Raw genomic sequence first — 55405 nt, forward strand, 5'->3', positions numbered from 1 at the left:
TTTTTGTTCCGTCGCAAGAACAATCATCCCAAGCCAGAGGGCATTTGCGTACCCGGACACACCCCAAACACCCACATCACACCGGTGGATCCAGGCTCAACGTCCCAATTCCTACATCGTCGCGGAGGGGCGGCGGCTCCATTCCCCACTCGCGCCGGGGTCACGCCGCTCAGCACCCACCATCCCCAAAGGAACTACAAGCATCCTGCGCGTAAGGAGCCCCCTGCCACCCCGAAACCCCCACGGTTCGCGAAGCGTCCTGAACGACGAACCGCCACGCACCGGAATAATCGTTGTCGTACCACCGATTCTCCTGCCGGAAGGTCACCGCGTCCGAAACGGAATATCCCCGGTAAGGCGACCAGTCCGGATAGGTCCCGAAGTTCGCCAAGAGAGCCATCCGTCCGCAAAAGCCCGAGCAATCGGACCCGTGAGAGAACTTGTTGCCGTGGATGGAGACCCGCTGGGTCTTCCACCGGCAGTCGTCGTACAACGGCCGAGAAGTGATCCCCGGCGAAGAGCAGGAGGAGACCGAAGGGACGAGGAGGGTGCAAGAGCCGGAAGACGTGTTCGCCGGGCTGTTGCAGAAGCGGTCCGCGTTCTCCCACAGGGTGATTCCGGACCAGTTGTCCTCGAAGACGTTGTCGACGATCTCCACCAGCGAAGTACGGGCACGAACACGCGGCTCGCCGCCGGACTCCGAAAGGTAGATCGTGCCGACCGGGAAATCGTCCCCGCGAGAAGCGAAAGCGCGGCCTTGCACGAGCGTGTTCCTCCGGAAGGTGTTCCCGCGGACTACGACGTTGTAGGAGATCTCGTAGAACAACGCCTCGGCCTCGTTGTCCTCGATCAGGTTGTCCTCGATGAGGAAGTCGTTGTTGTTCGTGTCGGCCCAGAGCCCGGCACCGTGGTTGTGGTGGACCCAGTTGCCGCGGATGTCGGCGCCGTTCACGGCCCAGAATTTCGCTCCGCCGCTGCAGCCGCAGCCGGGTTCCTTCGTCTCCCAGTCGTCGGTGTTGTTCCCGGTGATCTCGTTGCCCTCGACGAGCAACCCGGTGATCCCGTCGCCCGCCCGATAGGCGTTGATGCCGTACTGCCCGTTGTTCCGCAGGCAGTTCCGGAGGATCTCCTGACGCGGACCCGCCATCATCGCGGCACCGCGGTTGTCCTCGATGGTGTTGCCTTCGATGGTCCAGTGTTCACCGGAGTCGTGGTTCACCACGCCCTGATCGCGCGGCGCCGCGAAACCGCGGATCGTGAGGCCGCGGATGACGACGTCGCGAGCCCGCTGGGTGAACGCGTAGCGGTTGACGCCGCCACCGTCCAGTACGGCGCCGGGTGCGCCGAGGTAGGCGTTGCCGTCCTTGGGGATGACTTGCCCGAACTCGTCCGGGCCGAGGGTGTGCTTGCCCTCGGTCAGCCAGAATGTCGTGCCGGCCGGGAGTTCACGTGTCTTCGCGGAAAGGTCGATCCCCGGGGAGATCACCACGGCGCCGTCCGGTTCGCCCGGGCTCACCGGTCCCGCGGCGCAGGCCGCGACAGGAGCCGCCGAAGCCGTGACGACTCCTGTCGCGATCAGCATCAGAACAACCAGGAACGCGGGCATGAAGGCAACGGTAAGCCACTATGGACGGTCCCAGGTGGACACTTACAGGTGAACCTTCAGCAGGTCACCGGCTCTCCGAACCCGCTGCAGCCGTCCTGCAGGTAGGGCGCAGCCTGCCATTGCGCCGCGGTCAGCCGCCGTGACGTGTCGTGGGCGACGAACGTCCAGGGCCCGTAGTACTGGTTGTCGTACCACCGGTTGTCCTGCCGGAAGGTGATCGCCTCGGAGATCACGGCACCCCGGTATGGCGACCAGGCCGGGAAGGTCCCGTAGTTCGAGAGCACCGCCATCCGCCCGCAGAGGCCGAGGCAGCCTTCCAGCGACGAATCGAACTCGAACGTGTTCTCGTGCACCGAAACGCGCTGCGTCTTCCAGCGGCAGTCGCCGTACAGCGGTTCGGTCTTGATACCCGGATCGGAGCAGGCGGACGTCGGCGAAACCCAGGCCGTACAGGACAGCGTCGACGTGTTGGCCGGGCTGTTGCAGAACCGGTCGGCGTTCTCCCACAGCGTGATCCCCGACCAGTTGTCGGAGAACATGTTGCCCCGGATGTCGATCCGGCTGGTCCGGGCGGGCAGTCCGGGCTCGCCGCCCGATTCGCTGAGGTACACCGCGGCGACCGGGAAGTCGTCGCCCTTGGCGGCCCGGTTGCGGCCCTGCACCAGCGCGTTCCGGTTGAAGGTGTTCCCGATCAGCTCCAGGTTGTAGGAGATCTCGTAGAACAGTCCCTCGGAGGCGTTGTCCTCGATCAGATTGTCCTGGATGAGGAAATCGTTGTTGTTCGTGTCGGCCCAGAGCCCGACACCGTGGTTGTGGTGGACCCAGTTGCCGATGACATCGGCACCGTTCACGGCCCAGAACTTCGCGCCGCCGCTGCAACCGCAACCGGGGATCCTGGTCTCCCAGTCGCCGGTGTTGTTCCCGGTGATCTCGTTGCCCTCGATCACCAGACCGGCCAGCCCGCCGCCGAAACGGTAGGCGTTGATGCCGTACTGGCCGTTGTTGCGCAGGCAGTTCCCGATCACCCGCTGCCCTGCCCCGGTCATCATCCCGGCGCCGTCGTTGTCTTCGATGACGTTGCCTTCGATGGTCCAGCGTTCGCCGGAGTCGTGATTGACCACGCCCTGGTCCCGTTCGGCGACGAAACCGCGGATGGTCAGCCCGCGGATCACCACGTCCTTGGCCTGCGTGGTGAAGGCCGCGCGGTTGATCCCGCGTCCGTCCAGTACGGCGCCGGGTGCGCCGAGGTAGACGTTGCCGTCTTTGGGCATCACCTGGCCGAACTGGTCGGAACTCAGCGTATGCGTGCCCGGTGCCAGCCAGAACGTGCTCCCCGGCGGGCTGAACCGGGTCTTGTCGGTCAGATCGGTGCCCGGATCGACGACCTGGGCGCCTTCCGGGGCGGAAGGGACGCCGACGGTCGTGCCGCACACCCCTCGAGCCGGCTCTTCGGTTGCCTCCGCTGTGATTTCAACGGCGACCTGGAGCAGTAGCACCGACAACGCCACGCGCAGCGTGCGCGAGCCGGCCGAGCGATACGCGATCCCTGAACTCATACCCTTCTCCGAAATACCGGCTTCACCGGACGGCCACCCAGCCACGGTGCCGGATCTTCCGCGTCGAGCGCTTTGCGGTACACGAGGCAGGCCTGCGAGACCACTTCGACCGTCCGGTCGATGTCTTCTTCGGACAACGCGCTGCTGACCACGAACGACGGTCCGAGGACCCCGCCCGTGACCAGTTGCCGCAGGAACAACGTTCGGTAGTCCTGCGACGGTTTCTTCTCGGCGTCGAGCGTGCCGAAGACGAGGTTGCTCGCCCGGCCGCGCACGACGACGTGTTCCCCGACCCCGGCCGAGGCCGCGACTTCGCGGACCCCGGCGGCGAGCCGGTCGCCGAGCGCGTGCAGCCGCGCGGCGATGCCTTCTTCGGTGTAGGTCTCCATGACCGCGATCGCGGCTGCCAGCGAATGCGTTTCGGCGCCGTGCGTGGTGGACAGCAGGAAGACGCGCTCCTTGGCGGTGCGGAGTCCGCCGAGTTCCATCAGTTCGCGTTTGCCCGCCAGCGCCGAGACGGCGAATCCGTTACCGAGTGCCTTGCCGAACGTCGAGAGATCCGGCGTGACGCCGTAGAGACCCTGCGCTCCCGCCTCGGACCAGCGGAAACCGGTGATCATCTCGTCGAAGATCAGTACGCAGCCGTACCGGTCGGCGAGTTCCCGCAGGCCGACGAGGTACCCGGCGGGCGGTTCGAGCTGGGTGGACGCCTCCAGGATGAGGCAGGCCACCTGGCCCGCGTTCTCCCGCAGCAGCCGTTCGGTCGCGGGGAGGTCGCCGTAGGGGAACGACACGGTGAGATCGGTGATCCCGTCCGGGATGCCCGACGACATCGCCGTGGTGCCGATGAACCAGTCGTCGATGGAGAAGAAGGCGTGGTCACGGCAGATCGCCACGAGCGGCCTTCCGGTGGCGGCCCTGGAGAGCTTGACCGCGGCCGTGGTGGCGTCCGAACCGTTCTTGGCGAACTTGACCATCTCGGCGGTGGGCACGGTTTCGAGGAACTTCGCCGCCGCCCGTTCCTCCACAATGGATGGACGGGCGAAGTTGGCGCCCCGGTCGATCTCGCGGTGGGCGGCTTCGCTCACCCGCGGGTGTACGTGCCCGAGGCTGACCGCGCGCAGCCCCGAGCCGTACTCGATGTAGGAGTTCCCGTCGACGTCCCAGACGTGCGCGCCGAGCCCGTGCGAGATGACCGGCGCCAGGTTCTCCGGGTACTGATCGTCGCCCTTGGCGTAGGTGTGCGCCCCGCCGGGGATCATCGCGTGGAGGCGCTCGTTGGCCCGCATGGATCGGGGAAGCTGACGGGTCATGCTCTCACCTCGTGTTCTGTAGTACCTGGTGGCGGATCTGAGACGAATCCGCGTGGCCCGCCTCGCCGAAGACCCGCTATCGCGCCGGCAGGACGCCTTCCCGGTCACCGCGAGGTGGGAGATCAGGCGGCGTCCCGCCGACGTCCATCGAGGACGCGGGTCCACCGATGGACGCCAGTACCGCGGAAAGCGGGAGCGCGGCTCGGTCCCGCTCCGACATCAGCGCCACCGGAAGCGGCCACGGGATCGCCAGCTCCGGATCGTCGTGGGCGATCGCGACGTCCTCGGAAGGGTCGTGCGCGCGGTCGATCCGGTAGGAGACGTCGGCGTACTCGGTGAGTGCCTGGAATCCGTGCGCGCAACCCGCCGGGATGTACAGCGACACCTGAGTCTCCCCGGACAGTTCGAACGTCTCCTTGCCGAGGTACGTCGGTGAATCCGGCCTGAGATCGACCACGGCGTCGAAGACGGCGCCCCAGGAGCAGCGGACGAGTTTCGCCTCACCGAGCCCCGCGCGGAGGTGCATCCCGCGCAGCACGCCCTTGCGGGAACGGGAAACACTGTCCTGGAGGAACCCGTCCGGGTCGATCCCCGCCGACCGGACGACGTCGGCGTCGAACGTTCGGCAGAAGAAGCCGCGTTCGTCGGCGTGCGGGGTCGGCTCGAACAGGTACGCGCCCGCGATGGCGGGCACCGGGATGATCTTCATCGGACTCCCATCGGCAGGACGGCGGCCGAAAGTGCGGCGAACTGTTCGTCCAGCAGCCGCTCCTGCTCCGCGCTTCGTTTCGCGACGATCTCGGTCAGTTCGCCCGCCCTGGACTCCAGTTCGGCGAACTGGCGCACCAGCGCCTCGAAGTCGATCTCCTTGGCGGATTGGCAGAACTCCCCGAGCCCGAGCGTGGACATGAGGACCTCGTTCTTGCGGGCGTACCCGACGGACAACGTCGGCTTCGCCAGCTTCAGCGCGCACAAGACATTGTGGTAGCGCGTGGCGACGACGGTCTCGACCGTCGACATCGTCCGCATCACGTCATTCAGCGTGGCCGTGTCGGCCGCGGTGACCAGCGGGGATTCCAGCTTCCGCATGATCTCGCCGACCACCTGCGCGTCGGCCCGGTCGCCGATGAACAACCGCACCGGCCGGCCCTCGGCGACGAGGACGGCGACGAACCGAGTCATCTTGTCCACATAGGACCCATAGATCTCGGCGGCGCGGGCCCTGTCGTCGTTCCCGCCGTGATAGGCCATCACGCCGATTCCGACGGAACGGGGCACCACCGGCTCCGAAGTCGAAGAGAGGGCGAAGGCGAGGTCGGGGTAGACGCGGTCGTTCGTGACGTCGGTGCCCATCGCGCGCATCGCTTCCCGCGACGGCTCGTCCCGGTAGGACCGGAACGACGCGAGCCGCGCGGCCCAGCCGAGGATCGTCCGGGTGGACCGGTGCGTGCTCACGGTGGCGCCGACACTCACCAAAGCCACCTTGGTGCCGACCAGACGGCCGGACGCCGAAAGCAGCAGCAGTGCGTACGGGAACCCCCACGGACGCAAGGGAAGGGAGGTTTCGAGGACACCCATCCCCGGCACGATCACCACGTCCTGGCGCCTGACCCAAGCCGTCGTGCGGAAGATGTCGACAAGTTTCCCGAAGCCCTTCATGGCGATGGAAAACGGTCCCGATGCTGTTCGGTACTCACCTTCGTACCAGTTCAACGCGGTCGTCTCGAGTCCGTACCGCGCCGCGACGACTTCCGGACCGCCGCACATCACGCTGAGCGCGGCGTCCGGATGTTCCGTGCGCAGATACCCGAGAACCGCCTCGAAGGAACCGTCGTTGCCGAGGTTCCCCGATCCGAGGAGTCCGAACAGCCCGATTCTCACGGGCGAGGTCAAGAGACTCGTCCCTCCTGGCCTGCGACGACCGACGCCACGGAGACCTCACGCGGGCCCAGTTCGGCCTCGGCCTGGTCGGGCATCCGGCCCATGGCCGGGTTCCCCGCCCGGTTCAGCATCCATTGCCGCAGATAGCGGAAGCATTCGCGCTTCTCCGCGCCGGTGATCGGCGCGTTGCGGATCGCGTTGACGTAGCCGAGCACGTACTCGCCGAGCAACCGGACCATCGGGTGGCGGAGCTTGTCGGCCCGCTTCGGGTCGAGGTTGGCGGCCCGCCTGCGCACGGTCGGGTGCTCGTGCTCGGAGCGGCCGGGGTGGTCACGCCGGAAGTACAGCCAGTCGGGCACCTGGTGGAACGGGCCGTGCAGGGCGAGTTCGGAGATGATCGTGCGGTCCGCGTGGTGGTAGCTGTCCAACGGTGCGACGCGGCGCAGCACCTCGGTGCGGATGACCGCGCCGTCGTCGTCCCCGCCGGGTGCGAACAACGTGCTGCGGAAGCGTTCCGCGGCGTGCGGCGAAGCCGTGTTGAGCGGGTACTCCAGTGCCTGCGTGACGACGGCCTTCTCGTCGATCATCGCCGTCCACGAGTGCGAGAGGACGAACTCGGTGTGCTCGTCGAGCGCCTCGACGCACCGTTCCAGCAGGTCGCATGCGTAGAGGTCGTCGTCGGACGCCCACTTGAACAATTCGCCGCGGGCGACGTCGACGCAGTAGTTGTGGTTCGGCGCGCAGCCGATGTTCACCGGCTGGCGGACATACCGGACGCGGGAATCCATCTTCGCGTACTCGCGGCTGATCTCTTCGGTGCGGTCCGAGGACGCGTTGTCCGAGATGATCAGTTCGAAGTTCTCGTAGCTTTGGCCGAGGAGTGCGTCCAGCGATTCGGCGAGGTAATCCTCGCCGTTGTAGACAGGGAGCCCGATGCTCAGCCGAGGAGCGGTGCTCATGACGTCCTCATTTCTTCCTTCTCCGAAGTTAGGTGCTCTTTGAGGGCGGAATGGAGCTGAAGCCACCACACCGCCGATCCGCTGGTGATCGCCAACGCGACCCCCCAAGCGGATCCGGACGCCCCGGCCAAGAGGGCGCCAATGAGCCCGAAACCGACATAGCCGGCCGAGTTGATCAGCTGGGCGCGAAGGCTCCTTTTCGCAGCGCCGAGCGCACGCAATCCGGCGGCCGCCCCGGTGTTGAATCCCGCCGCGGCGATACCGATGGTCACCGGGAGGATCAGTTCGGAGGCGGGAGCCCAGACGTCGCCGAGGACGAACCGGCCGGCGTCGTGGGGTACCAGAAGCAAGGCGAGACCCCAGACCAGGGCGGCGGCCGCCTGGCCCGCGCCCAGAACGGCGCAGAAGTGGCGTAGGCGATGCGGGGCTCGCTGGAGCACTCGCGCACCTTCCGCCACGGTGACCAGGGAAAGTCCCATCAGAAGAGCGAAGAACGGTCCGAGCAGCAGTTCGGCGCCGCGGACCTCGCCGACGCTCTCGAGTCCGGCGATCGCGCCGAGTCCGTACATGCGCAGCTGCGTCGAGCCGCTGTTGCTGACGTTTTCGATCAGGTAGCGGGTGCCGAGGTCTCGGTGCCGCTTGAGCCAGCCGAGCGTGCCGCGCGGATCCGGCCGGACCCCGGCCTGCAGGCAGCCGTATCCGGCGGCGACCGCCCCGGACAGGCCCCACGCCAGGATGAACGCGACGACCGAGTCGAACCACCGGTGGGCGATGAACAGCGCCGGGATCAGGGCGACGCCCCAGACGACGTCGTTGACGAACGCCTTCTTCCCGTGCCCCGCCGCGAAGAAGGCGAACCGCCACGCGTCCTGCAGCAGCAACGTGGGGATGACCAGGCCGAGCGCGACGAACGCGCCGCCGATGGGGCCGCCCACCACAAGACCGGCGACCACACTGACGGCACCGGCGAGGACACCCGCGGAGAGCGCCGTCCCGGTCGCCCTGGCGGTCGCCGTCCGCCAGGTCTCGGTGGGCACCCCGGAGAAACGCACCATCAGCGGATCCGTCGTCAGCCCGCGCGACAGGTTGAGCACCACGCCGTAGCTGACCCAAGCGAGGCTGAACATGCCGAAGGCGAACGTGCCGAGCGAGCGCGCCACGAACAGCCCGACCACGAAGTTGGTGATGCTGGAGACGGCCTGGTCGCCGAGGCCCCAGCTGAGCCGTCCGGCCATGGCCCGGACGGCTTGGGAACGCAGAAGTGATCGCATGGGGCCTCTAATTCTTGAGCAATCCGGCGTCGTGCAGTGCCTGAGCGGCGGCGACGACGGAATCGAACGGCAGCCCGGACCGATCGGCGACGTCGAGGAGGCTGTGCTCGCCGTCCGAGAGGTTGAGCACCCAGAGCATGGCCATCTGGGCATGCTTGGCGTCACTTCGCCCGCCGAGCGAGTCGTACAGCCCGCGCTTGCCGAGTTGCGGCTCGCCGAAGGGGCTGAGGTTGACGTAGCTGCGGTTGCGGTCGAGGACGGCGAAGGTGTCCCGCAAGGTCTGAAGGGTTTCCTCCATGGCCGCGGTGGAAACGAAATCGAGGTTGTCGGCCGAGGTGTGATATTCGGGATAACCCGCGTACGGCGTCCTCGTCAGCGAACCGATGCCGAGATTGAAACCGGGGGAGCAGAACTGGCGCTCGTCGTAGCCGTACGGTGAGAAGTCGACGATCTTGTGGGCGCGATCGGCCAGGACGTACGCGAGCACACGGTCGATCTCGGCGTCGCCTCGGCGGCTTCGCTTGTAGGTCAACGATCCCGGGTCACCGGCGCACGCCAGCACGAGCCCGGCCTTGATCCGGCCGACGCGGTCGTTGTTGCGCGCGAGCCAGGTGATGGCGCCGATCGTGCCCGGCATGAACAGGAACCGGTACGTGTAGTGGGGCTTCTTCAGCGTCCGCGCGAACGCGGCGGCGATCGCGATCCCGGCGACGTTGTCGTTCGCCAGCGAGGGATGGCAGGTGTGGCAGGAGATGATCACTTCGTCGGTGACTTCGCCCGGTACGACGTGTTCGGCGTAGGTGAGGCTCCCGTTCGTCAGCGTGGAGTCGATGTGGACCTCGTACTCGCCGTCCGGCATCGCGTCGAGGGTCTCCTGTGCCAGGCAGAAACCCCACGTCGGCGAGTAGTAGCTGGTCCGGTACGGCACCAAGGACGGTTGATCGGGCAGGGTGTGCAGGTGTTCGCGCAGTTCGGTGAGTGGCATCTTCCGCGAGACCGGGACGCTGTAGCCGACGACGTGCAGATTCGACTCCCGGAAGTCGACGACCTTCCGCCCGGAAGGGTCCTTCACCCAGGCGTCGCGGATGTTCCACTCCTGGGGAACGGTCCAGTCGAGCACCTGGGTCCCGGTCGGCACCTCGTGGACGTCGAGCGGGATGTGCTCGCCGAGGATCTCCAGCGTGGCGCGGACGCCGTCGCCGGTGATGCTGCGGCAGAGCGGATACAAGCGCTCGACCAGCTCGCGCAGGTCGGCGCCCGTGTCCAGTGGCTTGCGGGTCATCACCGTCGCCGCAAGGTTTCGTCGATTTCGCCGGCGGCGGTCCGCGCGTTGAGCGTGGCCAGCCTGGTGAAGCGGTTCTTGAAGTCGTGCGCGGTCAGGCCGTGCGTGCGGTAGGCGTAGATCAGGTCGAGCGCCCCGTCCTTGACCGACCACTCGCATTCGAAGCCGGGGATCGCGTCGCGGAAGCGGGAGAAGTCGACGCGATAGGAGCGCGGGTCGCCCGCGGACTCGCCGGTGATCCGCAGCTTCGCGCTGGGGACGGCCTCGACGACCTGCTGGGCGATCTCGGCCACGGTCACGTTGTTGCGCTCGGTGCCGATGTTGAAGGCCTTGTCGTGGACGGCCTCCTTGGGCGCGACCAGCGCGGCCTCGAAGGCGCGCGCGATGTCCTTGGCGTGCACCAGCGGCCGCCACGGCGTCCCGTCCGACAGCACCAGGATCTCGCCCGAAACGTGGGCGTGCGCGGTGAGGTTGTTGAGCACGATGTCCGACCGCAGCCGCGGCGAGAAGCCGAACGCGGTGGCGTTGCGCATGTACACCGGGGTGAAATCGTCGTCGGCGAGTTCGTGGAGGTCGTCCTCGACCCGCACCTTCGACTCGGCGTACGGCGTCACCGGGCGCAGCGGCGCGTCTTCGTCGACGAGGCCGTCTCCGCCCGAAGCCCCGTAGACCGAGCACGTCGAGGCGTAGAGGAACCGCTTGACTCCAGCGTCCTTCGCCAGCTTCGCGAGCTTGACCGAGGCGTGGTGGTTGATGTCGTAGGTGAGCTCCGGCGCCAGCGACCCCAGCGGGTCGTTGGACAGCGCGGCGAGGTGGATCACCGCGTCCACCCCGGTCACGTGCTCGGCCGTGACGTCGCGGAGGTCGACTTCGTAGCCCTTGGGATCGTCGGGCTTCGGGCCCAGCACGCAGGTGTCGAAGAGACCGGAGTCGAGGCCGACGACCTCGTGGCCTTCGGCGGCCAGCACCGGGGCCATCACCGTGCCCAGGTAACCCTTGTGCCCGGTCAGCAGCACACGCATGGCTTTCAGCCTTTCGGAGTGAGGTCGAGCGTCAGTTTCTTGAGGTCGAAGGCCTCCGCGTAACGCCGCCCGCATTCGATTCCGCGGATGCGGGCGAGGCCGAGGAAGGCTTCCCGGTCGTACCAGGGCCGGTGCCGCTGAGAGGCGTAGTGCTCCTGCAGCAGCCGGACCTTCTCTTCGGCGCGCTCGGGCGTGAGCGGTACGTACGCGGTGGGTTTGGCGAGGTCGCCGTCCCATTTCGCGATCTCGTACTCCAGTTGGAGATGGGTGCGGAACACCGTCGGCACCAGCGTCGCCAGCCCGCGGTGGTCCTGGTGCGCGTCCGCCGTGCGCGGGGAGAGTACGAGGTCCGGGTCGGTGCGGCGGCGCAGCTCTTCCAGGGCGTTCTTGGCCTCTTCCCAGTGCGCGGGGAACCGGCCGTCGGGGAGTTTGAGCACGGTGACCTCGACGTCGGCGCCCTGGCAGAAGGCCGCGAGCGCGGCGCGCTCCTCGGCCTCCCGTTCGGTGCCGCCGCCGGAAAGGACGAGCACGTCCACCCGGACACCGGGGTTGGCGGCGCAGAGGGTCAGCAGGGTGCCGCCCGCCCCGATGGCGATGTCGTCACAATGCGCGCCCAGCGCGACGATCCGTTCGAGCCCGCCGGTACCGAGTCCGATCACGCGATGCTCACCGGAGCCGGTTCGTTTTCCCACAACGCCCACGGGCGGTCGCCGTGCGCGTAGGCGTCGTCCAGCTGGACGCGTTCCTTGACGGTGTCCGTCGGCTTCCAGAAGCCGCGATACGGGTACGCGAGCAGCTTCCCCTGCTTGGCGAGTTCGCCGCAGCCGTCGGCCACCAGGTCGCCGCCCTCGGGGATGTGGTCGAAGATCTCCTGGCGCAGCACGAAGTACCCGCCGTTCTCCCACAGCGGCATCTCGCTGACCGGGGTCAGCGCGCCGATCCGGCCGTCCTCGCCCATCTCGACGCAGTGGAACGACGACTGCGGCGGTACGACCATCATCGACGCGCCGGCGTCGGATTCGGTGAACCGCTCGATCATCTCCGGCAGCGGGGCGTCGGTGAGGACGTCGGCGTAGTTGGCGAGGAACATCTCGTCGCCCTCGAGGTACGGGCGCACCCGGCGCAGCCGCTCGCCGATGGCCGATTCGAGGCCGGTCTGCACGAAGGTGATCGACCAGTCCGCGATGTCGGTCGACAGCAGTTCCGCCTTGCCGTTGCGCAGGACGAAATCGTTGGAGGTGGTCTCCCGGTAGTCGAGGAAGAACTCCTTGATGTGGTGCGCGCCGTAGCCGAGGCAGAGGACGAACTCGGTGTGGCCGAAATGCGCGTAGTACCGCATCACGTGCCAGATCAGGGGTCTGGGGCCGACCATGGCCATCGGCTTGGGCACGTCGGACGCGTCACCGTTGCGCATCCGCATGCCGTAGCCGCCGCAGAAGAGGACTACCTTCACGACTTCACCTCGACGATTTCCAGGTGCGGGATGGGAAAGACCAGTTTTCCGCCCCATTCGTCCACAAAGGACAGTTGGGCGGTCAGCTCCTTCCGGAGGTTCCACGGAAGGACGAGCACGTAATCCGGCTCGTCGGCTTCGATCCGTTCGGGTGGCAGGATCGGGATCCGGGTCCCGGGGGTGAACCGGCCGTGCTTGTACGGGTTCCGGTCGACGGTGTACCGCAACACGTCCGGGCGGATACCGCAGTGGTTCAGCAGCGTGTTCCCCTTGCCGGGGGCGCCGTAACCGACGACGGTCTTGCCTTCGAGCGCCGCGTCGGTGAGGAACTTGTTCAGCTCGAGCCGGACCTTGGTGACCCGCTCCGAGAATTCGGTGTAGCCGGACATTTCGTGCAGTCCGGCGGCTTTCTCGGCGTCGAGGACCTGAGTCATCCGCTCGCTCGGTTCGCCGGCGACGGCGTCCGGGCGCGCCCACAACCGGATCGAACCGCCGTGGGTGGGCAGGAGTTCGACGTCCACAACGGACAATCCGCCGCGCGCGAGGGCCCGGCGCGCGGATTCCACCGTGTAGTACTGGAAGTGCTCGTGATAGATCGTGTCGTATTGATTCTCCTGGATCAGTGTCAGCAGGTGCTGGACCTCGATGCTGACCCAGCCGTCGTCGGCGACCAGGGCACGGAGCCCGTGCGTGAAACCGATGATGTCCGGAATGTGTGCGTAAACGTTGTTCGCCACTACGAGGTCGGCCGGACCATGTTCCTCACGGACGTCGCGTCCGGTCTCGGGACTGAGGAACGCGGTCTTCGTTGGCACCCCGGCGTCACGCGCGGCTTGGCCCACGTTCACCGAAGGTTCCATGCCCAGACAGCGGATCTGCTGCGCCACAACGTGTTTGAGCAGATAGCCGTCGTTGCTGGCGACCTCGACGACGAACGAGGACTCGTCGAGCCCCAGCCGCTCGACGGCGCCGTCGACGAAGGTCTTCGCGTGTTCGACCCAGGAGTCGGAATACGACGAGAAGTACGCGTATTCGGTGAACGTCTCTTCCGGGGTGATCAGCGGCGGGATCTGGGCGAGCCGGCATTCGGTGCAGACTTGCAGGTGCAGGGGGTAGGTCGGCTCCGGCTCCGCGAGCTGCTCCGCGGTCAGGAATCGTTCGCACGGCGGTGTCGCCCCGAGGTCGGCGACACTGGCGAGATGGGCCGAGCCGCAGAGTCGGCAGGTGGTCATCTAAGAGGCTCCTTGGCTCGCGTCACGTATCCCAGACGTCGGCACCTCGGGTCGCCTCGTTACATGCCTTTCAGGGGACTCACGCTTCCGTCTCACAACCGAAACCTGTCGTCTCGGCCATCCGCGCAGACGTCTCCGCCATCCGGGCGCGGGTACCCCCGGCGGATCGCGTTTAGCGGGCTGAACGCGATCCGGCCAGACCCGCGTGAAGGCCCCCTTCCCCTCGGCTGAGCCGAGGGGAAGGGGGCCTTCACGCGCCTTCAGCCCATCGTCAAGAAACCACCAGCGCGTAGTCCGCGTCGGTGGCCGACGTCTCCGGGTGACCGTCGGCGTTCACCTGCGTCGCCACGACCTCCACCGTCCACGTCCCCGCGGCCGGCTTCTCGAGGATGACGTTCTCCACCGTGTCGACCGTGTTCGGCGAGCCGCCCGCGGTCGAGAAGTTGCCCGCCTTCAGCCCGTTGTTGCCGTAGTAGACGGTCCCGTTCGGCGCGGTGACCTTCAGGGTCAGGTCGTTGACCCTGGCGACCGACGCGCTCGGAGAGCCCGCCGGGTCGGTGTAGGCGAGCGTCGCCTTGAACTGCTTGGTCCCGTTCACCGCGACCGTGTACTTCTTCGACTGCCCGGTGCCCAGCAGGTCGGTCTCGTTCACCAGCACCGGCAGTTTCCACCCGTTCGCCTTGGCCTGGTCGTGCAGGTACCGCACGTTCGCGGTGCCCCAGCCCTGATGCGTCCTGGTCATGTCGTGCGACGTGCCACTGAACGCGAACTGGTCGGCCCCGTTGACCAGCAGCGCCTTCGCGGTCGCCGCGTGCGGGCGGCTCGTGAAGACGTCGCGGCCCTTGCTGGGACCGCCGTCGAACACGCCGTCGGCCCACATCTGGAACAGCAACCCGGCGTTCCCGCAGGTGATCGGGGTCGCGCCGCTCGTGCCGCCGAACGACGTCGTGTACGAGGTGTCACTGCCCGAAGACGTGGTGTCGATCCGGTCGTAGTAGTTCGACAGTTCCGGTTTGATCCGGCCGTCGGCGGCCGGGCCGATGCTGGCGCCGCCGCTCCACTTGTCGTCTGTGCGGCCCAGCGTGTTGTAGTGGTACTGCCCGCCGACCGAGAGCACGTTCTTCGACCAGGCCTGCGGCCGCGACTGCTGGGTGCCCGCGTTGCTCTGCGACTGGCAGATCAGCAGGTCGTGGTCGAAGACGATCTTGTCGAGCTCGGCGGAGACGGAGTTGTAGGCCGTGGTCAGCCCGCCGCCCCAGCTGTTGCTCTGGAACACCGCGCGGTACTTGCCCGCCGGGTCGACCAGCTCCTTGGTGTGGGCGTAGCGGTCCGGCTTGTTGTAGGTGGCGAAGATCCCCTGCCCCTCGGGCAGCAGCCCCCGTTGTGGCGCGCTCACCCCCGACGCGAAGATCTGGCCGTAGGTGGAGGTCCCGTGGCTGGTGCTGGTGGAGTTCGAGCCGTGCATCACCGTCGGCCGCGCCTTGAACTCCTGGTGGGTGACGCGCAGGCCGCCGTCCATCACCTCGCCGCGCACGCCCTGACCGCGATAGCCGCCGACGCTCTCGACGTAGTTCGCGCCCCCGCTCTCCCTGGCGTTGGCCATGTCGGTCTCAGGGGCGGTGATCGCGCCGACCGCGAGCACCTCGGCCCCCTGCGCCACGGTGGCGGCTTGACCGGAACCGAGTTTCGCGACGATGTGCTGTCCGCTCTGCGAGATCGCCTCGATCCCGCCGCCGAGCCGAAGGATCCGCTCGGCCACCGCGCGTTGGTCCCTGGCATCGGATTCGACCAGCGTCACCAGATAGCTACCGGTCGCGGCCAGTGAGATCTCCACCTTGTCGTCCGGCCGGTATTCGCCGAGCCAGCGGACGAAAGCCAATTCCGCCACCGATTCGCGGTTCTCCGGCTTCAGTCGGACCACGTAGGCGAAATCGGGAATGTAGGTCCCGATCCGCACGCCGAGTGAGCGCAATTTCCCGCGCTGCGCGTCGGTCAGCGCGCTTCGGACCTGCAGCAGATACGCGCCCTTCCAGTCCTGGCTCGCCGCCGCGCGCTGGGTCAGCGGGTCGAAGGTTCTGCTGGCCAGACGGATGAACTGAGGGTCTTCGGAGGCCGGGGCGGCGACGGCCGCCCCGCTCGTCAGTAGCATCGCGCCGATCATGGGCGCGAGGAAGCGGACAGACTTCGGCCGTGGCATGAAATACCTCCGGGGAGCTCTGCAGGGGAGAGGTCTTTCGAAGGTACCGGCCGAAAAGCGTGATGATCAGCCGCTGAACGGCCCAGCCGTTTTGCGGTATTGCGGGAAATGGAGCATAAACGGTTAAAAACTGATTCAGGACATCTCGTCGATCGCCCCGCTGAATCGCGTCAGCCGCTCGCGTTCTTCTTCGTCGAGCCGCCGGGTGCTGCCCTCGGGCAGGGTGCACGCGACCCAGATGGTGCGGCAGCGCGCGTAGACGGCCCGCTCGTCGCGCAGCCTGCTGTTCACCACGACGTCGCAGGTGCCGATCCGGCCGACCACGGTCTCCACCTCGACCGGGTTGTCGCGGAAGGTCAGCCTGCGCAGGTAGCTGACGTTGTGCTTCGCGATCAGGTACGCCGGTCCCTTGGCCTGGAAAAGGTGCTCACGCCGCGGGTCGAGCAGCGCGATCTGGGCTTCCTGGAAGTACTCCAGCAGCCGCACGTTCCCGACGTGACCGAGGCAGTCCAGGTCGGCGACACGCAGGCGATGGCGGTGGAGGTGGATCTCGGGAGCGGGACGCGCACTGGTCGTCCCCAGCGGATGTGCGTGCACGAAGTGGATCTTCAACGATCGCGTGGTGTTCCGGCCGCGCGGCGCAACGGACACCGGCCCGGTTCACTCCATCAGGGCTTCGGAGAGCTCGCGGATCGCGGCGGTCTCGGCGGTGTGGATGTCCCGGATCATGGCGCCCATCGTGCCGAAGAGTTCACGGGCTTCGACGTCGGTGAACGGTGTTTCGTCGTTGTAGTGCGCGCGCAGTTTCCACATTTCCGCACCGGCCGCCGCGGCGGCGTCCTGCCCCGCGTCGCCCTCCCGGACACCCGCCGACACCGCGCTGACCAGCCCGCGTACCCAGGCGAACTCCGCGTTCGACGCCGGGACGGCCGTCTCGGCCAGTTCGGCCCAGCGCTCGCCGATCCCGCGCCAGGTCGACGCCTGTTCGGCCAGCGCCGGAAGTTCGAGCAGGCCGGCGGCTTCGGTGAGCGCGTCGGCGAACAGCCCGCGCAGGTGCCCTCCCTCCATCCCGGCCGGGGTGACGCTCTCCCAGACGTTGAACAGCGCTCCGACCAGCCCGCGCCGCTCGCCGAACGCGCGCGGCCAGCCCTTCGGGTCACGCTCGTCGGTCATCGCCTTCGCCCAGCGTCCCCATGCGGGCAGCGAGAACGACTTCGACGGCGCCGAGAGGTTCCGGACGCAGTCCGTCAGCCCGGCGCGCACGGCCGTCCGCCAGTCGGAGACCTCGCCGGGCCGGATCGTCGCGAGCAGGTTCTTGTACGAGCCGACCCGGCCGCGCGCGGCGTCGAAGGTCTTCCGGCCGACCGTCAGCGGGGCGAGGTTCCGATCGTCGACGAGCACCCGCCCGTCTTCTTCGCCGTACGCGACGACGAAGTGGCCGCCACCGCCGGACATCTCCGGCGGCAGGTGCCAGTAACCGACCGATTCGCGGTCGGGGAGGACGAGCACCGGCCGCCCCGCTTCGAGTTCGGTGTCGAGTCGTTTCGCGGCGGCGCGTTTACCACCGGTGGTGTGGAGATCGAGGCCGAGTCCAAGGCGGTCCACTGTGGACTTGAGCCAGTCCTGGGGGTACTGCCAGCGCGCGCGGAAACCGAACACGATCGTCGACATCGTTTCGTGCGCGAAATCCCACAGGATGTAGCCGGCCCCGATCCCGCCGGAGACGGCGAAGATCAGCGCCTCGCCGGGCGCCTTCCCGTCCGGCCCTTCGACACCGTGATGCGCCAGCACGGTGGCCACGGCCGAGACGTCCGGTTGCAGCCCGCCGCGCAATTCGTACTCGGTCACCCCACCATCATGCCCGCTTCGGCCTCAGAAGTCCCTGATCAGGGAAACCCTGCCGCGCAAGGGATCCGCCACGTACACCGTCCTGGTGCGCTGGTCGATCGCGACCGCGCCCGGGTTCACGCCGAGTGACAGGTCTCCGGTGAGCAGGCTCGTCACCCCGTCGATCCTGGCGAGGCCGTTCGGCCCTCCGTTGGAGTACACGGTGTTCGATCCTTCGTGGACCACCACCGACGAAGCTTCCGAGCGCAGCAACACGGTCGCCTTCTCTTTGCGCGTGCCCGTGTCCACGATGGACAGATGATGGATCGCCGAATTCGCGACGAACACCGTCCCGGACGCGCTGTGCACGGCGACTCCGGTCGGTGACTTGCCGACCGGGATCCCGCCGGTGAACTTGCCCGCGCCGATGTCGAAGACCTCCAGCGAGTCGGTGGCCGTGCTGGTGCAGTACGCGAGCTTGCGTCCGCTGTCGACCGCCGTCGACGACAGCCCCCGCGTGGGACCGGGGACGAGGTCCAGCAGGCGGCAGCCGACGCCGTCGATGACGGCCAGCGTCCCGGTGAGGGCGCTGGCCGCGTAGATGCGGTTCGCCCGCTCGTCAATGTCGACACTGGACGCTCCAGGACCGGCCGGCACCACGCTGACGACGTCGTTGGTCCGCCCGTCGAGGACGAGGACGGTCCCGCCGGGCGGGTTCGCGACGAAGATCCGGTTGGTCACCGTGTCCACGGCCAGCCCGGCGGGCTCGCCGCCGACCGGGATCACGTCGCCGACCGTGCCGGACCGTGAGTCGAGGACGACGACCGTGCCGGTGGACGGGTCGGAGACGTACGCGAAGCCGGTGACGGAATTCACCGCGACCGCCTCCGGGGCGCCTCCGACCTCGACGAGAAGCACTTTCTCGGCTCTGGCCGCCGGCGCGAAGGCGACTGCGGAGGCGCCGGCCGCGGCCAGGGCGAGCAGGGCTCGGCGGCTCAGTTCGGGTCCTCGCACAGGCGCCTCCCGATGATCGTTCCGAGGTTCGACGATAACCCGCGAGCCGAGCACGCGAAGGAACTTCGCGTCCCCCGATCGCGTTGTTTCCGATGAGTAACCCCCACCCCTGAAAAGGAAGGAGCAGGACGCCGTGCACAAACACCAGAACGGGCTCAAGACCGTCGTCCTGCTCGGCCTGCTGTCCGCGCTCATCGTCGGGATCAGCGGTTTCTTCGGGCGGGGCGCGCTGGTCATCGGGCTGGTGGTGGCGCTCGGGGTCAACGCGTACGCCTACTTCAACTCCGGCAAGCTGGCGTTGCGGGCCATGCGCGCTCGTCCGATTTCGGAGGCCGAGCAGCCGGCCATGTACCGGATCGTGCGGGAGCTGGCGACCACCGCGCGGCAGCCGATGCCGCGGCTCTACGTCAGCCCCACCCAGGCCCCGAACGCCTTCGCCACCGGCCGCAGCCCCCGGCACGCGGCGGTGTGCTGCACCACCGGCATCCTCGGCCTGCTCGACGAACGCGAACTGCGGGCGGTGCTCGGGCACGAGCTGTCCCACGTCTACAACCGCGACATCCTGATCTCTTGTGTCGCGGGCGCGCTGGCGAGCGTGATCAGCGTGATCGCCAACATCGCGATGTTCACCAGCCTCTTCGGCGGCAGCAACCGCGAGGACGGCGACAGCCCGCTGGCCGGGCTGCTCCTGGTCTTGATCGGGCCGATCGCGGCCGCCGTGGTGAAGCTCGGGGTGAGCCGTTCGCGCGAGTTCCAGGCCGACGCGTCGGGCGCGGAACTCACCGGCGACCCGCTCGGGCTCGCCTCGGCTCTGCGGAAGCTCGACCAGGGAACGCGCGTGGCGCCGCTCGTGCCGGAACCGAAGCTGGTCTCGCAGTCGCACCTGATGATCGCGAACCCGTTCCAGCCGGGCGAAGGCCTCACGAAGCTCTTCTCGACCCACCCGCCCATGGCCGAACGCATCCGGCGCCTGGAAGAAATGGCGCGCCACCCCCACTGACCAGCCGGATCGCGTTTAGCCCGCGAAACGCAGGTCACGGCCGGGATCGCGTTTAGCCCGCTAAACGCGACCCGCCCTGGGCCCATGCCCCCGCGTCGCGGGGCCCGCTGGCCCCAATGCGGCATTGGAGACACTCACCGCCCCCAATCTCATCTGGGGCGCGCTGACCAGCCGGATCGCGATTAGCCCGCGAAACGCAGGTCGGCCGCCGGATCGCGATTAGGGGGCTAAACGCAGGTCACGGCCGCCGGTGTCCCACCTCGTGGGAGCGGGAATCGGGGCATCTGTGCGCGAGTTCCCGGGCATGGGTTCCACAGCAGTCGCACTTCGGGGTCGCGCTCGACGGGGCCGGGCACCATCCGGCCGCCTGGCGGGTCTCCGACGTCCGCCCGACCGCGTTGTTCACCGCAGCCCACCACCTCGCCCACGCGAAGCTCGCCGAAGCGGCTTCGCTCGACTTCGTCACCCTCGACGACAACCTCGCGCTCCAACCCGGAGGCGAGGAGGTCGTCCGAGGCCGGCTCGACGCGCTACTGACCTTCGCCGCGATAGCCCCGATGACCAGCGGAATCGGCCTCGTCCCGACGGTCACCACCACGCACACCGAGCCGTTCCACATTTCGACGGCCGTCGCTTCGCTCGACTTCGCGAGCCGCGGCCGCGCAGCCGAGGTCGCGCACTTCTGCAGGCGCACCCTGCCGTCCGAGGGCGGACGCCGAAGCGGAGAACGCCGAGGTCGTCGACGTCATCGCGCGCCTCTGGGACAGCTGGGAGGACGGCGCGATCATCCGCGACGAGCCGACCGGCCGCTTCATCGACCGCGGGAAGCTCCACTACGTCGACTTCGAGGGCCGCTTCTTCAGCATCAAGGGACCTTCGATCACGCCGCGCCCGCCACAGGGGCACCCCGTCGTCGCGGTGTACGGCGACTCGCCGTACGCGCACGGCGCCGACGTCGTCCTGGTCGACGAGGTCCGCGGCGCCCGCGAGCGCTTCCCGGACGCCAAGCTCCTGGCCGGTCTGTCGATCGTGCTCGCCGAGACCGAGCAAGCGGCCCTCGATCGCCGTCGCGCGCTGGAGACCTACGCGCCCTTCCCACCCAGCCTGAGCTTCACCGGCACTCCCGCCGACCTCGCGACCGAACTGCCCCGCCTCGCGGAGTCCAACGATCTCGACGGCTTCCACATCCGCCCCGCGGTCCTGCCCGACGACCTGGCGCTCTTCACCGCCGAGACTGTCCCCGCGCTCCAGGCCGCGGGCGCGTTCCGGCAGGCCTACACCGGCACCACCCTGCGCGACCATCACCAGTACGCGGAGGCGTGACAGATGCCCAAGCAGGTCAAACTCGCCGCACACTTCCCCGGCGTCAACAACACCACCGTGTGGAGCGACCCGCGTTCGGGTAGCCAAATCGACTTTTCGTCCTTCGAACATCTCGCGCGCACGGCCGAGCGGGGCAAGTTCGACTTCCTCTTCCTCGCCGAGGGCCTGCGCCTGCGCGAACACGCGGGCAAGATCCTCGACTCCGACGTCGTCGGGCGACCGAACACCACCACCGTGCTGGCCGCGCTGTCGGTGGTCACCACGCGGCTCGGGCTCGCGGGCACGCTGTCGTCGACGTTCAACGAGCCGTACGAGGTCGCGCGGCAGGTCGCGAGCATCGACCACCTCTCCGGCGGCCGCGCCACGTGGAACGTCGTCACCTCACCGGACGCGTGGACGGGACAGAACTTCCGCCGCGGTGGCTTCCTGCAACGCGAGGACCGCTACCGCCGCGCCGAGGAATTCCTCGCCACCGTGCGTGAGCTCTGGGACAGCTGGGCGCCGGACGCTCTGGTGGGGGACAAGGAGAACGGCGTCTTCGCGCGGGGCCTCGAGCGTGTTGTCCACAGCGGACCGCAGTTCGACATCCGTGGCGAGTTCACCGTCCCGAGGACTCCGCGGGGGCAGCCGATCGTCATCCAGGCGGGTGACTCCGACGAGGGCAGGGGAGTTCGCCGCCAAGACCGCCGACGTCAAACGGCGGCTACCCGCTTACGGGCGCGAGCCCGGTGAGCTGCTGATCATGCCCGCGGCGACGTTCCTCCTCGGCGACACCGAGGAGGAGGCGCACGAGTACGCCCGCGAGATCCGCTATCAGCAGGTCCGCCCGGCGACCGCGATCCAGTTCCTCGAACAGGTCTGGAGCCGCGACCTCTCCGCCTGCGACGCCGACGGCCCGCTCCCCGAGATCGACCCGGACCCCGACGCCGAGCCGCTGACCTGGGGCCGCGTCCGGCACGAGAAGGATCCTCTCGCCGTGGCCGCGAAATGGCGGGCGATCGCGGAGGAGAAGAAGCTCTCCATCCGCGAACTCGTCATCGAGGTGACCGCGCGCCAGCAGTTCGTCGGCACCGCCCGGCAGGTCGCGGAGTCGATCGACGAGTACGTCCAGAGCGACGCCGCCGACGGGTTCGTGCTCGTGCCGCATCTGACCCCGGGTGGGCTGGACGCGTTCGTCGACGACGTCGTTCCGCGGTTGCAGGAACGGGGTGTCTTCCGGACCGACTACACCGGCGACACCCTGCGTGAACTCCTGTTCAGCCGGTAGCACCCTGGGTTCGCGCGACGTTCATCAGATATTCGCCGTAGCCGGACTTCGCCAGCTTGGCGCCGAGCGCGTAGCACTGTTCGGCGTCGATGAAGCCCATCCGCAGCGCGACTTCTTCGAGACAGGCGATCCGGACACCGGTCCGGTGTTCGAGGACCTGCACGAACTGGCCCGCCTCCAGCAGCGAGTCGTGCGTGCCGGTGTCGAGCCAGGCGAACCCGCGGCCGAGGTCGATCAGGGTCGCGCGGTCCTGCCGCAGGTAGGTGAGGTTGACATCCGTGATCTCCAGTTCCCCGCGCGGCGAGGGCTTGAGGTCACGGGCGATCTCGACGACCTGGTTGTCGTAGAAGTACAGGCCGGTGATGGCCTTGTTCGACTTCGGCTTCTCGGGTTTCTCCTCGATGGAGAGGAGCTTGCCGTCGGCGTCGATCTCGCCGACGCCGTACCGCTGCGGGTCCTTGACCGGGTAGCCGAACAGCACACAGCCGTCGAGCGAGGTCGCCGCGGCCTGCAACCGGCTGGAGAACCCCTGGCCGTAGAAGATGTTGTCACCGAGCACGAGCGCGACGTCGTCGTCGCCGATGAAGTCCGCGCCGATGACGAACGCCTCGGCCAGCCCGTTCGGCGCGGCCTGCTCGGCGTAGCTGAAACTGAGCCCGAACTGGCTGCCGTCACCGAGCAGCCGCCGGAAATGCGGCAGGTCGACCGGCGTCGAGATGATCAGGATCTCGCGGATCCCGGCGAACATCAGCACCGAGATCGGGTAGTAGATCATCGGTTTGTCGTAGACCGGTAGCAGCTGTTTCGATATCGCCTGGGTGATGGGATGCAGACGCGTCCCACTGCCCCCCGCCAGCACGATGCCCTTCATGCGATGCCCCCACTTCGTAGCCGATCGCTCGGGAACTCACACTACCGGGTGGCTCAGAAAGCCGGGCCCTTCGCGAAGTACGCCTTGCAGCCGAGGTTGTACTCGGTGGAGATCTGCAACACGTTCCTGCCCCCGTCGACCGGCAGCAGCGTCGAGCTGTAGTTGGGGCAGAAGTTGTCGTGGATCCCGACGATGTGCACCGGGGCCGGACGTTCGTACCAGTGTCCGGCGCCGAAGTTGTCGTTGACCAGCAGCACCCTGCCGTTCTTGTCCTGCGGGACCCCGGCGGCGTTGGTGTAGATCTGCCCGACCATCACCAGCCGCACCCCGTTCGGGCCGCCGGGGAACAGCGTGATCGTCTGGGCGTGCTGAAAGTAGTTGCCGTTCGCGGTGGTGACGCGGGTGCCGGGGTCGCGGGGATCGCCCCAGTTGGCGCCGTCGGAGGAGATCTTGAAGTACGGGTCGCAGAAGCGGTCGCGGTAGTTGCAGATCTCGTAGGCCAGGTAGAACCGGCCGTCGGGGAGGCGGCGGATGATCGGCATCCCCGGCCGCACCCGATGGGGCGGGATGGCCATCGTGCGCTGCTTGGTGCCCCAGTTCACCCCGTCGGTGGAGGCGACCCGGTTCATCACCTGCGCGAACTGTGGCGCCTCGGTCTCGTCGGCGTAGTGCAGCCAGAGCGTGCCGCCCGCGTCGACGACGAACTCCGGCTCCCAGATGCCGTCGTGATTGTGCGACCGGGCCGCCTCGGACAGGAAGCCCCACGTGCGGCCGGCGTCGCGGCTGGACCAGATCCTGATGCCGATCCGCCGCTGCGGACCGGCGTCCTGCCGGTAGCTCGCGGCCCACAGCAGGGTGCCCGCGCGGAGCCTGCCGACCCGTTGCGGCAGTTCGTACAACGTCCCGCAGCACATGCCGCGGCGGCCGTCGCGATCGCGGATCTCGCCGATCTTGTGGAAGCTCCGGCCCTCGTCGGTGCTCTCCATGATCGGGGTGAACTTGCCGCTCGCGTCCTCGCTGGTCAGCGACGCGAGGATGCGGCCGCGGCCGATCGCCGAATGCTCCAGGCGGATGAGCCGCGGGTACGAGCCGTAGCCGGGCACGAGCTGCTGGCGCTCGGCGGCCTGCGCGGAGGTGAACAGGGACGCGACCACCGTGAGTGACAGCGCAAAGGCGAGTGCGGAGCTGAAACGGCGCTTCATCGTGACCTTCCTCGAACGCGATCGCCGGATTACAACACGGGCTTTTGTCCCTTTCGGACTCCCGCGAAGGCGTCGCGGCGGAAACCCACGTCCGAGTGGCGTGAATCGCTCGGCCGAGTGGACCGGTAACGCTGGGCTATCGGCAGGCGAAGATCCGTTGACGGGTTCGACCAGGGGGAAATTCGTGATCATGCGCTTGTGCGCGGCCGCTCTGCTGACCGTGGGCCTGGTGGCCTGCTCACCGCCGAGCCTGGGCCGCGTAGTCCCGCAGGCGGCCGCCCCGGAAGGGCTGGCCACACCTTCGCCGACCCCGACGACCACCCCGAGCCCCGGCCCGCAGCCGGAGGAGAAGCACTCGGGCAAGGGGAACGCGTCGGTCCCCATGGCTTGGCCGCCGCGCCTCGGCTTCGTGACCTTCGACTGCCCGAAGTGTTCCGGCCACGTCGCGGTCAACACCGAGAACGAGCTGATCGTCAACGACATCGGCCCGTACAAGGGCACCCAGTGGATCAACGACATGCCCGGCCGTCAGGCGAAGACGTTCACCGTCAAGGCCAACGCCGCCTGGACGCTGACCATCACCGACGAAAGCGGCCTGCCCGTCCTGGAACCGGGTAAGCCCCTGTCCGGCAAGAGTGAAGCGGTGTTCGCCGTTCCCGACGCCGTCACGTCGGTCGCCGTCACGACCAAGAAGAGCGGCCGCACCGCGGTGTGGGTGCACAGCGGCGACTACTCGGAACTTCCCGTGAACCAGCTCGGCGACTACACCGGCAGCGTGCCCGTGTCCGGCCCGGCTTTCGTGTCGGTGGAAGGCGACGGGACCTGGACGGTCACCGCGTCCTAGACATGGCGAAGGCCACCTTCCGCGGAAGGTGGCCTTGTCGTCGCCCGCGCTCAGCGGTAGTTCGTGAACTGCAGCGCGATCTCGAAGTCCTTGCCCTTCAGCAAGGCGATCACGTCCTGCAGCTGGTCTTTCTTCTTACCGGACACCCGCAGCTGGTCGCCCTGGATCTGCGCCTGGACCCCCTTGGGGCCCTCGTCGCGGATGAACTTGGCGATCTGCTTCGCCTTGTCCGACGCGATCCCCTGCAGGATCTTGCCGCCGATCTTGTAGATCTTGCCGGACAGCGCCGGCTCGCCCGCCTCGAAGGCCTTCAGGGAGATGCCGCGCTTGATCAGCTTCTCCTTGAACACCTCGACCGCCGCCAGCGCCCGCTCCTCGGTCTCGGACTCGATCGCGATCGCCTCCTCGCCGGACCAGTCGATCTTGGTCCCGGTACCCCGGAAGTCGAACCGTGTACCGAGTTCCTTGCTGGCCTGGTTCAGGGCGTTGTCCACCTCCTGGCGATCGACCTTGCTCACCACGTCGAAAGAGGGATCCGCCACGTGTTCTCACACCTCGTACTCGCTTGTCAGGAGCTTCCACCCTAGCCCTGCGGAACCCGGTTGACCGGCCCGCCACGGCATTGGGTATTCTTTCGTCTCGGCCGGGGGGACCCGGCCACGGCGAGTTGCCCGAGCGGCCAAAGGGATCTGACTGTAAATCAGACGGCACTGCCTTCGGGGGTTCGAATCCCTCACTCGCCACACCGGAGCGGCCTCGTGATCCAGTCACGAGGCCGCTCCTTTGTGTCGCGCGTAGCACCTTTAGTTAGTGGTTAGTAACCAGTAACTTAGGGCCTATGGCACGGATGAGCGGACCCGAACGACGTGCCCAGGTGCTGGCCATCGCCGCGGAGGAGTTCGCGGAACACGGGCTGCACGGGGCGTCGACGGAAGCGATCGCGAAGACGGCGGGGATCACGCAGGCCTACGTCTTCCGGATGTTCGCGACGAAGAAGGCCCTGTTCCTGGAGTTGGTCCAGGCCGCTTTCGAGCGGCTCAGCGACGCGATGCGAGACGCGGGCGAAAGGGAGACCGGGCTGAAGGCGCTCTCGGCGATGGGTGCGCAGTACTTCGACCTCCTGGCCGACCGGACCGGGTTGTTGTTGCAGCTCCAGGGCTTTGCCGCGTGCGGAGACCCGGAGGTGCGGGACGTGGTGCGGTCGTGTTTCGCGCGGATGTGGGACACCGCCGAGAACGGCACCGGGCTCGACCCGGTGACCGTGAAGACGTTCCTCGCTTTCGGAATGCTGCTGAACGCCGGCGCCGCGATGGACGTCGAGCAGGTCGACGCGCTCTGGGCCGAGGGGGTTCGCACCCGGATCCAGCCGGGCCTGTTCACGCACGTCACCACCGAGACGAACCGATGAGTGCCCCCGTCCGGCGGGACGGACGGCTGAGCGCCGCACTGGTGTGCACGGCGTTGGCGGGCGCCGTGATCGGCAGCGTCGGCGCGCCGCTGATCACCCCGGTCGCCACCGGGATGCACGTATCCCTCGACGCGGCGCAGTGGACGTTGACGGTGACGTTGTTCAGCGGCGCGATCGCGGGTCCGGTCCTAGGCAGGCTCGGCGGCGGCCCGTACCGCCGCACCACGATCCTGGTCACCCTGGCCCTGGTCATGGCCGGCGGGTTGCTGACGGTGCTCCCGCTTCCGTACGCGGCGTTGGTGATCGGACGCGGCCTGCAGGGGCTCGGGGTCGCGGCCGGGGCGCTGTTGATGAGCGTCGCCCGCGCGCATCTGCCGCCCGAGCGCTCGACCTCGACGATCGCCGCGCTGTCGGTCGCGTCGACCGTCGGCATCGGGGTCGGCTACCCGGTGGTCAGCCTCCTCGATCAGCTCGCGGGCCTGCGCGTCGCGTACGGATTCGGATTCCTCCTCTCGGCCGTCGCGTTCCTCATCGCCTGGCGGATGCTGCCTGCCGAGGCACCCGGCGAGCCGCCCCGGATCGATGTCCCCGGCACGCTGCTCCTCGCTCTCGGCACACTCGGCGTCCTCCTGCTCATCGCCGTGCCCTCGCTGTGGGCGACCGTGTGGGCCGCCGGTGGTCTCCTCGCCGGTACCGCCGCGGTCCTGGCCGTGTGGGCGTTCATCGAACTGCGCACGACCGAGCCGTTGGTGGATCTTCGGCTGCTCGGCCAAGGCCCCGTTCTCCGCGCGAACCTGGCGATTCTCGTCGCCGGGGCGGGTCTGTACCTGCTGTTCAGTCTCTTCACCCGCTACGTGCAGACACCTGCGGACGCCCAGTACGGATTCGCGCTTCCCGGTGTCGCCGCGGGCGCGGCGCTGATCCCGTTCTCGCTGCTCGGATTCGTTGCGGGAAAAGCGATTCCGCACGTCAACGAGCGGTGGACGTACCTGGTCTCGACCATGATCGCGGTGGCCAGTGCGCTGTTGTTCGCCGTCGGCAGTCAGTCGTTCGTTCTCGTCCTCGCCGCGATCGCCCTGCTCGGGTTCGCCGTCGGCGGCATCTTCGCGGTGATGCCCAAACTCGTGCTCGTCGGTGTGCCGCAAGGGGAAACAGCCAGTGTGCTCTCGATCAACCAGATCGCTCGCAGCATCGGGATGGCCGTGGGCAGCGCCCTCGCCGGTCTGCTGCTCGCCGCCGCCACTCCGGACGGCGCACTGCTCCCCACCCGGGACGGCTACCTCACGACAGCACTGTGGGCTCTGCCGCTGCTCGCCGCCAGCGCGGTCATCGTCTTCACGGACGCACGCGCTCCCACACGGACACGTGCTTGGTGCTCTCGGCGGTGAGGTCCGAACGGTCCCAGTCCGCCCAGCGGTACTTCAAGCGCATCCCGGCGATGCGGGCCATGAGGTCCATTTCAGCGGGCCACGCGTACCGGAAGGGTATGCGGCGGAATCGTCCCTCTCCCTCCGGCGACACCGTGACGTGGTTCGAAGTGAACTCCTGCCTGACGACGTCGTACTGATCGAACCCCACGTAGCCGGGCGCCATCGCGAACGGGACGATGTCCTGCCCTGGCGGCAAGCGGCGTAGATCCGGCAGGCCGACCTCGACGAGGAACAGCCCACCCAGCCGCAGATGCGCGGCCGCGTTGCGGAAGACGTCGACCTGACCGTCCTGGGTGGTCACGTTGCTGATCGTGTTGTACACCAGGTAGACCAGCGAAAATTCGCCCGCCATCCGGGTTTTCGTCATATCGCCGATCGTGACCTCGACCGCGTCGCCGCCCGGCTTGCCCGCGATCCGGTCCGCCATCGCCCGGCTCAATTCGAGGCCGCTCACCGGTACGCCGCGCGCCGCCAGCGGGATCGCGATCCTTCCGGTCCCGACTGCGAACTCGAGCACCGGACCGTCGGCCAGGTTCTCGAGGACGTCCACCGCGGGCGTCACCACTTCGGGCGCGTTCGCGCCGCCCGGCGCGTCATAGCCCGCGGCCACACTCTCGGGAAACCAGCCGTCCGCCGGGTCGTCTCCCGAATCCGTCTCACTGATCACGGTCGCCGACGCTACGCCCGCGACCGTGCGGTGTTCATTCCGTTTTCGGTGGCGTCAGCGCGACGCGGCCCGATAACGCAGCAGGACGATCCCCGACGCGAACGTCCGCTCCTCCGCCAGGCGAAGCTTCGGAACGCCGGTAGCCCCTTCGAACAGCCTGCGGCCTTCGCCGGCCACGACGGGATAGACGAACAGTCGGTACTCGTCGACGAGGCCCTCGGCGATGAGCGCCCGCACCAGCGAGATGCTGCCGGTCGTCACGATGTCCCTGCCTTCGGCGGCCTTCAGATTCTCGATCTCGGAACGCAGCTCACCGGAGAGCACCGTCGTGTTCTGCCACTCCGGCTCCGTCAGCGTGCTCGAGACCACGTACTTGTCCACTGAGTCGAGATAGGCCGAAATTCCCGTCTTGTCGCCGGTTTGCTTCGGCCAGTACCCGCGCATGTCTTCGAAGGTGACGCGTCCGAGGAGGAACGCGTCGGCGTTCTCACGTTGTTCTTCGAGGACGGCCAGGACGTCCGACCGGTCCACGTCCGGATCCGTGTCGCCCGGACGGAACCAGTCGCCCGCCAGCTCTATCACGCCGTCGATCGTGCAGTTCTCGGTGACGATCAGCTCCCGCATGGACCAGACCGTACCGCCGCCCTCCGACAAGAATGGACCGATGACCGAGCCGCCGGCCCATGGATCCGTCATCCTCCGCGAGTTCACCGAAGCCGACGTCGGGCTCGCCCTCGAACTCGGCGAAGATCCCTACATCCCGCTCATCGGCAGCCTTCCCGCGCATCCGAGCCGGCAGGAAGCCGAAGCGTGGGTGCGACGGCAGCAAAGCGGCCGAGCCGAAGGCCGCGGCTTTCCCTTCGTGATCGTCGCGGGCGGAACCGCGGTCGGCACGATCGGCCTCTGGCTGCGAAAGCTGTCCGAAGGCATCGGGATCGTGGGCTATTCGATCTCGCCCGAGCATCGGCGACGCGGTTTCGCGGCCGACGCCCTCGTGGCGATCACCGGGTTCGCCCGGACCGTGCCCGGCGTCGAGCGGATCGAGCTGTACATCGAGCCGTGGAACCGCGGCTCCCTCCGCGCGGCCGAGAAGGCGGGCTACCGGTGCGAAGGACTGCTGTCCGCTCATCACGAGATCGGCGGCGTCCCGAAGGACATGCTCCTCTACGCCTCGCCGTGAACCGCGCGCCTCGACGGGTACCACGTCTCGCCCGCGGGTTCCCCCGCCATGTTCCAGCTCCACGACACCTTCGGCGTCACGCGCGAATAGATGCCAGGGCCGACCGCTCCCACTCGTTCGATCGGGTCGTCGGCCTCGCCGTAGATCCGGATACCGCGGGCGATGAACGGGTCGAGGGAGGCCGTGTCGTCGACGACCAGGGCGACTTTGCGCCGCCCCGCACGGATGTTGCGGAACTTCCGAGTCGCGAGGACCGACGCGCCCACTCCGCCGACCCAGAAACAAGTGCCGTCGAACTCGAACGCCAGCGGCACGACATCAGGCTGTTCGCCGTCCTCCGAGAGGGTCGCGAAGCGGGCCAAAGGCTGCGAACGCAGGTATGCGATCTCCTCGTCTGTAAAGGTCATGGCGTCATCATCCCGCTCAAGCCGTGAGAATCCGGGCGCGGTTGAGAACCAGCATGTCGGTGACGAAGCAGGCCGGCCTGCCGTCGGCCGCCCGGCCGATCCAGGTCGGATAGCTGCCGTCGCCCCAGCCGGTGGTGAACGCGATGATGTTGCCGTCGGCTCCGTCCGGGGTGACGTCGACATACGGGTCCACCTCCTCGAACTTCTCCAGGAGGTCGTCGTCCATCTCCGCGGGGACGGCGGCCGCGTCGGCGAAGCAGCCCGTGCCGCTGTCCACGCCGTAGCCGTAGAACTCCCCGTCCCCGAGGAAAAGCGCGTTCTGCCCGGGCCAGAGCGCGGTTTCCCAGGTGACGACGGGAACATCGGCGACGACGAGTTTGGCGGCCGCGACCCGTTCGTGGGTGGGTTCGTCGACGAACCGGATCACGGAGACTGCGACCTGGTACTCGCCGGGAGGCACGGTGACCGTGAAGTGCTCCGCGTCCGCGTCCAGGAACGCCGGGTCCGCCGCGACGAGCCTGCCGCTGGGCATGCGGAGCTTCCCGGCGTCCCGGAGCTCGACCTCGACGAGGCCATGGTCGCCGCTCAGCGAGAAGCGCGTGCCCGCGGTGAACATCTCGTCCAAGCCGGAAGGGCGCAGCGGAACGGACGGCCGCCAGGGACGTTCGTCGACGGGCAGCGGCGGATCGGTGTCGGGAGCGTCGGGGGGCCGGAGGGTCAGCGGCCCCGAGTTCGCGAGAGGCTGCCAGTCACCGAAGGCGGGCTTCGGTGTGGTCAGCTCCGACACCTGCTTGCTCACCTGACCGCTGCTGGAGCCGCCGCCGTAACCCTGGGGCGCCTGGTGCATCCAGCCCTTGCCGTCCGGGCCGAAGGACATCTCCAGATGGCCGGCGCTCTTCTTGTCGAACTCTTCCTGGTCCTCGAACCGGTAGGTCCACTGCTCGACCTTCATGAGGAACAGCGCGCCGTCCTCCAGCACCCGGAACTCGAAGAAACCCCGGCGCCTGCCCAGCTCATCGAACAGCACCGTGCGGGCGAAGGAGTGCTTCCACGCGATTTCGAGCAGCACCAGCGGCATCTCGGTGCCCGGGCGCACCAAGGCGACGGCGTATTGCTCTCCGGCGGCGTCGCGTCCGCGTGCGGTGCCGGACGAGAGCCTCCCGATCACCGCGCGGGCGGCCGGATCCCAGCCTTCGCAATAGACGACGTCCAGCAAGGTCCCCTCAGACATGGAGCGGAACCTAGCGGTAACTCCCGACAAAACCCAGGGCTATTCACGGATCGCGTAGTCGCCGAACGCCGGTTCCAGCAACTCGAAAGCCCGCTGTGTCGCCTTCGTCAGCGCTTCGGCGATCTCGTCGTTGCTCTCGCCCGCGTGCGAGCGCCGGAGGACCTCGCGGAAGAGGACGCGGTCGATCGCGTTGAGCTCGGCGGCCGCCATGACCGGGGTGACGTCGTCCGCGTCCGCTCCGGTCTCGCTCGCGAGCAGTTCGGCGAGCGCCGCTTCCCGCAGTTCGTGCAGTTCACGCAGCCGGGCGGTCAGAGTCGGGCTCTCCAGCACCATTTTGGCGAAGACCGGCCCGGTGAAGCCGATCACCGGCGAGTGCTCGGCCACCGCGTCCAGGAAGGTGCGTCGTAGCGCGGCCAACGCCGACTCACCCGGCTTCCGGTCCCGGACGGCGTTCGCCAGCCCGTTCGTGAACTCCTCGTGCTGGTCGAGCGCCAGGTCCTCCTTGCGCGCGAAGTAGTTCGTGACGGTCTTCTTCGCCACTCTCGCCGCCGCTGCGATCTCGGCGATCGTCGTCTCCTCGAAGCCCTTCTCGATGAAGAGCAGCGTCGCCTGGTCGGAGATCAGCTGTCGTGTCTCCTGCTTCTTGAGCTCCCGCAAACCCACATCAGTGCTGGTCATGAGCGAAGTTTACCACCGTCGTAAAAATATCCTTGACTTACGCTGCGTCGGATGTAAACTTACGTCCGTACTACCAAGCAGCAAGAGATGAGGCTCCTTGACCGCTCGAATCCCCCAAGGCAACGAAGGCATCAACCGCGCCCAGGTCCGTCGGAACGACCGCCGCCACCAGCAGCCGTTCCCGGGCCGCTCGATGCCGGTGCGCCGCTCGATCGGCGTCCCGCGCCGCCGGTCGTACTGACCGGCCCGCTTCTCCGAAACCCACCGCCGACCCGAAGGGGATAGCCCATGAACGTCCTTGCCTCCACCGTCTCGCTGACCGTCGACGACGTCGCCGCTTCCAGCCGTTTCTTCACCGAGCACTTCGGTTTCAGTGAGCAGATGGCCGCGGAGGGATTCGTCTCCCTCGGGCACGAAACCGCGAAGGTGACCATCGTCCTGCTTCGGGCGGGGATCGAGGTCCTGCCGGAGAACCTGCGGCAGCAGCGCGCGTCCGGGGTGATCGTGGCCTTCACGGTCGAGAACCTCGAAGCCGAGGAGAAGCGCTTGCGCGACGAAGGTGTCGAGATTACGTTGCCGCTACGGGAAGAGCCGTGGGGAGAGCGCCTCCTCATGGTCACCGACCCGAACGGCGTACCCGTGGAACTCGTGGAATGGGTGCAGCGGTAAGGAATGCTCGTCTCTCGGTGAGACGCAGCGGGGCTTGGTCCACAGTGGACCAAGCCCCGCTTTTCCGTGTCCGGGGCTACTTCATCGTCGCGAGCTGGATCAGGTTGCCGCAGGTGTCGTCGAAGACGGCGGTGACCACCGGCCCCATGTCGACAGCGTCCTGCGTGAACTGGACCCCCAGGCCTTTGAGTCGGTCGACCTCGGCGTACACGTCGTCGACGGCGAACTGGGTGAACGGGATGCCGTCGTCGGTCAGTGCCTTCTTGAACGGCTTCGCCGCGGGGTGGCCATCCGGTTCCAACAGCAGCTCGACACCGTCGGGATTGGCGGGGGAGACCACGGTGAGCCAGCGGGCGTCGCCGGTGGGCACGTCGTGTTTCTTGATGAAACCCAGCTTTTCGGTGTAGAACTCCAGCGCCTTGGCCTGGTCGTCGACGAAGACGCTGGTGATGTTGATCCGGATCACGGGTTCGGTTCCTCTCGGTCGATGGGCCACCGCTCGACGATCGACCGCAACGGGCTCGTGTCGATGTGGTGGAACTTGTAGCGGCCCTGCCGCCGGGTGTGCACCAGGCCCGCCTGTTCGAGCATCGCGAGATGTTGCGAGATGGCCTGTCGTGACGAGGCCAGGCCGTGTTTCATGGTCAGCCTGCCGCAGATCTCGAACAGTGTCTGACCGTCCTTTTCGGTCAGCTCGTCCAGGATGGTGCGCCGCGTCGCGTCGCCGATCGCCTTGAACAGGTCGCCGTCCACGCCTCAGTTATAGGCAAGCGGTCACTTGCCTGTCAATTCGGCGCTCAGGAACCGAGGTACCGCAGGATCGCGAGGACGCGACGGCTGTACCCGGCGGTGCTGGCCAGTCCGAGCTTGTCGAAGATGGCGTTCACGTGCTTCTCGACGGCGCTCAGTGACACGAACAGTGACTCGGCGATCCCGGCGTTCGTGTGGCCCTGCGCCATTTTCTCCAGCACTTCACGCTCGCGGACGGTCAGTTTCGCGAGCGGATCGGTATGCGTGGTCCGCGCGAGCAGCCGCCGGACGACCTCCGGATCGAACGCCGCCCCGCCCGCGGCGACCCGGTCGAGCGCGTCCAGGAATTCGCCCACCTGGGCGACCCTGTCCTTCAGGAGATAGCCGACGCGCTCACCGTCGCCGGTGATCAACTCGGTGGCGTAGCGCTTCTCGACGTACTGCGAGAGCACCAGCACTCCGATCTCCGGCCAGCGCTTCCGGATCTCGAGCGCCGCGCGAAGACCCTCGTCGGTGTGGGTCGGCGGCATGCGGACGTCGGTGACGATCACGTCCGGCCGATAGGCGGCCGTCGTCGAGAGGAGCGCGTCGCCGTCGCCCACCGACGCCACGACCTCGTGCCCCTCCTCGACCAGCAGCCGGACCAGCCCCTCGCGCAGCAGGGTCGAGTCCTCGGCGAGGATCACGCGCACGGCAGCACCGCCGTCACCACGGTCGGCCCGCCGGGCGGACTGTCCACGGTGAACTGCCCGTCCGCGGCCGCGACGCGCATCGCGAGGCCGGAAAGACCGCCGCCGGACTCCCTCGCCCCGCCCGTGCCGTCATCGGTGATCCGTACCCGCACCCTGTCCCCGTCCCGTTCGGCCTCGATGTCGATCCGCGTCGCCGCGGCGTGCTTGATCGTATTGGTGACCGCTTCGGACGCGACGAAGTAGACGACGGTCTCGATGGCCGCCGGTGGCCGTTCCGGCAGGTCGACCCGGAGGTGGACCGGTATCCCCGAGCGTTCCGCGAGCGCTTCCAGCGCGGGGTGCAGCCCGTCGGAGTCCAGCGCGATCGGATACACCCGCCACGAGACCTCGCGCAGGTCGACGAGGGCGCGCTGGGACTCCTCGTGCGCCTGCCGCAGCAGATCCGACGCGCGCTTCGGGTCGGTGGCCCGCCGTGCCCGGCCGAGCAGCATCCCGAGCGCGACGAGCCGCTGCTGGACGCCGTCGTGCAGGTCCCGTTCGATCCGGCGGCGCTCGCCGTTGACCGCTTCGACCACCTCGGCCCGGCTGGTCGCGAGTTCGGAGACCCGGCGGCGCAGCTGTTCCTTCTTGCTGGGCCCGAAAAAGTACCTCGCCAGCTTGCCGTCCAGCGTCGCGGCCCCGATGAGCCCTTGCAAGGAAAGGAAAACGAGCAGCGCGCCGAAGAGCAGGGTGGTGACCGGGTCGTACCAATCGGCCGGGGCGTCACCGCCGGGCGACCTGCCGTCGAGGAGCTGATACCCGATGATCAGGCCGGATCCGGCACCCAGCAGGATCAGGCCGAAGATCCCGGCGCTGAGCAACCCGATGACGCACCGCGGGACCAGGTAGGCCATCGCGCGGCGTCCGGAGTAATCCGTCGCGTTCTCCTCGCCGAAGTACTTCTCCAGCCGTTGTCGCTCCATTTCGGACAGTGTGCGGGCGCCGGAGAAGACGGGCCGCCGCAACGCGGGAACCGCGAGCGCGATGCCGCCGAAAAGCACGTAGAAGAACTCCGCGACCCCGGTCGTGGCGCCGATCGCCAGGCCCAGCGTGCCGCGGAGCATCTTGCGCAGGTAGCGGCGCATCGCTGCCGGAACAGGCATAGCGCCAGGTTAGCGGGGTATCCGAAGGTCGGTATTGAGGTTTTCCGCAGTGATCTGTGCCGCTTCACCCCAGGGTGCGGAACCCGCGTGATTCGTACGTTCGTTGGCAACTGCAGACGACCACGAAAGGCCGCCATGAACCTCCTGCTCGCCCAAACCGCCAGCGAACCGATGGGAGGACTCGCCGGCTGGGCGGTGTCACTGATGGACGCGCTGGGCGGTCCGGGCGCCGCGATCATCGTCGGCCTGGACAACCTGTTCCCGCCGATCCCCAGCGAACTGGTGCTCCCGCTCGCCGGGTTCTCCGCCAGCCAGGGCACGTTCACCCTCGTGGAAGCGCTGGTGTGGACGACCTTCGGCTCGGTCGCGGGCGCCATCATCGTGTACTACCTCGGCCTCCTGCTCGGCCGAGACCGCACGCGCCGCTGGATGGCGAAGATCCCGCTGGTCAAGACGTCCGACTTCGACAAGACCGAGGCCTGGTTCCAGAAACACGGCACCAAGGCGGTGTTCTTCGGCAGGATGGTGCCGATCTTCCGCAGCCTCATCTCGCTGCCCGCCGGGATCGAGCGCATGCCGTTCTGGCGGTTCCTGGCCCTGACCACGCTGGGCAGCCTGATCTGGAACACGGTGTTCGTGCTGGCGGGCTACGGCCTCGGGGAGAGCTGGCACCTGGTCGAGGAGTACGCCGGGTTCTTCCAGTACTTCGTGATCGCCGCCGTCGGGGTCGCGCTGACCCTCTTCGTGGTGAACCGCCTGCGTGAGAAGAACCGCACCAACGCCTGAGCCGGTGGCGGGGCGCCCGGCCGGGCGCCCCGCACGCGGTGTCAGAGCCTGTTGGCGGAGCTGAGGATGGACTCGGAGAAGGGACACAACGCGTGAACCCGCCCGGCCGAAGGCCCCGCTATCGCGGTGGCAGGGCGCCCTTGCCTGTCAACGGGAGAGGGTTGATCAGGTCGCCCTGCCGACGTCGATCGCGGTGCGGGTTCACCAACAGGCACTCAGGAACGGAAGGGGCCGGTCACCTCGTAGGTGATCCCGCCGGAGGACGAACCGGAGGTGCCGCGTTGCGACGAGAAGTACAGCCGGTTCCCCGCCGGCGTGAACGCGGGGCCACAGATCTCCGACGAGCTCTGGCCGTTGATCCGCAGGAACGGCGCCACGATGTCGTTCGGCGTGATGATGCAGATCTCCATGTTGCCGCCGTCTTCGGCGACGAACAGGTCACCCGAAGAGGTGCCGGTGACGTTGTCGACGCCGGTCAGCGGCGCCGAGCCGGGGCTGACCAGCGAGTCGTCGTAGGCCAGCTCGTAGGTGTTGTTCGTCAGGTTGAGCTGCCAGACGCGGTTGTCGCCCTTGGTGGTGAACCACGCGGTGTCGTTGGCGTAGTGCAGGCCTTCGCCGCCGGAGAACCGCTTCGCGCCGGACACCTGGTTGCGGGTGGCGGTGGGGGAGCCGTCGGGGTCGGGCACGTTCGCCCAGGTGAAGCTGCCCGAGGTCGCCGTGCCCGCCTTCAGTACCTGCAGCGTTCCGGCGGAGAGGTTGCCCCAGGTCGTCGGGACGAAGCGATAGAAGCAGCCGTCCGAGGTGTCCTCGGTCAGGTAGACGACCTTGCGCACCGGGTCGGCCGCCGCGGCCTCGTGCTTGAACTTACCCATCGCGGGCCGCTGGACGGCGGCCGTGGCCGGACCGTTCGGCTGGCACTCGTAGACGAACCCGAGGTCGATCTCCTCACAGGAAAGCCAGGTGTTCCAAGGAGTCTTGCCGCCCGCGCAGTTCTGGCGCGTATTCGCCAGGATGCGATGGGCGCCGGTGATGTTCCCGCTCGCGTCGAATTTGACCGCGCTCGCCCCGCCGCCGGGCGTGATCTCCGAATTCGACACGTAGATCCAGCCGCTGCCGTCGGCGAACACCGCGCCGCCGTCCGGGGCGCTGTGCCAGGTGTAGCCGGTGTTCGCGACCTTCTGGCCGGACCTCGCGATGACGCGGCTGGTGAATCCCGCCGGCAGCTGGATCCCGTTCGCGTCGGCCGCCTGGAGCGCGCCGTACGGGCTGGGTCCGTTCTGGGCGGGCGCGGCGAGGGCCGCCCCCGAGAGCCGGTTTCCGAACGCCGTGACACCGGCGCCGACCACGGCCGCGCGCAGGAAATTCCGTCGCTTCACTCATGCCTCCGAGACATCCGCTGATGTGGTGGTGCGGGAAGGAGCGGGTCGGAGAGTACGGGCGGAACGGGACTTCCGGGTGAATTCGCGGCATATTCACCGCGACGAGGCGACTTTCGTAGGGAACCCTCGCTCAACACTATTTCCTTGGCTTTGCGGAGACCCGGCGCGTCGGTGCCCCCGCGTTGTGCGGCGATTTCCAGTGCGACGAGTATCCGGTCGATCGGCGCGCATCCGCCATTGCGGTGGTGGCGACGTCCGATCAGGTGACGCCAGTCGGCGAGATACTCGTCGATTCCCGGCTCTCCGGGAACCGCCCGGAGCAGGGCGTGCAGCAGAATCCTCATCTGGTTTTCGTTGCCGGGCAAGGTGTTCCGGGCCAGCATGTCGGCCAAGGTGCTGCGGGACCAGCCGGTCGCGGTGGCCAGCGTGCGGATGCTGAGGCCGCTTCGGTCGCGAAGTTCGCGCAGTCGCGCCATGAACTCCGATTCGGTGTTCATCGGGGTGCCCTTGCGGGCACGGGGTGACGGAGAACGGCGCCGAACAGGGCGATGGCGATGCCCGCGGCGATCGAGGCACTGGTGCCGGCGAAGGTCAGTGCCGCGGTGAAACCGGTGAGAATGCTCAGACAGACGATCTGACCGGCCGAAACGCACCTGCGCCTCGGCCGCAACGGGGAAAGAATTCCTTGACTCATGACCTTGCCCTCTCAAGGATCACGCACCCCGGCTGAGTGACACGCAATACACGTTATCAAAACGTGATAGGGAGTTTAAGGTGAGGTAATGTCCGGGTTCGTCCGGATCTCGGAAAGCCGAAAGCCCCGGATCCTGGGCAGGATCCGGGGCTTCGGCCTCGCGCCGTTACGCCGCTTGGGCGACCGGAGCCGTCGCCGGGGCCAGCGCGATGTCCAGGACGTCGCGGACGTTCGCCACGGCGTGGACGTCCAGCTGTGCCAGCACTTCGGCCGGGACATCGTCCAGATCGGGTTCGTTGCGCTGTGGGATGATCACCGTCTTCATCCCCGCCCGGTGCGCGGCCAGCAGCTTCTGCTTGACCCCGCCGATCGGCAGCACGCGCCCGGTCAGCGACACCTCACCGGTCATCGCGACGTCCGACTTCACGACCCGGCCCGAAAGCAGGGACGCCAGCGCGGTCGTCATCGTGATGCCGGCGCTCGGTCCGTCCTTGGGCACCGCGCCCGCGGGGACGTGCACGTGGATGCCGCGGTCCTTCAGGTCGCCGACCGGCAGTTCCAGCTCGGCGCCGCGCGAGCGCAGGTACGACAACGCGATCTGCACCGACTCCTTCATCACGTCACCCAGCTGACCGGTCAGCGACAGCCCGGTCGAGCCCGACTCCGGATCCGCCAGCGACGCCTCGATGTAGAGGACGTCACCGCCGGCGCCGGTCACGGCCAGCCCGGTCGCCACGCCCGGGGTCGACGTTCGCTGTGTCGACGCGGGCAGCGAGGACTCCGGCAGGTGCCGAGGACGGCCGAGGTAGGTCTCGAGCCCGTCGGCGTCGATCGTCAGCGGCAGCTCGACCTCGTCGAGGGCGACCTTGGTCGCCACCTTCCGCAGCACCTTCGCGATGGTCCGGTTCGCGTTGCGCACCCCGGCTTCCCGCGTGTACTCGGCGGCGATGCGGCTGAACGCGCCGTCGGTCAGCGTGACGTCGTCCTTGCCGAGGCCGGCGCGCTCCAGCTCGCGGGGGAGCAGGTGGTCGCGGGCGATCGTCACCTTCTCGTGCTCGGTGTAGCCGTCGAGGGTGACCAGCTCCATCCGGTCCAGCAGCGGGCCGGGGATGGTCTCGAGCGCGTTCGCCGTCGCCAGGAACACGACGTCGGACAGGTCGAGCTCGACCTCGAGGTAGTGGTCGCGGAAGGTGTGGTTCTGCTCCGGGTCCAGCACCTCCAGCAACGCGGCCGTCGGGTCGCCGCGGTAGTCGGCGCCGACCTTGTCGATCTCGTCGAGCAGCACGACCGGGTTCATCGAGCCCGCTTCCTTGATGGCGCGGACGATCCGGCCGGGCAGCGCGCCGACGTAGGTGCGGCGGTGACCGCGGATCTCGGCCTCGTCGCGGATGCCGCCGAGCGCGACCCGGACGAACTTGCGGCCCATCGCCTTCGCCACGGACTCGCCGAGCGACGTCTTGCCGACTCCGGGAGGACCGGCGAGCGCCAGCACCGCGCCCGAACGCCGTCCGCCGACCGGGCCGAGTCCGGACTCCGCGCGACGTTTGCGCACGGCCAGGTACTCGATGATGCGTTCCTTCACGTCGTCGAGACCGGCGTGGTCGGCGTCGAGGATGTCGCGCGCCGCGGCGATGTCGTGGACGTCGGTGGTGCGCTCGTTCCACGGCAGTTCGAGGACCGTGTCCAGCCACGTGCGGATCCAGCCGCCCTCCGGGGACTGGTCCGAGGTCCGCTCCAGTTTGTCCACTTCGGACAGTGCGGCCTTCTTGACCGCGTCCGGCAGCTCGGCGGCCTCGACGCGGGCGCGGTAGTCGTCGTCGTTGGCGGTGCCGTCGAGCTCGCCCAGCTCCTTGCGGATCGCTTCGAGCTGGCGGCGCAGCAGGAACTCCTTCTGCTGCTTCTCCATGCCCTCCTGGACGTCCTTGCGGATGGTGTCGGTCACCTCGAGCTCGGCCAGCTGCTCGCGGCTCCATTCGAGGGCCTTCTCCAGTCGCGTGGAGACATCGAGCGTGGTCAGCAGTTCGAGCTTCTGCTCGGTCTTGAGGTAGGACGAGTTGCCTGCCAGGTCGGCGACCGCGGACGGGTCTTCGACCTCCTGGACGGCGTCGATCATCTGCCAGCCGCCGCGCTGCTGGAGGATCGCGATGACGACGGACTTGTACTCGGACGCGAGTTTCGCGGCGTTGTCGTCGGTGGTCTCGGTGGCGACCTCGGCGTGCACCCAGCGGGCGGCGCCGGGTCCGTCGGCGATGCGGCCGACGACGGCGCGGCGGGTGCCGCGCAGCAACACCGCGGTCTTGCCGCCGGGCACGCGCCCGATGCGCTCGACGGTCGCGATGGTGCCGAGTTCGGCGTACTCGCCGTGGACTCGGGGGACGATCAGCACTTCGGCCTTCGTGGCGGCGCTGGACCGGATCCCCGGGAAGGAAGCCTGGGCAGGCGCGTTGGCCTGGGCGGACTCCACCGCGGCGCGCGTCTCCGTGTCGGCGAGGTCGAGCGGGACGATCATGCCCGGCAGCACGACGTCGTCATCGAGCGGGAGGACGGGCAGGAGGCGGGTGTCGGTCATCTGTGCACTCCTCGGTTAGTTGAGTCTGCCTAGCTCAACTCTCCGATCGACCCGTTTGTTTCCTTTCCGCGTTCGCCGTCAGCGATCACCCACTCCTCCGACCTCTAATGCCCAAAGCGTCGCGTTTAGCCTGCTAAACGCGACGCGTTGGGATCAAAGGTCGGATGTCAGGGGTGGACGGCGACCCCGCACCAGGCGAACGGCCGGGCGCCTTCTTCGTCCCGCCGCAGCTCCCGCACCGGCCGCCAGTCGGGCAGGTGGACGACGCCGGGTTCCAGCAGCGGCCAGTCCCCGAAGAGCGGCTCGATCTCTTCGCGATCCCGCATCCACACGGGGTTGCTCGTCTTCCGGTACTGCTCGACCATCCAGTGGAGCCCGTCCGCGTCCTCGCCCGTCTGGCCACCGAAGCTCATGTGCGACAGCCCCAGCCAGCTACCCGGCGCCAGCGCGTTCCGGTAGGTCGCGACCAGCGCGGGCGGATCGTCGTGCGGCCCGGCGAAATGCAGGACGGCCATCATCATCAGGCACACCGGCTGGTCGAAATCGATCAGCCGCAGGGTCTCCGGATGACGCAGGACGTCCTTCGGCCGCCGCATGTCCGCCTGGACGATCCCGGCCCAGTCGGTCGCCTCGTGCCGTTCGAGGATCAGCTCCGCGTGCGCCACCGCCACCGGCTCGTAGTCGACGTACACCACCTTCGCGGTGTCGCCCGGCTCCAGCTCCTCCTGGACGATCTCGTGCACGTTCCCGGCGGTCGGGACACCGGAACCCAGGTCGATGAACTGCCGGATCCCCGCGTTCAGCGCCGCGCGCACGACACGGTTCATGAACTCGCGGTTGTGCCGCGCGCCCGGTTTGACCCACCGCCACTGCTTTTCCAGCGCGCGGGCGAACTCGCGGTCGACCGCCCAGTTGTGGGTCCCGCCGAGGAACCAGTCGTAGATCCTCGCCGCGGACGGCTTTTCGGTGTCGACCCCGGTCGGCGCCACCGGGGCCGCGTCATCGTCCCTCTTCACGAAATGAGCCTATCGGGATCAGGGCACCGCGGGTCGGCGCTGCCAGTACGTCCAGAGCGGCCGGTAGCCCTGCGCGTACCAGAACGGCGTCGATCGTGGGTTGGCCAGCGCGTGGTGCAGCAGCACGGCTTCGGTGCCGCATTCGTCGAAGACCTGGTGCGCGTGCGCGGCGAGCGCCGTCCCCACCCCGCTCGAGCGCGCCGGTTCGGCCACCGCGAGCGACGACAGGTAGCCGACCTTCTCCGCCGCGACCCGGCCGCCGATCCACGCCGTCTCACCGGGGAACTGCACCCGCACCATGCCCAGCGGACGTCCGTACAGCTCGGCGATCCACAATGTCGGATTTTCCCGGCCCAGATGTTTCGACAGCTCCGCCGTGATCGTTTCCTCCGCGCCCTCGCGCAAAGTGACAGAACCGAACTGCGCGTCATAACGCTGCAATTCCAGTTCGAGTCCGACGGCGGTTTCGAGATCATCCGCTTCGGCGGGCCGGATGTGCACTCCGGGAGTGGCGGGCGGCCCCGTCACGGCGAGCCGGTCGGCCGGGCGGACCGCGATCACCAGCACCGGCGCGAAGCCGCGGCGCAGCAATTCGGCCGAGCCGGGGGAGTCCCGGCTGGGCCGCACCACGGTCGCCGCGGTCTCGACATCCCCAGGTGGGGCGACGGTCTTCAGATGTTCATCCCATCGGGTGAGTAATGCGTCAAGGGCAGCTTCCGGGCGAGGGCCGGTGAGCCGCGCTTCGAGGCGATGCTCGACGAGCGCCCGCCACGGAGAGTCAACAGAATCGGGGCGCGTCTCGGTCCGTACCGACAATCCGGCGGCGGCCGACTCGCCTGCCGTCGCGGAGAGTGACACGGAGCCTTCGACAGGCTCCAGTGCAGGCATTTCGGGGAGCAGGGCGTCCACGGTGGCGAGCCGCTCGGCGTGCCCGGCGGCGATGGCGTGGCTATTCATAGGGCTATTCAAGCCCCTACTGATGGGTCCGCCGGGAACTTCACGAGATTGGCCGGGGCGTGGCGCCAGGTGACTTCCGGTAGTCGGAAGGAACGCGAATAACGCTCCCATTTCACCCCTTGGTCCACGCAGGTCAGCGCGACGCGCCCATTGTTAACCCTGGGGTGATCTCATACTGTCTCGAATGGGACTCGGGTACGCCCTCCGGGGTACTGTATTGCCCTCGTCCCCGAGGTCGCGGTAGGACAAGACCGGTTGGGCAGCCGGGAAGGAAGGTCGGATGCCGGACACGAACGGCAGGCCCGGGAGCGCCGCACAGGCGCCGGCGGGCAAGGGAGGCGCCGTTACGGAGGCTCGTACCGACGAGCGACGGTTCCGCGTCTACACCTTCGCGGTACTCACCATGGGCATCGCCGCCGCGGCCGCGGTCAGCCTCTGGCTGGACTTCGAGGCTTCGGACGACCTGTTGTGGATCGGGCCGATCCTCGCGCTCGCGTTCCTCCTCGCCGAACAGCTCGGCATCAACGTCGACGTCCGCAGCGGTATCTCGTGGACGATCTCGTTCACCGAGATCCCGCTGGTCATCGGCTTCTTCGTCGCTCCCTTCGAAGTCGTGCTCGCCGCCCACCTCGCGGCGGGCATCGGGACATTGCTGGCCCGCAAGGTCGCGGGCCGCGTGCTCTACAACGCCGGCGCCTTCCTGCTGGAGATCACCGGCGCGTTCGCCGTGGCAGGGCTGGTGAAACAGGCCTCCGGCGCCCACGACATGACCTGGATCGCCGCGCTGGCGGGCACTCTGACCGCGCCGCTGGTCAGCACGCTGCTCGCGCTCGCCGCCGTCCGCGTGCTGCGCCGCCGCATGCGGGTCAGCACCGCGATCCGCTTGACCGGCCGCATCCTCGTCGTCGGCTTCGTCAACGCTTCGGTCGGCCTTTCCGGATATTTGGTCATTTCCGGGACGCCGAAGGCCTGGCCGCTCGTGCTGGCGGTGTTCCTCGGGCTCACCGCTTTGTACTGGGCGTACTCCGACCTGCTCCGCGAGCAGCGCGACATGGAAGCGCTGTCCGACGTCAGCCTGATGGTCGCGCGATCCGGTCAACAGGCCGCCGCGCGGCCCGCCGGGCGAGCCGACGAACTCGTCGGCGGTGTCGACGTCCGCGAATGGGCGACCATCGCCGAACGCATCAAGGACCAGCTCGCCGCCGGCCGGGTCGTGCTCAGGCTCCGGCTGGAACCGAAGGACACCATGCGGATGGTCGTCGCGGGCGACGAACTGCCACCCGTCGACCCGGCCGCCGACGACCCGCTGCTGCGCCTGCCCGGCGCGCACGTCCGGCACTTCCGGATCACCGAAGCCAATCCCGACGTCCGCTCCGCGTTGCTCGACCGTGGCGCGCAGGAGGCGCTGGTCGTCCCGTTGCGCAGCGCGAACCAGCTCCTCGGCGTCGTCGAAGCGCACGACAGGCTGTCCCGCTGGCGCGGGTTCGGCAAGTACGACGTCCAGCTGCTCGGCACGATGGCCAGCCACCTCGCGACGTCGCTGGACAACCGGCGCCTGCTCGCGACCCTGCGCCACGACGCCTACCACGATCCGCTGACCGGCCTGCTCAACCGGCCGGGCTTCCGCCAGGTCGCCAAGGAACCGTTGCGGGAACAGGCCAACGCGGTCGTGCTCCGGATCGACCTCGACGTCTTCTCCACCGTCAGCGACGCCCTCGGCTACGTCTGGGCCGACCGGATGGTCATCGCCGCGGGCCGCCGGATCCGCGACGCGCTCGGCCCCGACGTCCCGCTCGCCAGGCTCGAAGGCGCGTCCTTCGCGGCGCTCCTTGTCGGCTGCGCGCCGGAACGCGCCCAGGCCTCCGCGGAACTGCTGCGCGCGGAACTCGTCGCCCCGTATCCGGTGGACCGGCTTTCCGTCGAAGCCAACGCGATGATCGGCTACGCCACTTCGTCGGCGGAAGACGACGAACAGGTCGACGTCGACGGGCTCCTGCAGCGCGCCGACGTCGCCGTCCGCGCGACCAAGGGCGGCGAAGAGGTCCGCGGCTACATGGCCAGCATGGGCCAGATCTTCATGCGCCGGTTCCAAATGGTCACGCAGTTCCGGCAGTCGCTGGAAGAAGGCCAGCTGAGCGTCCACTACCAGCCGAAGATCACCTTGCCGAACCGGCAGATCCAAGGCGTCGAGGCGCTCGTGCGCTGGGTGCATCCGGAGTTCGGCAGGCTCGGCCCCGACGAGTTCGTCCCGGCGATCGAAGCGGCCGGCCTCATCGGCGTCCTGACGTCGTTCGTGCTCGAAGAGTCGTTGAAGCGCGTGCGCAAGTGGCTCGACGAGGGTCTGCGCATCTCCGCCGCGGTGAACCTGTCGGTCCGGAACCTGGCCGACGAGGACTTCCCGACGAAGGTCGCGCGCGAACTCGACCGTTTCGGCATCCCGCCCGAGCTGCTCACCTTCGAGCTGACCGAGTCCGGTGTGATGTCCGACCCGCAGAAGGCACTGCCGATCCTGCGGGAGCTGCACTCCCTGGGCATCGTGCTCGCCGTCGACGACTTCGGCACCGGCTACTCGTCCCTGGCGTACCTGCGGCAGCTCCCGGTCGACCAGGTCAAGATCGACAAGAGCTTCGTCCTCGGCATGGGCACCGACCTCGGCGACCTCGCCGTCGTGCGCTCCATCGTCGAACTGGGCCATTCGCTCGGCCTCACGGTCGTGGCGGAGGGTGTCGAGGAAGACGTCGCGCGGGATCAGCTCGAGGCGATGGGGTGTGACGTGGCGCAGGGCTACCTCATCTCGCGGCCGCTGCCGGAGGACCGCCTGGAGGCGTGGCTGCAGGCCCGCACGGCACGCTCGCCGGGGCGGCACTCCGAGACCGTCCTGACCCTGCTGACCTGAGGTTTTGCGGTAAGGGGACCCCCCTGAAATCGGGGTCCTCCGAAGTTGGTAATCTTTCCAAGTCCTCGCGAGAGGCAAGGCCCCTTTAGCTCAGTCGGCAGAGCGTCTCCATGGTAAGGAGAAGGTCTACGGTTCGATTCCGTAAAGGGGCTCGCGACCTCAGCCGCGTCACGTAAGCGTGTCGCGGCCAGGTTCATGTAAGGCGGTGTAGCTCAGCTGGCAGAGCAAGCGGCTCATAATCGCTGTGTCGCCGGTTCAAGTCCGGCCACCGCTACGCGGTAATCCTGGGTATCCCAGGCCTAGTAGAGAAGGAAATGCTGTGGCTGCCACTGACGTGCGACCGAAGATCACGCTCGCGTGTGAGGAGTGCAAGCACCGCAACTACATCACCAAGAAGAACCGGCGCAACAACCCGGATCGCCTGGAGATGAAGAAGTTCTGCCCGAACTGCGGTACGCACCGGACTCACAAAGAGACCCGCTGAGCGTCTAGCGGTTCTACCTGTCTTACCCGAAGCCGTCCTGGTCACCAGGGCGGCTTCGGGTATTTTTCGGGTTCGGTAGCCTGCTCGGGTGGCCTTGGACCAGTCGTTCACCGGGCGGGTGTACCCGCCGACCAGTACCTATGAAGTGAGTCGCGAGAAGATCCGGGAGTTCGCCGACGCGCTCGGCGACGCGAACCCGCTCTACCGCGACACCGAAGCGGCGAAGGCGGCCGGCTACCGCGACGTCATCGCCCCGCCGACGTTCCTGACGATCATCAACCTCGCCTCGATCAACGCGATCGTCTCGGACCCCGAGCTGGGGCTCGACTATTCGCGGATGGTCCACGGCGACCAGCGGTTCACCTACACGCGGCCGGTGCACGCGGGCGACGTCCTGTCGCTCACCACGTACATCGACAACATCATGACCCGCGCCGGGAACGACTTCATCAACCTGCGCGCCGAGATCTCCGGCGCCGACGGTGGCCCGATCGCCACCACGAACGCCCAGCTCGTGGTCCGAGGGGAGGACGCGTGAGCACGTTCACCGTCGGGGAAGAACTGACACCGCTGACCATCGAGGTCACCCGGGAGCAGCTGGTGCGCTACGCCGGTGCCTCGCTGGACTTCAACCCCATCCACTGGAACGAGGCCTTCGCCAAGGAGGTCGGCCTGCCCGACGTCATCGCGCACGGGATGCTCACCATGGCGCTCGGGGCGCGGCTCGTCACCGACTGGCTCGGCGACCCCGGCCGCCTCGTCGACTACTTCGCGCGCTTCACGCGGCCCGTGGTCGTGCCGAACGACGGCGCGGCGACGATCGAGTTCACCGGGAAGGTCGCCGTGGTCAACGACGACGGCACCGCCCGCGTCGACATCACCGCCAAGTTCGAGGGCAAGGCCGTTCTGGGCAAGGCCCAAGCGGTCGTCCGCGCCTGACCTCAAGTGGAGCAAGGGACCTTTGCTATCACTCGCTTAGCGTGCCTAAGTAAGTGATAGCAAAGGTCCCTTGCTCTCTTTCCGCAGGTCAGCGAGTCGGAGTCGGCCGCGTAGGAGCTTCGCGAGCCTACGAAAGGTCGCTTCGCAGCTTTAAGCCGCGGAAGGGCGCATGACCGGACCAATGAGGTCCACTGTGTGGATTTTGGGACGTTGGATGACCCGAAATCCACACAGTCCCGCATGAAAGGTCCGGTCATGCAGCTCGGCATCCCGAGGCCTCGCCAGTCCGGAGAAACCCCTACGCGAGCTTGAGCAGCTTCTCGATGACCTCCGCCATCCCTTCCGCGCCCCGCGCGTTCGGGTGCAGCGGCGCCGCGGGCACGGAGGGAGCAGGGCCTTCGACCCAGCGCCGGTTCGCGGCGCTGCACATGTCCCGCCCCTTGCTCGCTGTCGACATGTCGGCGAAGCCCGCTTCGTGCTCCTTCGCGGTCTCCTGCAGCGCCGTGTTCAGTCGTTTCAGCGAGTCGCGGAAGTAGGCGACGTCCCCCGCGCCGACGGGCAGGACCGGCCAGCAGCCGGCGTCGTCGTCCGGAAGCACCGTCGGATACCCCACGACCACGATGCGCGCCGACGGGGCTTTCGAGCGGATCTGGTCCAGGATTCCGCCGACCCGCCCCGCCGCGGCGGTGATCCGTTCGGCCAGCTGGTCGCGCCCGCTCGCGGTCAGCTGGGTCTTGCAGGGCGAAGCGGTCTGCACCTGCGTCGCGCACTGGCTCGCGAAGCCGACGAAGCCGACGTCGTTGCCGCCGATCCCGATGGTCACGAGGGTCGTGTCGCCGTCGATGGCGTCGAGTTGCGGAGCGTTCGTGCCGTCCCGGGTCTTCTGCTCACCGGTGAGGTGTTCGGTCGTGGCGCCACCGCAGCTGGCGTCGACGAACTCGGCCGGGCGCAGCTTCGCGGCGAGCAGGCTCGGGTAATTGTTGTCCGAGCGGTCGCAGCCCGGCGGCGCACCCACAGGCCGACCGGTGCCCGGCGACGCCGTGTACGAATCGCCCAGCGCCACGTACCGGCCCGCGCCGTCCGAAACGGTGACTCCCGCAGGTGTCACCGACGTCCCACGCTCCCACAGGTGGTAAGCGATCCCCAGGACGGACAGCACGATCACCAGGAAGAGGCAGCCTCCGCCCGTTCTCCGCTGCGTCACCCGTTCGTTGTACGCGACCTGGGTCACATTTGTCATCGGTCCGCTCGTCGGTGGACGACGCGTGAACGGGTGATCTCCGGTTGCCTGAGACATGGATCACGTTCAGGGTGATGCCGTGACTGCCCCGAGGAAAGGCGAAAACCGTGAGCCTGAACTTGACCAAGCTGGTCGACAAGGCATGGGAGGACAAAGGGATCAGCGAGTTGCTGGACGCGCCCCCGTCCGCTCTCGAAGGCCTGACCAAGAAGCACGACGAACTCCTCGCCGAGCTCAAGATCAAGACCATCCGGGACCTCGGCAACTGGAAGTACGCCGCGAAGGCACACGCGCTCGTTCAGCTCGCCGACGGCGAATCCTGAGCCGCTGAAGGCCCTTCCCGGCGAACGGGGAGGGCCTTCAGTCGCGGGGGACGAGGTCGCGCAGCTCGGCGGCGAGATCGAGGGCGTGGCCGACGTCCCGCGCGAGGTAGTGCGGGTCGACGAAGGCTTCGGCGATCCCGGTTTCGGCAGCCGCCTTCAGCTGCGAGGCGACGTCTTGGAGATCGGTTCCGGGCTTCGGGTTGATCCGCAGGACCCGCCGCAGCGTGCCGGGATCGCGACCCGCCTTCTCGGCCGCGCTCACCACGGTCTCCCAGAGCTTCGCCAGATACGGCGCGGGTAGTCCCGCGGGAAGCCAGCCGTCCGCGCGGCGGCCGACGCGATCCAGCGCCACCGGCGACAGCCCGCCCAGCAACACCGGCGGATGCGGGCTCTGCGCCGGTCGCAAGCCGACCTTCGACGCCGGGATCCGCCAGCGTTCGCCTTCGTGCTCGACAGGGTCTCCGGTCCAGAACTTCCCGAGGACGTCGAGAAGCTCCTCCAGTTGCCCGCCACGGCCCTTCCAGGGCGTGCCCGTCGCCGTGTACTCGTCGCGAAGCCAGCCGATGCCCAAGCCGACGTCCAGGCGGCCGCCGCTCACCTGATCCAGTGAAGTGAGCATCCGGGCGAGCACGACGGCCGGATACACCGTTCCGGTGAGTGTGCTGGTGCCCAGCCGGACCTTGTTCGTGACGCTCGCGGCGACGGTCAGCAGGATGAGCGGATCGGCGAAGGTGACGAACTCGGGCGGGTACGGCCGTTCCCGCGTGCCGCCGGGGTAGAAGTCCGACGGCGAGACCGGGGCCAGCACCCGATCCCCGACCCACAAGGACTCGTACCCGAGCTCTTCGGCGGCCGCGGCGAAACCGGTGACGGCGTCCATCGACGCGAGGGGACCGTATTGCGGAAGGGCGATTCCCAGGCGCATCACGGTCACCGTGCTTCCGCGAGCAGGCTGCCCATCCTGGAGATCCCTTCGGCGAGATCACTTTCGTCCAACGCATAGGAAATCCGGAAGTAGCCAGGGGTCCCGAACGCCTCGCCGGGCACCACGGCGACCTCGGCCTCGCGCAGGATCAGATCGGCCAGCGCCACCGTGTCGGCCGGGCGCGCGCCGCGAATTTCCTTACCTAGCAAGGCTTTCACCGACGGGTACACGTAGAAGGCGCCGAGCGGCACCGGAGTCTCGACGCCAGGGATCTCGGACAGCAGGGAAAGTGCCTTCTGGCGCCGGGAGTCGAAGGCTTCGCGCATCGCGAAAACGGCGTCGAGCGGGCCGCTCACCGCGGCCAGCGCGGCTCGTTGCGCCACGTTCGAAACGTTGCCGCACAAGTGCGACTGGTACGCCGTCGCCGCCTTGACCACGTCTTGCGGACCGAGCAGCCAGCCCACCCGCCAGCCGGTCATCGAGTACGTCTTCGCGACACCGTTGAGGACGATCGTCCGGTCGGCGAGCTCCGGGACCAGGACGGGCATCGAGGGCGCTTCGGCACCGTCGTAGACCAGGTGCTCGTAGATCTCGTCGGTGATGACCCAGAGACCGTTCTCGTGTGCCCAGCGCCCGATCGCCTCGACCTGTTCGCGCGGGTACACCGCGCCGGTCGGGTTCGACGGCGACACGAAAAGCAGCACCTTCGTGCGCGGAGTCCTGGCGGCTTCGAGCTGCTCGACGGTGACCAGATAGCCCGTCGTCTCGTCCGCCGTGACCTGCACCGCGACGCCGCCGGCGAGGGAGATCGACTCCGGGTACGTCGTCCAGTACGGCGCGGGCAGCAGCACCTCGTCGCCGGGGTCGAGCAGCGTCGCGAACGCCGAGTAGACCGCCTGCTTGCCGCCGTTGGTCACCAGGACGCGGCTGGGATCGACCTCGAACCCGGAGTCGCGGACGGTCTTCGCCGCGATCGCCTCGCGCAGCTCCGACAGCCCGCCCGCGGCCGTGTAGCCGTGATTGACCTTGTCCCGGACGGCCGCTTCGGCGGCTTCGAGCACGTTGGCCGGGGTGGGGAAGTCCGGCTGCCCGGCGCCGAACCCGATCACCGGACGGCCCTGCGCCTTGAGCTCCCGGGCCTTCGCGTCGACGGCCAGCGTGGCCGAGGGCGTGATGCCGCCGATGCGAGCCGAGACGCGGGTTGCCGTCGAAGGCGAGGGTGCGGGAGCGCTCATGGCGACATCGTGGCACGATCATGGGGTCGGCCGTGGGGGAGTTTTCCCGCGGAAGTCTGCTCCGCGCCGCTTTGAGGGGCGCGGTTGCGAAGCTGTTCGGGGGTTGCCGTAGACTTCTGGTCTTGGAACGCACTACGGTCATCCCCGCCACGGCGGTGGGGACGATGGAATGCGTCCTCGGGAGCTCCAGAGCATCGGGGCTCCAAAGGGGTGTAGCTCAATTGGCAGAGCAGCGGTCTCCAAAACCGCAGGTTGCAGGTTCAAGTCCTGTCACCCCTGCGTTAGCGAACTGGTGAAGGCGGAGGAGTGGTCGTGAGCGACAGCGACGCCAGCGGTGAGAAGGCGCAGGACGGCGCCGGGCAGAAGCCCGACGAGCAGTCCCGCCCAGTGACCGCCGCTGCCCGGCGTGAGCGCCGTGCGTCCGCGCGCCCGTCCGGTAAGGCCGACGCCAAGTCGGACGACAAGACCCGCCCCGCCGGCAAGGCGAAGGCCGGGGATAAGACCGAGAAGTCCAAGGACGCCAAAGGCACGGCGACCCCGAAGCGCGACCGCAAGCCGAAGCAGGCGTCGATCTTCGCCCGGCTCATGCGCTTCATCCGTGAGGTCTGGGCCGAGCTGCGCAAGGTCATCTGGCCGAACCGCAAGCAGATGGTCACCTACACCGCGGTGGTGCTGGTCTTCGTGGTGTTCATGGTGGCGCTGGTGAGCGGCCTCGACCTGGCCTTCAAAGAGGTCGTCGGTGCCGTCTTCGGCAGCTGAGGCAGCCGGCCGCGGTGCCTGAGGGCGCCGCACGGTGGCCTGCGCCACGGCAACCGATCAACTGAGAGGACGGAACGTGACCTCCGACAACGGCACAGCAGCCGGTCATGAGCTGACCGAGCTTTCCGACGAGCAGGTGCACGCGGCACTCGGCGACGAGCAGTCCGAGCACCTGGACTCCGTCGAGGTGCCCGCCGCAGGCGACGAGGTCGACGAAGCCGGAGATGTCGCGGATGCCGAAGAGGCGCCCGTCGAGACCGACGACACCGCCGCCGAGTCCGGCGAGGACGTCGACCCGGTCGCCAAGCTGCGCGCGGAACTCAACGCCGCTCCCGGTGAGTGGTACGTCGTCCACTCGTACGCGGGTTACGAGAACAAGGTGAAGACCAACCTCGAGACCCGCACCCAGACGCTGGACGTCGAGGACTACATCTTCCAGATCGAGGTCCCGACCGAAGAGGTCACCGAGATCAAGAACGGCCAGCGCAAGCAGGTGCAGCGCAAGGTGCTGCCCGGCTACATCCTGGTCCGCATGGACCTGAACGACGCCTCGTGGAGCGCGGTGCGCAACACGCCGGGTGTCACCGGGTTCGTCGGTGCCACGTCGCGTCCGTCGCCGCTGACCGTGGACGAGGTGCTCAAGTTCCTCGCGCCCAAGGTCGAGACGGCCGCCCCCGCCAAGCCCGGCAAGGGCGAGGCCGCTTCCGCCGAGTCGCAGCTGGGTGCCCCCGCGGTCGAGGTGGACTTCGAGGTCGGCGAGTCGGTCACCGTCATGGACGGCCCGTTCGCGACGCTGCCCGCGACGATCTCCGAGGTCAACGTGGACGGACAGAAGCTGAAGGTCCTGGTGTCGATCTTCGGCCGGGAGACCCCGGTCGAGCTGTCGTTCAACCAGGTCTCCAAGATCTGACGGCCGCCAGACGGCCGGCAGTCCCCGCGTACTGGCAGGTGTGCGGGGGACTCAAGTCAGTAAGAAGGAACAAACGAAATGCCACCCAAGAAGAAGAAGCTTGCGGCGATCATCAAGCTGCAGATCAAGGCGGGTGCGGCCAACCCCGCGCCGCCGGTCGGCCCCGCGCTGGGTCAGCACGGCGTCAACATCATGGAGTTCTGCAAGGCCTACAACGCCGCGACCGAGTCGCAGCGCGGGGACGTCGTCCCGGTCGAGATCTCCGTGTACGAAGACCGCACGTTCGACTTCAAGCTCAAGACGCCGCCGGCCGCGAAGCTGCTGCTGAAGGCCGCGGGCGTGGAGAAGGGTTCCGGCGAGCCGCACAAGACCAAGGTCGCCAAGGTCACCTGGGACCAGGTCCGCGACATCGCGAAGACCAAGGAATCCGACCTGAACGCGCACGACATCGACCAGGCCGCGAAGATCATCGCCGGCACCGCCCGCTCGATGGGCATCACGGTCGTCGACTGAGCTCCACCCAGCACCACCGTGGGAGAGCCAAGTGCTGGCTCCAACACCACACTGATCCGTTGAAGAGTTAAGGACAGAAGCAATGCCCAAGCACAGCAAGGCCTACCGCAAGGCTCTTGAGCTGGTGGACCGCGAGCGGCTCTACGCCCCGCTCGAGGCCGCGAAGCTGGCCAAGGAGACTTCCTCCGCGAAGATGGACGCCACCGTCGAGGTCGCCATGCGCCTCGGTGTCGACCCTCGCAAGGCCGACCAGATGGTCCGCGGCACCGTGAACCTGCCGCACGGCACCGGTAAGACCGCCCGCGTCATTGTCTTCGCCGTTGGTGACAAGGCCGCCGAGGCCGAGGCCGCCGGCGCGGACGTGGTCGGCACCGACGAACTGATCGAGCGCATCCAGGGTGGCTGGCTCGAGTTCGACGCCGCGATCGCGACGCCGGACCAGATGGCGAAGGTCGGCCGTATCGCCCGCATCCTCGGCCCGCGTGGCCTGATGCCGAACCCGAAGACCGGCACCGTGACCCCCGCGGTCGCGAAGGCCGTGACGGACATCAAGGGCGGTAAGATCAACTTCCGCGTGGACAAGCAGGCCAACCTGCACTTCGTCATCGGCAAGGCCTCGTTCGACACCGAGAAGCTGGTGGAGAACTACGCGGCCGCGCTGGACGAGATCCTCCGCGCCAAGCCGTCGTCGGCGAAGGGTCGCTACCTGAAGAAGGTCACGATCTCCACGACGATGGGCCCGGGTGTCCCGGTCGACCCGGCCCGGACCCGCAACCTCCTCTCCGAGGACGCGTGAGTCTGAGTTAGACATCACTGAGAAGGGGGCGGTCCCGCTACGGCGGGGCCGCCCCTTTTTCGTGTTTGCTTGAGGGCATGCCTACCTTCGCGTCGTTCGACGGGCTTCAGCTGAGCTACACCGTTTGGGAAGGCCGAGGGCGTCCGGTACTGCTGCAACACGGTTTCGCCGCCGACACGAACGCCAACTGGATCGCGCCGGGCGTCGTCGACACCATCCAGGACGCGGGGCTGACCGTGATCAGCCTGGACGCGCGCGGCCACGGGCGGTCGGCGAAACCGCACGACGAGGCGAGCTACGGCGACGACGCGATGGTCCGCGACGTGTCGGCGCTGCTCGACACGCTGAACCTCGACGAGGTGTCGATGGTCGGCTACTCGATGGGCGCGATGATCGCGCTTGGCGCCGTGGCCGCCGACCCGCGGATCCGGTGTCTCGCGATCGGCGGGGTCGGTTCGGGGATCGTCGACTTCGGCGGCGTGGACACCCGCGTCGTCACGCCGGAGGCGATCAGCGATGCTCTCCTGGCGGAGGACCCTTCGACGCTTCCGCCGTCTTCGGCGCCGTTTCGTATGCTGGCCGACGCTCTGCGGGCGGACCGGATCGCGCTGGCGGCCGTCGCGCGCGGGACGGCGAACCCGAAACTGGACCTGACGGCGATCGCGGTGCCGACCCTGATCCTGGCCGGGGACACCGACCCGCTGGCCGCGGAACCCGAACGCCTGGCCGCCGCCATCGCCGGCGCCCGCCTGGTCCGCGTGCCCGGCGATCACATGGCCGCCGTCATGCACCCCGCCTTCGGCTCCGCGCTGACCGGCTTCCTGACTTCGCACGACCTCTGACCTGCGTTTAGCCCCCTAATCGCGATCTGGGGTGGAAACGCCCAGGTCAGTTGCCCGTGGGCGGGGCGGGGCAGGGGTTGGGGGAGTTCGCGTGCCCGGTGATCAGCCATTGGCCCATCTCGACTTCCTGCAGGGTGAAGCTGCCCAGCAGGGGGCCACCGCGGATGGTGTACCAGCACGAGTGGATCGTCAGGTTCTGCCGCGGGACCACACTCGACATCGGGCGCACCGCGTAAATGTAGGGCGTGATGTCGGTGACCTTCGCGTTCAGGGCCGGGACGGCGGTCGCGCAGTCCGGGTAGCCGAGGTCGCGGGCGAACTGGGCCTGCGCCTGCTCGCTCATCGACAGGCAGACCTTTTCGACGCGGGTGGCAGGCGGGTACGGCTTGCCGATCGTGTCGTAGATGGCCCGCACCGCCTCCCACGGGTTGGTCGAAAGCACCTGGTTGGTGCGGTGCTTGCCCCCGCCGCCCTGGACGAACGTCGCCGTGTCCTCCCCCGCGTCGCTGGGGAAGATCTGCCGGTAGGCGATGGTCGCGCCGATGCAGATCAGCAGGATCACGATCACCCAGGCGAGAAGCTTCCCGCCCAGACGGCGCAGCCAGCGCGGCGCACGCGGCCGAGGGGCCTTGACGAGTTCACCGGGAGGAGGCCCCGGAGGTACCGGGGGCTGTCCTCCGTAGTGCTGGGTCATGGGCTGCGCGGGCTGCGACGGCACGAGGCCCTGCTGCTGCGCCTCGGTGAACTTCAGATAGTCCTGGAACTGCT

56 protein-coding genes, 4 tRNA genes and 2 pseudogenes (1 of these 62 cut by a window edge) are annotated in these 55405 nt (G+C 68.1%); 24 read left to right on the forward strand and 38 right to left on the reverse strand.

All coding sequences use genetic code 11. The features are described from left to right. Positions 1-169 precede the first annotated feature (169 nt). The 16 genes from AC0685_RS07910 to AC0685_RS07985 form a co-directional block, all read right to left on the reverse strand. Positions 170-1606: a right-handed parallel beta-helix repeat-containing protein gene (locus AC0685_RS07910; RefSeq protein WP_478224906.1), complete on the reverse strand. Its 1437-nt coding sequence runs from the start codon at positions 1604-1606 to the stop codon at positions 170-172. A gap of 56 nt (positions 1607-1662) precedes the next feature. Then, positions 1663-3162 carry a right-handed parallel beta-helix repeat-containing protein gene (locus AC0685_RS07915; RefSeq protein ID WP_478224907.1) on the reverse strand — a complete coding sequence of 500 codons (1500 nt, stop codon included), beginning with the start codon at positions 3160-3162 and terminating at the stop codon, positions 1663-1665. Further along, a complete protein-coding gene (locus AC0685_RS07920) occupies positions 3159-4475 on the reverse strand; it encodes a glutamate-1-semialdehyde 2,1-aminomutase (protein ID WP_478224908.1) in 1317 nt (438 codons plus the stop codon). The genes AC0685_RS07915 and AC0685_RS07920 overlap by 4 nt, the downstream gene beginning before the upstream one ends. Before the next feature lie 76 nt (positions 4476-4551). Beyond that, on the reverse strand, positions 4552-5184 hold the full coding sequence (locus AC0685_RS07925) for a dTDP-4-dehydrorhamnose 3,5-epimerase family protein (RefSeq protein ID WP_478224909.1): 633 nt from the start codon (positions 5182-5184) through the stop codon (positions 4552-4554). Continuing rightward, positions 5181-6368, reverse strand: coding sequence for a polysaccharide pyruvyl transferase family protein (locus tag AC0685_RS07930; RefSeq protein WP_478224910.1), 1188 nt, complete (start codon positions 6366-6368; stop codon positions 5181-5183). The genes AC0685_RS07925 and AC0685_RS07930 overlap by 4 nt, the downstream gene beginning before the upstream one ends. Then, a complete protein-coding gene (locus tag AC0685_RS07935; protein ID WP_478224911.1) occupies positions 6365-7315 on the reverse strand; it encodes a glycosyltransferase family 2 protein in 951 nt (316 codons plus the stop codon). Before AC0685_RS07935 ends, AC0685_RS07930 begins: the two co-directional genes overlap by 4 nt. Then, positions 7312-8586: a hypothetical protein gene (locus AC0685_RS07940; protein ID WP_478224912.1), complete on the reverse strand. Its 1275-nt coding sequence runs from the start codon at positions 8584-8586 to the stop codon at positions 7312-7314. The genes AC0685_RS07935 and AC0685_RS07940 overlap by 4 nt, the downstream gene beginning before the upstream one ends. Positions 8587-8593: 7 nt before the next feature. Beyond that, positions 8594-9868 carry a DUF4910 domain-containing protein gene (locus tag AC0685_RS07945; RefSeq protein ID WP_478224913.1) on the reverse strand — a complete coding sequence of 425 codons (1275 nt, stop codon included), beginning with the start codon at positions 9866-9868 and terminating at the stop codon, positions 8594-8596. Beyond that, on the reverse strand, positions 9868-10890 hold the full coding sequence (locus AC0685_RS07950) for an NAD-dependent epimerase/dehydratase family protein (RefSeq protein ID WP_478224914.1): 1023 nt from the start codon (positions 10888-10890) through the stop codon (positions 9868-9870). The genes AC0685_RS07945 and AC0685_RS07950 overlap by 1 nt, the downstream gene beginning before the upstream one ends. Positions 10891-10895: 5 nt before the next feature. Beyond that, the gene (locus AC0685_RS07955; RefSeq protein ID WP_478224915.1) at positions 10896-11549 is read right to left on the reverse strand and encodes a PIG-L deacetylase family protein; all 654 of its coding nucleotides are present in this window, start codon (positions 11547-11549) and stop codon (positions 10896-10898) included. After that, complete coding sequence (locus AC0685_RS07960; RefSeq protein ID WP_478224916.1) at positions 11546-12343, reverse strand: sugar phosphate nucleotidyltransferase; 798 nt, start codon at positions 12341-12343, stop codon at positions 11546-11548. Before AC0685_RS07960 ends, AC0685_RS07955 begins: the two co-directional genes overlap by 4 nt. Further along, positions 12340-13575: a class I SAM-dependent methyltransferase gene (locus AC0685_RS07965; protein WP_478224917.1), complete on the reverse strand. Its 1236-nt coding sequence runs from the start codon at positions 13573-13575 to the stop codon at positions 12340-12342. Before AC0685_RS07965 ends, AC0685_RS07960 begins: the two co-directional genes overlap by 4 nt. 271 nt (positions 13576-13846) lie before the next feature. After that, on the reverse strand, positions 13847-15772 hold the full coding sequence (locus AC0685_RS07970; RefSeq protein ID WP_478224918.1) for a S8 family serine peptidase: 1926 nt from the start codon (positions 15770-15772) through the stop codon (positions 13847-13849). Positions 15773-15907: 135 nt separating this feature from the next. After that, positions 15908-16423 carry an acyl-CoA thioesterase gene (locus tag AC0685_RS07975; protein WP_478224919.1) on the reverse strand — a complete coding sequence of 172 codons (516 nt, stop codon included), beginning with the start codon at positions 16421-16423 and terminating at the stop codon, positions 15908-15910. Positions 16424-16432: 9 nt separating this feature from the next. Continuing rightward, positions 16433-17620 carry a BtrH N-terminal domain-containing protein gene (locus AC0685_RS07980; protein ID WP_478224920.1) on the reverse strand — a complete coding sequence of 396 codons (1188 nt, stop codon included), beginning with the start codon at positions 17618-17620 and terminating at the stop codon, positions 16433-16435. A 24-nt stretch (positions 17621-17644) separates the two neighbouring features. Continuing rightward, on the reverse strand, positions 17645-18613 hold the full coding sequence (locus AC0685_RS07985) for a YncE family protein (protein ID WP_478224921.1): 969 nt from the start codon (positions 18611-18613) through the stop codon (positions 17645-17647). A gap of 133 nt (positions 18614-18746) precedes the next feature. Between AC0685_RS07985 and htpX the strand changes: the two genes are divergently transcribed. The 3 genes and pseudogenes from htpX to AC0685_RS08000 all read left to right on the forward strand — a co-directional run bounded on the left by htpX (position 18747) and on the right by AC0685_RS08000 (position 22203). After that, on the forward strand, positions 18747-19613 hold the full coding sequence (gene htpX / locus AC0685_RS07990) for a zinc metalloprotease HtpX (protein ID WP_478224922.1): 867 nt from the start codon (positions 18747-18749) through the stop codon (positions 19611-19613). Between the two features lie 284 nt (positions 19614-19897). Next, positions 19898-20936: pseudogene (locus tag AC0685_RS07995) on the forward strand (LLM class flavin-dependent oxidoreductase). 3 nt (positions 20937-20939) lie between these two features. Continuing rightward, positions 20940-22203 (forward strand): annotated as a pseudogene (locus tag AC0685_RS08000) (LLM class flavin-dependent oxidoreductase). Here the strand turns inward: AC0685_RS08000 and rfbA are convergent. Both rfbA and AC0685_RS08010 read right to left on the reverse strand, forming a co-directional pair. After that, complete coding sequence (rfbA, locus tag AC0685_RS08005; RefSeq protein ID WP_034324212.1) at positions 22193-23074, reverse strand: glucose-1-phosphate thymidylyltransferase RfbA; 882 nt, start codon at positions 23072-23074, stop codon at positions 22193-22195. The pseudogene AC0685_RS08000 and the gene rfbA overlap by 11 nt on opposite strands. A 53-nt stretch (positions 23075-23127) precedes the next feature. Further along, a complete protein-coding gene (locus AC0685_RS08010) occupies positions 23128-24276 on the reverse strand; it encodes a sialidase family protein (RefSeq protein ID WP_478224923.1) in 1149 nt (382 codons plus the stop codon). A gap of 190 nt (positions 24277-24466) precedes the next feature. Here AC0685_RS08010 and AC0685_RS08015 point away from each other — a divergent pair, with 190 nt between their 5' ends. Beyond that, positions 24467-25120: a hypothetical protein gene (locus AC0685_RS08015; RefSeq protein WP_478225223.1), complete on the forward strand. Its 654-nt coding sequence runs from the start codon at positions 24467-24469 to the stop codon at positions 25118-25120. A gap of 50 nt (positions 25121-25170) precedes the next feature. Here the strand turns inward: AC0685_RS08015 and AC0685_RS08020 are convergent, their stop codons facing one another. Beyond that, positions 25171-25662, reverse strand: a complete 492-nt coding sequence (locus tag AC0685_RS08020) for a YajQ family cyclic di-GMP-binding protein (protein ID WP_016331028.1) — start codon at positions 25660-25662, stop codon at positions 25171-25173. A gap of 119 nt (positions 25663-25781) precedes the next feature. On the opposite strand from AC0685_RS08020, the gene AC0685_RS08025 reads away from it, so the two are divergent. The 3 genes from AC0685_RS08025 (at position 25782) to AC0685_RS08035 (ending at position 27916) form a co-directional block, all read left to right on the forward strand. After that, a tRNA-Tyr gene (locus AC0685_RS08025) sits at positions 25782-25863 on the forward strand. A gap of 95 nt (positions 25864-25958) precedes the next feature. Beyond that, positions 25959-26528 (forward strand): TetR/AcrR family transcriptional regulator, encoded by a 570-nt coding sequence (locus tag AC0685_RS08030; protein ID WP_478224924.1) that lies wholly within the window; start codon positions 25959-25961, stop codon positions 26526-26528. After that, entirely contained in the window at positions 26525-27916 is a 1392-nt protein-coding gene (locus AC0685_RS08035) for an MFS transporter (RefSeq protein WP_478224925.1), read from the forward strand. Before AC0685_RS08030 ends, AC0685_RS08035 begins: the two co-directional genes overlap by 4 nt. Here AC0685_RS08035 and AC0685_RS08040 read toward each other — a convergent pair. Together AC0685_RS08040 and AC0685_RS08045 are read right to left on the reverse strand one after the other, a co-directional pair. Continuing rightward, the gene (locus tag AC0685_RS08040) at positions 27864-28625 is read right to left on the reverse strand and encodes a methyltransferase domain-containing protein (protein ID WP_478224926.1); all 762 of its coding nucleotides are present in this window, start codon (positions 28623-28625) and stop codon (positions 27864-27866) included. The genes AC0685_RS08035 and AC0685_RS08040 overlap by 53 nt on opposite strands. A gap of 54 nt (positions 28626-28679) precedes the next feature. After that, positions 28680-29249, reverse strand: a complete 570-nt coding sequence (locus AC0685_RS08045) for a dihydrofolate reductase family protein (protein WP_478224927.1) — start codon at positions 29247-29249, stop codon at positions 28680-28682. A 40-nt stretch (positions 29250-29289) separates the two neighbouring features. Between AC0685_RS08045 and AC0685_RS08050 the strand changes: the two genes are divergently transcribed. Continuing rightward, positions 29290-29805 carry a GNAT family N-acetyltransferase gene (locus AC0685_RS08050; protein WP_478224928.1) on the forward strand — a complete coding sequence of 172 codons (516 nt, stop codon included), beginning with the start codon at positions 29290-29292 and terminating at the stop codon, positions 29803-29805. On the opposite strand, the gene AC0685_RS08055 is transcribed toward AC0685_RS08050, so the two are convergent. The 3 genes from AC0685_RS08055 to AC0685_RS08065 are packed head-to-tail and all read right to left on the reverse strand — an operon-like array spanning position 29790 to position 32121. Further along, the gene (locus tag AC0685_RS08055) at positions 29790-30212 is read right to left on the reverse strand and encodes a PPOX class F420-dependent oxidoreductase (protein ID WP_478224929.1); all 423 of its coding nucleotides are present in this window, start codon (positions 30210-30212) and stop codon (positions 29790-29792) included. The two genes, AC0685_RS08050 and AC0685_RS08055, sit on opposite strands and share 16 nt — an antisense overlap. 16 nt (positions 30213-30228) lie before the next feature. Then, positions 30229-31443, reverse strand: coding sequence for a DUF4241 domain-containing protein (locus tag AC0685_RS08060; protein ID WP_478224930.1), 1215 nt, complete (start codon positions 31441-31443; stop codon positions 30229-30231). A 39-nt stretch (positions 31444-31482) separates the two neighbouring features. After that, positions 31483-32121 (reverse strand): TetR/AcrR family transcriptional regulator, encoded by a 639-nt coding sequence (locus AC0685_RS08065; protein ID WP_478224931.1) that lies wholly within the window; start codon positions 32119-32121, stop codon positions 31483-31485. Between the two features lie 97 nt (positions 32122-32218). Between AC0685_RS08065 and AC0685_RS08070 the strand changes: the two genes are divergently transcribed. Together AC0685_RS08070 and AC0685_RS08075 are read left to right on the forward strand one after the other, a co-directional pair. Then, entirely contained in the window at positions 32219-32362 is a 144-nt protein-coding gene (locus tag AC0685_RS08070; protein ID WP_478224932.1) for a hypothetical protein, read from the forward strand. Between the two features lie 47 nt (positions 32363-32409). Then, positions 32410-32790, forward strand: a complete 381-nt coding sequence (locus AC0685_RS08075; protein WP_478224933.1) for a VOC family protein — start codon at positions 32410-32412, stop codon at positions 32788-32790. Between the two features lie 76 nt (positions 32791-32866). On the opposite strand, the gene AC0685_RS08080 is transcribed toward AC0685_RS08075, so the two are convergent. Genes AC0685_RS08080 through AC0685_RS08095 form a run of 4 tightly spaced genes read right to left on the reverse strand, consistent with a single transcriptional unit; the run spans position 32867 to position 35374 of the window. Beyond that, on the reverse strand, positions 32867-33256 hold the full coding sequence (locus AC0685_RS08080; RefSeq protein ID WP_340684793.1) for a VOC family protein: 390 nt from the start codon (positions 33254-33256) through the stop codon (positions 32867-32869). After that, entirely contained in the window at positions 33253-33543 is a 291-nt protein-coding gene (locus AC0685_RS08085; protein WP_005152025.1) for an ArsR/SmtB family transcription factor, read from the reverse strand. Before AC0685_RS08085 ends, AC0685_RS08080 begins: the two co-directional genes overlap by 4 nt. A 44-nt stretch (positions 33544-33587) precedes the next feature. Next, positions 33588-34232 (reverse strand): response regulator, encoded by a 645-nt coding sequence (locus AC0685_RS08090; protein ID WP_478224934.1) that lies wholly within the window; start codon positions 34230-34232, stop codon positions 33588-33590. After that, positions 34223-35374 (reverse strand): sensor histidine kinase, encoded by a 1152-nt coding sequence (locus AC0685_RS08095; RefSeq protein WP_478224935.1) that lies wholly within the window; start codon positions 35372-35374, stop codon positions 34223-34225. The genes AC0685_RS08090 and AC0685_RS08095 overlap by 10 nt, the downstream gene beginning before the upstream one ends. Before the next feature lie 135 nt (positions 35375-35509). On the opposite strand from AC0685_RS08095, the gene AC0685_RS08100 reads away from it, so the two are divergent. Further along, entirely contained in the window at positions 35510-36160 is a 651-nt protein-coding gene (locus AC0685_RS08100; protein WP_219146160.1) for a DedA family protein, read from the forward strand. A gap of 215 nt (positions 36161-36375) precedes the next feature. Here the strand turns inward: AC0685_RS08100 and AC0685_RS08105 are convergent, their stop codons facing one another. The 6 genes from AC0685_RS08105 to AC0685_RS08130 form a co-directional block, all read right to left on the reverse strand. Beyond that, positions 36376-37536 (reverse strand): alkaline phosphatase PhoX, encoded by a 1161-nt coding sequence (locus AC0685_RS08105; protein WP_478224936.1) that lies wholly within the window; start codon positions 37534-37536, stop codon positions 36376-36378. Then, complete coding sequence (locus AC0685_RS08110; protein WP_478224937.1) at positions 37533-38015, reverse strand: helix-turn-helix domain-containing protein; 483 nt, start codon at positions 38013-38015, stop codon at positions 37533-37535. Before AC0685_RS08110 ends, AC0685_RS08105 begins: the two co-directional genes overlap by 4 nt. A gap of 17 nt (positions 38016-38032) precedes the next feature. Then, the gene (locus AC0685_RS08115) at positions 38033-38233 is read right to left on the reverse strand and encodes a hypothetical protein (RefSeq protein WP_478224938.1); all 201 of its coding nucleotides are present in this window, start codon (positions 38231-38233) and stop codon (positions 38033-38035) included. A 166-nt stretch (positions 38234-38399) separates the two neighbouring features. Further along, entirely contained in the window at positions 38400-40802 is a 2403-nt protein-coding gene (lon, locus tag AC0685_RS08120; RefSeq protein WP_478224939.1) for an endopeptidase La, read from the reverse strand. Positions 40803-40969: 167 nt separating this feature from the next. Next, positions 40970-41818 carry an SAM-dependent methyltransferase gene (locus tag AC0685_RS08125; protein ID WP_478224940.1) on the reverse strand — a complete coding sequence of 283 codons (849 nt, stop codon included), beginning with the start codon at positions 41816-41818 and terminating at the stop codon, positions 40970-40972. Between the two features lie 18 nt (positions 41819-41836). After that, a complete protein-coding gene (locus AC0685_RS08130) occupies positions 41837-42775 on the reverse strand; it encodes a GNAT family N-acetyltransferase (RefSeq protein WP_478224941.1) in 939 nt (312 codons plus the stop codon). 280 nt (positions 42776-43055) lie between these two features. Here AC0685_RS08130 and AC0685_RS08135 point away from each other — a divergent pair, with 280 nt between their 5' ends. From AC0685_RS08135 to AC0685_RS08160, 6 genes are all read left to right on the forward strand, one after another. Further along, on the forward strand, positions 43056-45671 hold the full coding sequence (locus tag AC0685_RS08135) for a putative bifunctional diguanylate cyclase/phosphodiesterase (RefSeq protein WP_478224942.1): 2616 nt from the start codon (positions 43056-43058) through the stop codon (positions 45669-45671). A gap of 79 nt (positions 45672-45750) precedes the next feature. After that, positions 45751-45823: transfer RNA gene (locus AC0685_RS08140), tRNA-Thr, on the forward strand. Between the two features lie 49 nt (positions 45824-45872). Next, a tRNA-Met gene (locus AC0685_RS08145) sits at positions 45873-45945 on the forward strand. Positions 45946-45990: 45 nt separating this feature from the next. Then, positions 45991-46155, forward strand: coding sequence for a 50S ribosomal protein L33 (rpmG, locus tag AC0685_RS08150; RefSeq protein ID WP_005152047.1), 165 nt, complete (start codon positions 45991-45993; stop codon positions 46153-46155). Positions 46156-46243: 88 nt separating this feature from the next. Continuing rightward, a complete protein-coding gene (locus AC0685_RS08155; protein WP_478224943.1) occupies positions 46244-46693 on the forward strand; it encodes a MaoC family dehydratase N-terminal domain-containing protein in 450 nt (149 codons plus the stop codon). Beyond that, positions 46690-47094 carry a MaoC/PaaZ C-terminal domain-containing protein gene (locus AC0685_RS08160; protein WP_478224944.1) on the forward strand — a complete coding sequence of 135 codons (405 nt, stop codon included), beginning with the start codon at positions 46690-46692 and terminating at the stop codon, positions 47092-47094. The genes AC0685_RS08155 and AC0685_RS08160 overlap by 4 nt, the downstream gene beginning before the upstream one ends. A gap of 298 nt (positions 47095-47392) precedes the next feature. Here AC0685_RS08160 and AC0685_RS08165 read toward each other — a convergent pair whose 3' ends face one another. Beyond that, positions 47393-48325 carry an SGNH/GDSL hydrolase family protein gene (locus tag AC0685_RS08165; protein ID WP_478225224.1) on the reverse strand — a complete coding sequence of 311 codons (933 nt, stop codon included), beginning with the start codon at positions 48323-48325 and terminating at the stop codon, positions 47393-47395. A gap of 116 nt (positions 48326-48441) precedes the next feature. On the opposite strand from AC0685_RS08165, the gene AC0685_RS08170 reads away from it, so the two are divergent. Next, the gene (locus tag AC0685_RS08170; protein WP_378434200.1) at positions 48442-48657 is read left to right on the forward strand and encodes a hypothetical protein; all 216 of its coding nucleotides are present in this window, start codon (positions 48442-48444) and stop codon (positions 48655-48657) included. 37 nt (positions 48658-48694) lie between these two features. Here the strand turns inward: AC0685_RS08170 and AC0685_RS08175 are convergent, their stop codons facing one another. Beyond that, complete coding sequence (locus AC0685_RS08175; protein WP_478224945.1) at positions 48695-49591, reverse strand: TIGR03619 family F420-dependent LLM class oxidoreductase; 897 nt, start codon at positions 49589-49591, stop codon at positions 48695-48697. Further along, positions 49588-50817 carry a pyridoxal phosphate-dependent aminotransferase gene (locus tag AC0685_RS08180; protein ID WP_478224946.1) on the reverse strand — a complete coding sequence of 410 codons (1230 nt, stop codon included), beginning with the start codon at positions 50815-50817 and terminating at the stop codon, positions 49588-49590. The genes AC0685_RS08175 and AC0685_RS08180 overlap by 4 nt, the downstream gene beginning before the upstream one ends. 206 nt (positions 50818-51023) lie before the next feature. Between AC0685_RS08180 and AC0685_RS08185 the strand changes: the two genes are divergently transcribed. The 6 genes from AC0685_RS08185 (at position 51024) to AC0685_RS08210 (ending at position 54637) form a co-directional block, all read left to right on the forward strand. Further along, positions 51024-51096, forward strand: a tRNA-Trp gene (locus AC0685_RS08185). 27 nt (positions 51097-51123) lie between these two features. After that, complete coding sequence (gene secE / locus AC0685_RS08190; RefSeq protein ID WP_007031001.1) at positions 51124-51576, forward strand: preprotein translocase subunit SecE; 453 nt, start codon at positions 51124-51126, stop codon at positions 51574-51576. 76 nt (positions 51577-51652) lie between these two features. Next, positions 51653-52486: a transcription termination/antitermination protein NusG gene (nusG, locus tag AC0685_RS08195; RefSeq protein ID WP_478224947.1), complete on the forward strand. Its 834-nt coding sequence runs from the start codon at positions 51653-51655 to the stop codon at positions 52484-52486. Positions 52487-52564: 78 nt separating this feature from the next. Further along, entirely contained in the window at positions 52565-52999 is a 435-nt protein-coding gene (rplK, locus tag AC0685_RS08200) for a 50S ribosomal protein L11 (protein ID WP_005152062.1), read from the forward strand. Positions 53000-53081: 82 nt separating this feature from the next. Further along, positions 53082-53795, forward strand: a complete 714-nt coding sequence (rplA, locus tag AC0685_RS08205; RefSeq protein WP_007031003.1) for a 50S ribosomal protein L1 — start codon at positions 53082-53084, stop codon at positions 53793-53795. 77 nt (positions 53796-53872) lie between these two features. Then, on the forward strand, positions 53873-54637 hold the full coding sequence (locus AC0685_RS08210; RefSeq protein ID WP_478224948.1) for an alpha/beta fold hydrolase: 765 nt from the start codon (positions 53873-53875) through the stop codon (positions 54635-54637). Positions 54638-54683: 46 nt separating this feature from the next. On the opposite strand, the gene AC0685_RS08215 is transcribed toward AC0685_RS08210, so the two are convergent. Beyond that, positions 54684-55405: the 3' portion of a hypothetical protein gene (locus AC0685_RS08215; RefSeq protein WP_478224949.1), read on the reverse strand. The gene runs 124 nt beyond the window's last position; only the last 722 of its 846 coding nucleotides appear in the window; its start codon lies off the right edge, out of view; it ends in the stop codon at positions 54684-54686.

The sequence above is a fragment of the Amycolatopsis sp. NPDC043889 genome (genome assembly GCF_056435645.1).

Coding starts and splice junctions, on each gene's coding strand:
- AC0685_RS08110 (WP_478224937.1), bottom strand. CDS start 38,015: ATGGCGCGACTGCGCGAACTTCGCGACCGAAGCGGCCTCAGCATCCGC.
- AC0685_RS08115 (WP_478224938.1), bottom strand. CDS start 38,233: ATGAGTCAAGGAATTCTTTCCCCGTTGCGGCCGAGGCGCAGGTGCGTT.
- AC0685_RS08100 (WP_219146160.1), top strand. CDS start 35,510: ATGAACCTCCTGCTCGCCCAAACCGCCAGCGAACCGATGGGAGGACTC.
- AC0685_RS08135 (WP_478224942.1), top strand. CDS start 43,056: ATGCCGGACACGAACGGCAGGCCCGGGAGCGCCGCACAGGCGCCGGCG.
- AC0685_RS08065 (WP_478224931.1), bottom strand. CDS start 32,121: ATGACCAGCACTGATGTGGGTTTGCGGGAGCTCAAGAAGCAGGAGACA.
- AC0685_RS07965 (WP_478224917.1), bottom strand. CDS start 13,575: ATGACCACCTGCCGACTCTGCGGCTCGGCCCATCTCGCCAGTGTCGCC.
- AC0685_RS07935 (WP_478224911.1), bottom strand. CDS start 7,315: ATGAGCACCGCTCCTCGGCTGAGCATCGGGCTCCCTGTCTACAACGGC.
- AC0685_RS08035 (WP_478224925.1), top strand. CDS start 26,525: ATGAGTGCCCCCGTCCGGCGGGACGGACGGCTGAGCGCCGCACTGGTG.
- AC0685_RS08045 (WP_478224927.1), bottom strand. CDS start 29,249: ATGCGGGAGCTGATCGTCACCGAGAACTGCACGATCGACGGCGTGATA.
- AC0685_RS08130 (WP_478224941.1), bottom strand. CDS start 42,775: ATGAATAGCCACGCCATCGCCGCCGGGCACGCCGAGCGGCTCGCCACC.
- AC0685_RS07945 (WP_478224913.1), bottom strand. CDS start 9,868: ATGACCCGCAAGCCACTGGACACGGGCGCCGACCTGCGCGAGCTGGTC.
- AC0685_RS07920 (WP_478224908.1), bottom strand. CDS start 4,475: ATGACCCGTCAGCTTCCCCGATCCATGCGGGCCAACGAGCGCCTCCAC.
- AC0685_RS07950 (WP_478224914.1), bottom strand. CDS start 10,890: ATGCGTGTGCTGCTGACCGGGCACAAGGGTTACCTGGGCACGGTGATG.
- AC0685_RS08075 (WP_478224933.1), top strand. CDS start 32,410: ATGAACGTCCTTGCCTCCACCGTCTCGCTGACCGTCGACGACGTCGCC.
- AC0685_RS08210 (WP_478224948.1), top strand. CDS start 53,873: ATGCCTACCTTCGCGTCGTTCGACGGGCTTCAGCTGAGCTACACCGTT.
- AC0685_RS07910 (WP_478224906.1), bottom strand. CDS start 1,606: ATGCCCGCGTTCCTGGTTGTTCTGATGCTGATCGCGACAGGAGTCGTC.
- rfbA (WP_034324212.1), bottom strand. CDS start 23,074: ATGAAGGGCATCGTGCTGGCGGGGGGCAGTGGGACGCGTCTGCATCCC.
- AC0685_RS08055 (WP_478224929.1), bottom strand. CDS start 30,212: ATGACCTTTACAGACGAGGAGATCGCATACCTGCGTTCGCAGCCTTTG.
- AC0685_RS07940 (WP_478224912.1), bottom strand. CDS start 8,586: ATGCGATCACTTCTGCGTTCCCAAGCCGTCCGGGCCATGGCCGGACGG.
- AC0685_RS08015 (WP_478225223.1), top strand. CDS start 24,467: ATGCGCTTGTGCGCGGCCGCTCTGCTGACCGTGGGCCTGGTGGCCTGC.
- AC0685_RS07925 (WP_478224909.1), bottom strand. CDS start 5,184: ATGAAGATCATCCCGGTGCCCGCCATCGCGGGCGCGTACCTGTTCGAG.
- rplA (WP_007031003.1), top strand. CDS start 53,082: ATGCCCAAGCACAGCAAGGCCTACCGCAAGGCTCTTGAGCTGGTGGAC.
- AC0685_RS08050 (WP_478224928.1), top strand. CDS start 29,290: ATGACCGAGCCGCCGGCCCATGGATCCGTCATCCTCCGCGAGTTCACC.
- AC0685_RS08010 (WP_478224923.1), bottom strand. CDS start 24,276: ATGAAGCGCCGTTTCAGCTCCGCACTCGCCTTTGCGCTGTCACTCACG.
- lon (WP_478224939.1), bottom strand. CDS start 40,802: ATGACCGACACCCGCCTCCTGCCCGTCCTCCCGCTCGATGACGACGTC.
- AC0685_RS08095 (WP_478224935.1), bottom strand. CDS start 35,374: ATGCCTGTTCCGGCAGCGATGCGCCGCTACCTGCGCAAGATGCTCCGC.
- AC0685_RS07915 (WP_478224907.1), bottom strand. CDS start 3,162: ATGAGTTCAGGGATCGCGTATCGCTCGGCCGGCTCGCGCACGCTGCGC.
- AC0685_RS08060 (WP_478224930.1), bottom strand. CDS start 31,443: ATGTCTGAGGGGACCTTGCTGGACGTCGTCTATTGCGAAGGCTGGGAT.
- AC0685_RS08030 (WP_478224924.1), top strand. CDS start 25,959: ATGGCACGGATGAGCGGACCCGAACGACGTGCCCAGGTGCTGGCCATC.
- AC0685_RS08180 (WP_478224946.1), bottom strand. CDS start 50,817: ATGAGCGCTCCCGCACCCTCGCCTTCGACGGCAACCCGCGTCTCGGCT.
- rplK (WP_005152062.1), top strand. CDS start 52,565: ATGCCACCCAAGAAGAAGAAGCTTGCGGCGATCATCAAGCTGCAGATC.
- AC0685_RS07970 (WP_478224918.1), bottom strand. CDS start 15,772: ATGCCACGGCCGAAGTCTGTCCGCTTCCTCGCGCCCATGATCGGCGCG.